Origin of the sequence: Bradyrhizobium sp., from assembly GCF_035309285.1 — a bacterium.
Lineage (GTDB): Bacteria > Pseudomonadota > Alphaproteobacteria > Rhizobiales > Xanthobacteraceae > Bradyrhizobium.
The window spans coordinates 1-55,887 of sequence record NZ_DATGFH010000177.1 but is presented as its reverse complement, the minus strand read 5'-3'; the positions used below and the strand labels follow the sequence as shown (position 1 = coordinate 55,887).

At 63.0% G+C, this 55,887-nt stretch carries 54 protein-coding genes and 1 pseudogene (1 of these 55 only partly in view); 28 read left to right on the top strand and 27 right to left on the bottom strand.

Features of this window, described 5'->3' with window-relative positions; all coding sequences use genetic code 11:
* The 3 genes from VKR55_RS32395 to VKR55_RS32385 all read right to left on the bottom strand — a co-directional run.
* Window positions 1–1,262, bottom strand: partial view of an HAD hydrolase family protein gene (locus VKR55_RS32395; protein WP_324409477.1) — the 5' portion only. 481 nt of this gene lie to the left of the window's left edge; the window shows 1,262 of its 1,743 coding nt (coding positions 1–1,262); the start codon lies at window positions 1,260–1,262; its stop codon lies off the left edge, out of view.
* 1,117 nt (window positions 1,263–2,379) lie between these two features.
* Entirely contained in the window at window positions 2,380–3,054 is a 675-nt protein-coding gene (locus tag VKR55_RS32390) for a response regulator transcription factor (RefSeq protein WP_324409476.1), read from the bottom strand.
* Window positions 3,051–4,517 (bottom strand): sensor histidine kinase, encoded by a 1,467-nt coding sequence (locus VKR55_RS32385; protein WP_324409475.1) that lies wholly within the window; start codon window positions 4,515–4,517, stop codon window positions 3,051–3,053. Before VKR55_RS32385 ends, VKR55_RS32390 begins: the two co-directional genes overlap by 4 nt.
* 215 nt (window positions 4,518–4,732) lie before the next feature.
* On the opposite strand from VKR55_RS32385, the gene VKR55_RS32380 reads away from it, so the two are divergent.
* Entirely contained in the window at window positions 4,733–5,710 is a 978-nt protein-coding gene (locus VKR55_RS32380) for a DUF2380 domain-containing protein (protein ID WP_324409474.1), read from the top strand.
* A 48-nt stretch (window positions 5,711–5,758) separates the two neighbouring features.
* On the opposite strand, the gene VKR55_RS32375 is transcribed toward VKR55_RS32380, so the two are convergent.
* From VKR55_RS32375 to VKR55_RS32360, 4 genes are all read right to left on the bottom strand, one after another.
* Window positions 5,759–6,172, bottom strand: coding sequence for a YybH family protein (locus VKR55_RS32375; RefSeq protein WP_324409473.1), 414 nt, complete (start codon window positions 6,170–6,172; stop codon window positions 5,759–5,761).
* Window positions 6,173–6,341: 169 nt separating this feature from the next.
* Window positions 6,342–7,280 (bottom strand): GNAT family N-acetyltransferase, encoded by a 939-nt coding sequence (locus tag VKR55_RS32370; protein ID WP_324409472.1) that lies wholly within the window; start codon window positions 7,278–7,280, stop codon window positions 6,342–6,344.
* A gap of 113 nt (window positions 7,281–7,393) precedes the next feature.
* Window positions 7,394–7,654 (bottom strand): hypothetical protein, encoded by a 261-nt coding sequence (locus VKR55_RS32365; RefSeq protein ID WP_324409471.1) that lies wholly within the window; start codon window positions 7,652–7,654, stop codon window positions 7,394–7,396.
* A 66-nt stretch (window positions 7,655–7,720) separates the two neighbouring features.
* On the bottom strand, window positions 7,721–8,047 hold the full coding sequence (locus tag VKR55_RS32360; protein WP_324409470.1) for a hypothetical protein: 327 nt from the start codon (window positions 8,045–8,047) through the stop codon (window positions 7,721–7,723).
* Between the two features lie 297 nt (window positions 8,048–8,344).
* Between VKR55_RS32360 and VKR55_RS32355 the strand changes: the two genes are divergently transcribed.
* On the top strand, window positions 8,345–8,719 hold the full coding sequence (locus VKR55_RS32355) for a hypothetical protein (RefSeq protein ID WP_324409469.1): 375 nt from the start codon (window positions 8,345–8,347) through the stop codon (window positions 8,717–8,719).
* A gap of 106 nt (window positions 8,720–8,825) precedes the next feature.
* Here the strand turns inward: VKR55_RS32355 and VKR55_RS32350 are convergent, their stop codons facing one another.
* The 4 genes from VKR55_RS32350 to VKR55_RS32335 form a co-directional block, all read right to left on the bottom strand.
* Window positions 8,826–9,950, bottom strand: a complete 1,125-nt coding sequence (locus tag VKR55_RS32350) for a D-alanine--D-alanine ligase family protein (protein WP_324409468.1) — start codon at window positions 9,948–9,950, stop codon at window positions 8,826–8,828.
* A 303-nt stretch (window positions 9,951–10,253) separates the two neighbouring features.
* Entirely contained in the window at window positions 10,254–10,538 is a 285-nt protein-coding gene (locus VKR55_RS32345; RefSeq protein ID WP_324409467.1) for a GYD domain-containing protein, read from the bottom strand.
* 211 nt (window positions 10,539–10,749) lie between these two features.
* A complete protein-coding gene (locus VKR55_RS32340; RefSeq protein ID WP_324409466.1) occupies window positions 10,750–12,087 on the bottom strand; it encodes a polysaccharide deacetylase family protein in 1,338 nt (445 codons plus the stop codon).
* Between the two features lie 152 nt (window positions 12,088–12,239).
* A complete protein-coding gene (locus VKR55_RS32335; RefSeq protein WP_414642518.1) occupies window positions 12,240–13,055 on the bottom strand; it encodes a polysaccharide deacetylase family protein in 816 nt (271 codons plus the stop codon).
* 83 nt (window positions 13,056–13,138) lie between these two features.
* Between VKR55_RS32335 and mgtE the strand changes: the two genes are divergently transcribed.
* From mgtE to VKR55_RS32290, 9 genes are all read left to right on the top strand, one after another.
* Window positions 13,139–14,554: a magnesium transporter gene (gene mgtE / locus VKR55_RS32330; protein ID WP_324409464.1), complete on the top strand. Its 1,416-nt coding sequence runs from the start codon at window positions 13,139–13,141 to the stop codon at window positions 14,552–14,554.
* 87 nt (window positions 14,555–14,641) lie between these two features.
* Window positions 14,642–14,941, top strand: a complete 300-nt coding sequence (locus VKR55_RS32325; RefSeq protein ID WP_324409463.1) for a helix-turn-helix domain-containing protein — start codon at window positions 14,642–14,644, stop codon at window positions 14,939–14,941.
* A gap of 85 nt (window positions 14,942–15,026) precedes the next feature.
* On the top strand, window positions 15,027–15,845 hold the full coding sequence (locus VKR55_RS32320; protein ID WP_324409462.1) for an aldo/keto reductase: 819 nt from the start codon (window positions 15,027–15,029) through the stop codon (window positions 15,843–15,845).
* A gap of 98 nt (window positions 15,846–15,943) precedes the next feature.
* Window positions 15,944–16,723: a hypothetical protein gene (locus tag VKR55_RS32315; protein ID WP_324409461.1), complete on the top strand. Its 780-nt coding sequence runs from the start codon at window positions 15,944–15,946 to the stop codon at window positions 16,721–16,723.
* Between the two features lie 125 nt (window positions 16,724–16,848).
* Complete coding sequence (locus VKR55_RS32310) at window positions 16,849–17,508, top strand: glutathione S-transferase family protein (protein WP_324409460.1); 660 nt, start codon at window positions 16,849–16,851, stop codon at window positions 17,506–17,508.
* Window positions 17,509–17,620: 112 nt separating this feature from the next.
* A complete protein-coding gene (locus VKR55_RS32305) occupies window positions 17,621–17,977 on the top strand; it encodes a YidB family protein (RefSeq protein WP_324409459.1) in 357 nt (118 codons plus the stop codon).
* A 217-nt stretch (window positions 17,978–18,194) separates the two neighbouring features.
* The gene (locus VKR55_RS32300) at window positions 18,195–18,398 is read left to right on the top strand and encodes a hypothetical protein (RefSeq protein WP_324409458.1); all 204 of its coding nucleotides are present in this window, start codon (window positions 18,195–18,197) and stop codon (window positions 18,396–18,398) included.
* Window positions 18,399–18,557: 159 nt separating this feature from the next.
* On the top strand, window positions 18,558–19,529 hold the full coding sequence (locus VKR55_RS32295) for a hypothetical protein (protein ID WP_324409457.1): 972 nt from the start codon (window positions 18,558–18,560) through the stop codon (window positions 19,527–19,529).
* Window positions 19,530–19,560: 31 nt separating this feature from the next.
* Window positions 19,561–20,001: a DUF1489 family protein gene (locus VKR55_RS32290; protein ID WP_324409456.1), complete on the top strand. Its 441-nt coding sequence runs from the start codon at window positions 19,561–19,563 to the stop codon at window positions 19,999–20,001.
* 117 nt (window positions 20,002–20,118) lie between these two features.
* Here the strand turns inward: VKR55_RS32290 and panC are convergent.
* Window positions 20,119–20,992: pseudogene (panC, locus tag VKR55_RS32285) on the bottom strand (pantoate--beta-alanine ligase).
* Between the two features lie 286 nt (window positions 20,993–21,278).
* On the opposite strand from panC, the gene VKR55_RS32280 reads away from it, so the two are divergent.
* The 4 genes from VKR55_RS32280 to VKR55_RS32265 all read left to right on the top strand — a co-directional run bounded on the left by VKR55_RS32280 (window position 21,279) and on the right by VKR55_RS32265 (window position 25,085).
* Window positions 21,279–22,202: a division plane positioning ATPase MipZ gene (locus VKR55_RS32280; protein ID WP_324409455.1), complete on the top strand. Its 924-nt coding sequence runs from the start codon at window positions 21,279–21,281 to the stop codon at window positions 22,200–22,202.
* Between the two features lie 315 nt (window positions 22,203–22,517).
* Window positions 22,518–23,408 carry an alpha/beta fold hydrolase gene (locus VKR55_RS32275; RefSeq protein ID WP_324409454.1) on the top strand — a complete coding sequence of 297 codons (891 nt, stop codon included), beginning with the start codon at window positions 22,518–22,520 and terminating at the stop codon, window positions 23,406–23,408.
* A gap of 154 nt (window positions 23,409–23,562) precedes the next feature.
* Window positions 23,563–24,315 carry a VWA domain-containing protein gene (locus VKR55_RS32270; protein ID WP_324409453.1) on the top strand — a complete coding sequence of 251 codons (753 nt, stop codon included), beginning with the start codon at window positions 23,563–23,565 and terminating at the stop codon, window positions 24,313–24,315.
* Between the two features lie 38 nt (window positions 24,316–24,353).
* Window positions 24,354–25,085 carry a DnaJ domain-containing protein gene (locus VKR55_RS32265; protein WP_324409452.1) on the top strand — a complete coding sequence of 244 codons (732 nt, stop codon included), beginning with the start codon at window positions 24,354–24,356 and terminating at the stop codon, window positions 25,083–25,085.
* A gap of 247 nt (window positions 25,086–25,332) precedes the next feature.
* Here the strand turns inward: VKR55_RS32265 and VKR55_RS32260 are convergent, their stop codons facing one another.
* Window positions 25,333–27,204, bottom strand: coding sequence for a serine hydrolase (locus tag VKR55_RS32260; RefSeq protein ID WP_324409451.1), 1,872 nt, complete (start codon window positions 27,202–27,204; stop codon window positions 25,333–25,335).
* A 398-nt stretch (window positions 27,205–27,602) separates the two neighbouring features.
* On the opposite strand from VKR55_RS32260, the gene VKR55_RS32255 reads away from it, so the two are divergent.
* The 3 genes from VKR55_RS32255 to clpA all read left to right on the top strand — a co-directional run bounded on the left by VKR55_RS32255 (window position 27,603) and on the right by clpA (window position 31,424).
* Window positions 27,603–27,944, top strand: a complete 342-nt coding sequence (locus VKR55_RS32255) for a phasin family protein (RefSeq protein WP_324409450.1) — start codon at window positions 27,603–27,605, stop codon at window positions 27,942–27,944.
* Window positions 27,945–28,484: 540 nt separating this feature from the next.
* Window positions 28,485–28,817 (top strand): ATP-dependent Clp protease adapter ClpS, encoded by a 333-nt coding sequence (gene clpS / locus VKR55_RS32250; protein WP_324409449.1) that lies wholly within the window; start codon window positions 28,485–28,487, stop codon window positions 28,815–28,817.
* Window positions 28,818–29,015: 198 nt separating this feature from the next.
* On the top strand, window positions 29,016–31,424 hold the full coding sequence (gene clpA, locus VKR55_RS32245) for an ATP-dependent Clp protease ATP-binding subunit ClpA (protein WP_324409448.1): 2,409 nt from the start codon (window positions 29,016–29,018) through the stop codon (window positions 31,422–31,424).
* Window positions 31,425–31,486: 62 nt separating this feature from the next.
* On the opposite strand, the gene VKR55_RS32240 is transcribed toward clpA, so the two are convergent.
* The 3 genes from VKR55_RS32240 to VKR55_RS32230 form a co-directional block, all read right to left on the bottom strand.
* On the bottom strand, window positions 31,487–32,908 hold the full coding sequence (locus VKR55_RS32240) for an MFS transporter (protein WP_324409447.1): 1,422 nt from the start codon (window positions 32,906–32,908) through the stop codon (window positions 31,487–31,489).
* A gap of 204 nt (window positions 32,909–33,112) precedes the next feature.
* On the bottom strand, window positions 33,113–33,466 hold the full coding sequence (locus VKR55_RS32235) for a PilZ domain-containing protein (protein WP_324409446.1): 354 nt from the start codon (window positions 33,464–33,466) through the stop codon (window positions 33,113–33,115).
* A gap of 162 nt (window positions 33,467–33,628) precedes the next feature.
* Complete coding sequence (locus VKR55_RS32230) at window positions 33,629–34,585, bottom strand: AraC-like ligand-binding domain-containing protein (RefSeq protein ID WP_324409445.1); 957 nt, start codon at window positions 34,583–34,585, stop codon at window positions 33,629–33,631.
* A 222-nt stretch (window positions 34,586–34,807) separates the two neighbouring features.
* Here VKR55_RS32230 and VKR55_RS32225 point away from each other — a divergent pair, with 222 nt between their 5' ends.
* From VKR55_RS32225 to tsaA, 5 genes are all read left to right on the top strand, one after another.
* A complete protein-coding gene (locus VKR55_RS32225; protein ID WP_324409444.1) occupies window positions 34,808–35,848 on the top strand; it encodes a carbon-nitrogen hydrolase family protein in 1,041 nt (346 codons plus the stop codon).
* A gap of 12 nt (window positions 35,849–35,860) precedes the next feature.
* A complete protein-coding gene (locus tag VKR55_RS32220; protein ID WP_324409443.1) occupies window positions 35,861–36,901 on the top strand; it encodes a phenylacetaldoxime dehydratase family protein in 1,041 nt (346 codons plus the stop codon).
* Window positions 36,902–37,020: 119 nt separating this feature from the next.
* Complete coding sequence (locus VKR55_RS32215; RefSeq protein ID WP_324409442.1) at window positions 37,021–37,995, top strand: lytic transglycosylase domain-containing protein; 975 nt, start codon at window positions 37,021–37,023, stop codon at window positions 37,993–37,995.
* Between the two features lie 81 nt (window positions 37,996–38,076).
* Complete coding sequence (locus tag VKR55_RS32210) at window positions 38,077–39,054, top strand: Bug family tripartite tricarboxylate transporter substrate binding protein (RefSeq protein ID WP_324409441.1); 978 nt, start codon at window positions 38,077–38,079, stop codon at window positions 39,052–39,054.
* 2 nt (window positions 39,055–39,056) lie between these two features.
* The gene (gene tsaA / locus VKR55_RS32205) at window positions 39,057–39,548 is read left to right on the top strand and encodes a tRNA (N6-threonylcarbamoyladenosine(37)-N6)-methyltransferase TrmO (RefSeq protein ID WP_324409440.1); all 492 of its coding nucleotides are present in this window, start codon (window positions 39,057–39,059) and stop codon (window positions 39,546–39,548) included.
* 112 nt (window positions 39,549–39,660) lie between these two features.
* On the opposite strand, the gene VKR55_RS32200 is transcribed toward tsaA, so the two are convergent.
* From VKR55_RS32200 to VKR55_RS32185, 4 genes are all read right to left on the bottom strand, one after another.
* Complete coding sequence (locus tag VKR55_RS32200; protein WP_324409439.1) at window positions 39,661–40,083, bottom strand: HIT family protein; 423 nt, start codon at window positions 40,081–40,083, stop codon at window positions 39,661–39,663.
* A gap of 51 nt (window positions 40,084–40,134) precedes the next feature.
* Entirely contained in the window at window positions 40,135–41,373 is a 1,239-nt protein-coding gene (locus VKR55_RS32195; protein WP_324409438.1) for a GNAT family N-acetyltransferase, read from the bottom strand.
* A 71-nt stretch (window positions 41,374–41,444) separates the two neighbouring features.
* Window positions 41,445–42,197 (bottom strand): glycerophosphodiester phosphodiesterase family protein, encoded by a 753-nt coding sequence (locus VKR55_RS32190; RefSeq protein WP_324409437.1) that lies wholly within the window; start codon window positions 42,195–42,197, stop codon window positions 41,445–41,447.
* A gap of 11 nt (window positions 42,198–42,208) precedes the next feature.
* On the bottom strand, window positions 42,209–42,676 hold the full coding sequence (locus tag VKR55_RS32185) for a RidA family protein (RefSeq protein WP_324409436.1): 468 nt from the start codon (window positions 42,674–42,676) through the stop codon (window positions 42,209–42,211).
* A 226-nt stretch (window positions 42,677–42,902) separates the two neighbouring features.
* Between VKR55_RS32185 and VKR55_RS32180 the strand changes: the two genes are divergently transcribed.
* Window positions 42,903–43,748 carry a cell envelope integrity EipB family protein gene (locus VKR55_RS32180; protein WP_324409435.1) on the top strand — a complete coding sequence of 282 codons (846 nt, stop codon included), beginning with the start codon at window positions 42,903–42,905 and terminating at the stop codon, window positions 43,746–43,748.
* Window positions 43,749–43,885: 137 nt separating this feature from the next.
* Here VKR55_RS32180 and VKR55_RS32175 read toward each other — a convergent pair whose 3' ends face one another.
* Complete coding sequence (locus VKR55_RS32175) at window positions 43,886–45,184, bottom strand: DNA polymerase IV (protein WP_324409434.1); 1,299 nt, start codon at window positions 45,182–45,184, stop codon at window positions 43,886–43,888.
* Window positions 45,181–45,480, bottom strand: coding sequence for a DUF3572 domain-containing protein (locus VKR55_RS32170; RefSeq protein ID WP_324409433.1), 300 nt, complete (start codon window positions 45,478–45,480; stop codon window positions 45,181–45,183). The genes VKR55_RS32175 and VKR55_RS32170 overlap by 4 nt, the downstream gene beginning before the upstream one ends.
* Before the next feature lie 228 nt (window positions 45,481–45,708).
* Here VKR55_RS32170 and VKR55_RS32165 point away from each other — a divergent pair, with 228 nt between their 5' ends.
* Window positions 45,709–46,074 carry a response regulator gene (locus VKR55_RS32165; RefSeq protein WP_324409432.1) on the top strand — a complete coding sequence of 122 codons (366 nt, stop codon included), beginning with the start codon at window positions 45,709–45,711 and terminating at the stop codon, window positions 46,072–46,074.
* A gap of 10 nt (window positions 46,075–46,084) precedes the next feature.
* Window positions 46,085–47,458: a PleD family two-component system response regulator gene (locus tag VKR55_RS32160; RefSeq protein ID WP_324409431.1), complete on the top strand. Its 1,374-nt coding sequence runs from the start codon at window positions 46,085–46,087 to the stop codon at window positions 47,456–47,458.
* 824 nt (window positions 47,459–48,282) lie between these two features.
* On the opposite strand, the gene VKR55_RS32155 is transcribed toward VKR55_RS32160, so the two are convergent.
* From VKR55_RS32155 to VKR55_RS32135, 5 genes are all read right to left on the bottom strand, one after another.
* Complete coding sequence (locus VKR55_RS32155; protein ID WP_324409430.1) at window positions 48,283–49,095, bottom strand: MBL fold metallo-hydrolase; 813 nt, start codon at window positions 49,093–49,095, stop codon at window positions 48,283–48,285.
* A gap of 204 nt (window positions 49,096–49,299) precedes the next feature.
* On the bottom strand, window positions 49,300–49,500 hold the full coding sequence (locus VKR55_RS32150) for an ABC transporter substrate binding protein (RefSeq protein WP_324409429.1): 201 nt from the start codon (window positions 49,498–49,500) through the stop codon (window positions 49,300–49,302).
* A gap of 83 nt (window positions 49,501–49,583) precedes the next feature.
* Entirely contained in the window at window positions 49,584–50,615 is a 1,032-nt protein-coding gene (locus VKR55_RS32145; protein WP_324409428.1) for a hypothetical protein, read from the bottom strand.
* A gap of 863 nt (window positions 50,616–51,478) precedes the next feature.
* Window positions 51,479–52,651, bottom strand: a complete 1,173-nt coding sequence (locus VKR55_RS32140) for a M14 family metallopeptidase (RefSeq protein WP_324409427.1) — start codon at window positions 52,649–52,651, stop codon at window positions 51,479–51,481.
* Window positions 52,652–52,826: 175 nt separating this feature from the next.
* A complete protein-coding gene (locus VKR55_RS32135; RefSeq protein WP_324409426.1) occupies window positions 52,827–53,369 on the bottom strand; it encodes a TetR/AcrR family transcriptional regulator in 543 nt (180 codons plus the stop codon).
* 168 nt (window positions 53,370–53,537) lie between these two features.
* Here VKR55_RS32135 and VKR55_RS32130 point away from each other — a divergent pair, with 168 nt between their 5' ends.
* Both VKR55_RS32130 and VKR55_RS32125 read left to right on the top strand, forming a co-directional pair.
* A complete protein-coding gene (locus VKR55_RS32130; RefSeq protein ID WP_324409425.1) occupies window positions 53,538–54,773 on the top strand; it encodes an MFS transporter in 1,236 nt (411 codons plus the stop codon).
* A 431-nt stretch (window positions 54,774–55,204) separates the two neighbouring features.
* A partial coding sequence (locus tag VKR55_RS32125; protein ID WP_414642515.1) for an ammonium transporter occupies window positions 55,205–55,887 on the top strand: 683 nt, incomplete at its 3' end.

Genomic DNA, 55,887 nt, shown 5'->3' with positions numbered 1-55,887 from the left:
AGAGCGTCGCACGTTCCCTCTGTGCCGTCAGGCGTGTGATTATCGTCAAGGCCTGCAATCTCTGCACCGTTGTAATATCCGATGAGAATACGTGACCATAGTGGTTGCGGCAGGCACTTTTGCAAATCCCGCCGAACCGACGCTCCACGACCTGTTGCAATCGCTAGTCTCGCGCCGGATTCCGCCAGCCGTATAAGCTCGGCGACGATCTCCTGGTGCGGAGGCTCGAATCGATTGCGGTTGTCGACAACGGTGCCATCGTAATCAAGGATCACGCCCTGAAAGGCCGCTTCTGCCAACCGTCCCTTAAACGCAACGAGCGCCTTCTTCCAGCGATCGAGCTCGCCGCGCGCGAAGAGTCGCTCGAGAGAAATACCAGACTTGCGCGCAATCGCCGTCGCTTGCTGGATCGACGCGTAAGGCATTTTGGATCCGACAATCCTCGGCAGCGGCAAGTTGTAAAGTTTTCGTCCAAATTCAGGTACGCCAGGGCGACCGGGATCGATATTGCGAGCCTGTCCTGCCCATCCCGTGATGCGCAGGGCGCAGATCAGGGAGATGATCGGCAGAGTGGATTCCTGTGCGTCGAACGTCAAAACCGCCCGAGGAATCTCCGGCGGAATCTGCGCGAGCGTCCTCTTGGCGAGATCGGCATCTTCCGGTCCCACAAACACGAGCATCCCTGTCGCGTCAGCTCGCTTGGCTAGCCAGTGATGCCGGCCATGAGCGAAATTGCGGAAGTCGGCAACCTGGAGATTTCCAAGCGCAGCCTCGGTGAATTTCGATTCCAGATCGACCGCACCTATTCGGGTCGACGTCCCGTGCAACACGAGCGTGGTGCCTCGCCCCCAGAGTGAAGAGCACTGCAATTCCCAGTCCGCCCAAATCGTATTGTTCTTTAAGAGTCGCTCGATTGCCGCCGCCCCCTCAATCCAACGGTCATTTCCGCCGAATTCGCTCACATAGGCTCTTGTAAGAACTGCAGCGAAAGCGAGGAGCGAGTTGGTTGCCAGGAAGCCATCTTTTCCGGCCGGCGGCTCGTAGAGCAATAAGTCAGCGAATGAATGTTCTCGGGCCGCATCGGCCAAGGCGCTTTGGGACTTACCGCAGAGGACGCCCAACTGACGTGGTTCTCTCGAGGCGAGAACGTTGAAAGCCCGAAGAATATCCACATTTCCGCCACCCGCGCTCAACAGCCACGTTGCGATGCCGGGATCGAGCGGTTCGCTGACCGCTTCCAACGGTGTGGCGACGGCTGCCAAGCGTCCCGTCCATTGCTGATGCAAACCCGCAAGGACGTGGGCACTCGTCAGCGATCCGCCTGACCCAATTGCCCGTAGGCTCGACAGTCCCGCGGTTCTTACGGCGACACGGAGACGTTCAACATCGGTTGTCTCCGCCCAAGCGAAGGTGTCGGCCAACTTTGCCATCTCAGTTGCATACGACTTCGCCATGGACGACCATAACCCTTGAAGTCGAGAAGGCTCGCCGTTCGCATATTGCGTCGCACGCGCCTGAATATCATCAAATTTGGTCGTCCAGCGACTTTGCGAGGACGCCCAGCGCGAGCTCAGATCATAAGACTGTCTGGAGGCTTTTATTCGCCGAATCGCGAGATAGCGAGCACCACGAAACGCCACAACCTCGCCGAGGCAAGTAAGGCCGATTCAAATAGGGATATCCCGCATCACCGGGCCGCGCTGCCTCGAATCGTGCTCTGCAATTAATTAGGAGAGGGTGGCCCCCGCGGGCAGATTCCGAAGGCCGGTTCGCGTGCAGCGTTCTGGGTTATAAGTCTGCTTGGGATCGATGCCGGAATCATGCGCGATTGGCATCTTTGTGTGCCCGACGGGTCGGAATTCTGTGATACAGGCTGCGATACAAAATGTGATACATTTCCTTCCTTGAGGCCGAAAAAGTGTAGTATTTTCAATATCACGGATTATAGTTGTGGGCGCTCCGAGCGCACCATAAGCACGCTTTTTGAATCGGTCGAATCGGACGCGCCGATCGAAGCTCGTGAACTTCGCGAGATAGCGGGCTCCTTCGCCCGGTTTATCAAGGCCGCGCGGTCAAACCGCGGCTGCCTTGCGTCGGCGCATCACTGGCCGCTCTGCCTCTGAAAATACCCGCGAACTCCGTTCCTAACAGGGCCCGACGCTCCCTGGTAGCCCGCTCCTCTCCAGCGCGGGGGCCGACGCAGCTCGCCGCCCGCATTCAGCAGTGCAAAGTGAAGCGTGCCCACCATTCCTGCCGACGCGAAGATGGTAGGCACGGCGCTTTGCGCCTTTGCCCACCCCGCGCTTCCCGCTATGCCGGCAAGTGCGCTACGTGTGGTGATGACCGATGAGCTGGAAGCGATCGATGTCCGCGCCTTCATCACTCCGCGCGCGAGGCCTCACCCACATCGGCTTGCGAGAGAATCCCCTGCCGCAGCGCGAGCCGGACCAGCTCGATGTCGGAGCCGACGCCGAGCTTGTCCTTGATCAGCGAATGCAGGTTGGCGACGGTCCTTGGACTCAAGTGCAGTTCCTCGGCGATGTCCTGCGTCGTCCGTTCGGCGAGCAGCATCCGGAACACCTCGAACTCCCGCGGGGTCAGCACGTCGGCAGCAAGCGTCTCGCCGGCAAGGCGCCCGAGCGCGAGTTGATGATCAATGTCCGGGCTGATCGCCATCCGGCCGGCCAGCACGTCCATCGCGGCACGCACTAGCGTTTCGGGCGGGCTCGTCTTGGTGACGTAGCCCCTGGCGCCGGCGCGGATCGCCTGCAGGGCAAATCCCGCGTTCTGATGCATGGTGAACACCAGCACGCGGGCAGTGCGATCCCATTGCCGGATGCGCCGGATCGCCTCGATGCCGCCGATACCCGGCATCGCCAGATCCATGATGACGAGATCGGGCTTCACCTCCTTGAAGCGCCGGTAGGCTTCAGCGCCGTCGGAAGCTTCGGCGATGACTTTCAGTCCCGGCTGCTTTTGCAGAACCGATCGATAGCCTTCGCGCACGACGGCGTGATCGTCGACCAGCATGATGGTCCCGCCGGCCGCCGTCATGCCGCGTACTCCGCGCCGGCACGATGATCGTCTTCCGTCCGCGCCGGCGATGGCGCCGCGACCGGAATGATCACGCGCAGTGCAGACCCGCCGTGCGCTCCGGCCGTGAAGGTCATTCGACCATCCAATGCCGCGACGCGCTCGCGCATGCCAAGCAGACCCATGCCGGACTTGGCCGCACGGTCGGCCGCACGGCCGTCGTCGTCGACGATGAGCTCGATTTCCCTGGCATGTTCCCTGACATGTTCGCTGGCATGCCCGTGATCAACGCTCCCTTGCGCCGCGCGCATCGAAAGCTGCAGCACGACCCGGGTCGCTTCCGCATGCTTGGCCGCATTGGTCACGGCCTCCTGCGCGACGCGGTAGAGATTGGCGCCAACGGTGGCGGGCAGGCTTTCGAAATCGCCCGACAATCTGAGTTCAAACACGGTTTGACCGCGGCAGCGGCCGTTCCATCCGGCGATCAGGCCCTCGACGCTTGCAACCAGGCCCAGCTCCTCGACATCCGGCGGGCGCAATCTGAACAGCGCGCCGCGCAGTGTCTCCATCATGCCGGTTGCGGTGCGCGCGATGCTGTCGCACTCGGCGAGAAGCGCGGGACTATCCTGTGCGGCACTCGCCCGCGCCGATGCGGCAAGCGCACGGATGGCGGCAAGCGACTGCCCGAATTCGTCATGGAGCTCGCGCGCCAGATGCTGGCGTTCCTCGTCCTGGAGCGCGATCAAGCGGCGGGTCAATTCATTGCGTTCGGAAAGCGCAGTGGCGAGGTTTTCGGCGAGCTGGTTGAATACGTCGCGGATGGCCGAAAGCTCGGCAAGATCGAATGGCGGCAGGCGCGCGGCGAGGTCGTTGGCGGCAATGCGTTCGAGACCCCCGCGGATCAGTTGGGTCGGACGGAGTGCGCGCGCCAGGGCCGCATAGACGAGCGCGCAGAGCAGCGGCAGCGCCAGCGCGAGCGCGGCGATGAGACGGCCCGCCTCGTGCCAGGCGTTCGCAGTGAGCACGGCCGGATCGATCCAGGCGGCGGCTTCGCCGAGTGTGGTGCCGCCAAACACGACGGGGCGGACGGCCTGGCGGCCGGGATCAAACAGGCTCTGATAGAATGCCGCAAAGATGCGCGGCGGATGGCTGGCGCCGGCTTCCGCGCCGCCGCAATACTGCTGAACGACGTCCCCACTGGTTGTGCGATAGGCAATGCACAGGCCGGGCGTCATCAGCGACGTCGCGACGACGCCAAGGTCCGGAAACCAGTCGCGCCGCGGGGTGCTGACCCAGCTTGTTTTGCTTTGCTGCATCTCCAGCGTCTTCGCCGTGATCTCCGCGATCTTGTCGATCCTGGCATGCACGGACCTGTCGGCGTCGACCAGGAAATAGGCGGAGATGGCTGCGAAGCAGACGGCCGAAATGGCGGAGACCCGCAGCGTCAGGCGGTATTTGAGATCACCCTTGGCAAACCTCCACATCTCAAGATGCCTTGCATCGATGAAGCTGCCCGCGGGCAGCAAGCTGCCACCGCTTCATTTAACGACAGAACCGGGATGCGGGAAAGCACCGCATCCTGCCGCAGGGGCCATATCGTGAAATTTTCCCGGCTTCGAGCGGGAAGGCTTCAGCTTCGCGAAGCCGCCGCTAGGCCTATCGTGGGTTCCCTAGGTCTTCGACGGAGGCCGACAGCGCCATGTATCACTCCTGCCTCGCGCGTTCCATCGTTGCAGCCGGTCTCTTCCTCGGTTGCGGCCTTACCACAGCGTGGTCCGGCACACCCGCAGCGCGCACTGTGGCCATCGACGATTTCAGCTATCTCGACACCTCGCACGAGCCGGCCGATCAGACCGCGGCCCATCAAAAGCGCTTGCAGGCCTTCATGGCCGCGCTGAGAGACGATGTAACCGGGGATGCGCGCTTTCATCTTGTTACGTCCAGTTGTGCGCCCAACTGCGCGGCGAACGGATCGCCACCAGCACAACGACTGCGCGCCGCTTCGCAAGACGGTGCGCAGGTCCTGATTGTCGGCGCCGTCCAGAAGACGAGCACGCTGGTGCAATGGGCGCGCGCTGCGGCCGTCGATGTCGCATCCAACCGCGTGGTGTACGAGCGGATCTTCGCGTTCCGCGGTGACAATGACGAGTCATGGCAGCGGGCCGAAGCTTTCATTTCGGAGCAAATCCGCTCGGCACTGGCGGACTCGCCGACACCGGCTGCCGCCGCAGCGCCGATCAAGCTTGCCGTGTTTCCCTTCGGGCTCGAGGACATGAGCGCCGCCGCCGGATCGACTGGCGAGACGGCTTCCGATGCGGGCGAGCTGGACAATACGACCGCGGCGGTCCGCCGGCTTCTGGCACAGTCCGGGCGCTATCAGGTGATCGATGCCGGCGCCGCGGGCGCAGACGCCGTCAAGGCTCGCACTATACGTGACTGCGGCGGCTGCGACGCGCAAATCGCGCTTGCGCTTGACGCCGAGCAATCTCTGGTTGGCGTGATCAGGCGCGTCAGCCGCACCGAATACACGGTCAGATTCCAGATCCATAATATCCGCAACGGCGCTGTCGTCGCCAATGCGGACAGCGGCCTTCGGATGGGCGCGAACTATTCCTGGAGCCGCGGCGCAGCGCGCCTGGTTCGCGATCGGCTGCTGCACGATAGCCCGCCGTACTAGCGGTGCGAATGCGCCGAGACCTTCATGCGCCGAGCACGTCCGAGTGGACTAATCGGTCGCGGGTACGGAGTGATGCTCGTGCGTGATGCGCCAGTCGCCGTCGACCTTGCGCAGCCCCACCGTCAGCCGGAACAGGAAGCCGTCCTTGTCCGCCGGGTTGCTGGATGAGTCGGGACCGCAGCGCATGATCGCAACTGCGAACGCGACGTCCTGGCCCGCGGTCACCGCGAGCTCCTCGATGTCGAAGGCTGCTCCAGGCTTATGATAGCGGAACATCAGGTCCCAGGTGTCTTCGTACGCCTTGATCCCCTTGCATTGCAGGGGCGGTGGCAGATCGAACATGACCATGTCCGACTCGTGATGCGCGAGAATGGCGGGAATGTCGTGCCGGCGGACCGCGTCCGCCCAGGTTTCGAGAAGGAGTTTGATCCGGGTCTCGTCGGTGTCGGCGTATTCAGACATGGCTTCAGGTCCTCCGTGCGCTCAGAGGACGGACCAAGGGGCATGAATCCGACACGGTCACGCGGTCGTGTATGAGAGGGTGGGAGCGAAGAGGGGGGCTGGAATGACCGCTTCTGTCGGCGGGGTCGGCGCGTCGCCCGATCAGATCGCGTCGGGCCGCCAATCCTTCTCAGGCAAAATCGGAGTCGATGAGCTGGAAGCGGTCGAAGCGCACGTCGTGGCCGTCGGTAGAGGTGTCGCGGAGCTGGACCAGAATCGGTCGCCGCAATCGTCCGGGCAGGGGGACGCCCGGCAGTTTCGGCAGCCGGCTGTTGGTGCCGACATAGACGAAGGCCGGCCGCTTCCAGAGCCGGCAGGCGGCGCGAACGAGATCGTCGACCTCGCCATCAGCAAGATCGGTCGAGGGGCGGGCGAAGAAGGCGCAGAGTGCGGTGTAGCTCACGCCTCTCGTCTCCCGCTCCGCGGAGACCAGGAGGAGGTTGTCCGTGGTGTGCACGGCATAGGCGCGCGTCGGATCGTCCAGGCGGTCGAACAGGCTTTCGGCATCCCAGTGCGAGCCGTTCTCGCTCGCAGGGCAATTGAAGCCGGAGAACAGTTCGATGGCCTGATCGCGTGTCATCGCCTTGAGCTGGCCGGAATGGCTGATCTTGCCCGGCGTCGGTTGCCTGAGCGAGACACCGGCGCGAATCTGCAGCCAGAGCAGCGGGCTCAGTTTCAGAAAGCGCGCGTTCAAGAGCACCGACTTGTCGTTCGGCAGCGCCAGGATGTAGCGGATGTTGCGGCTGGCGCAGAATGTCTCGACTTCCTTGTAAAGCTTGCGCACGAGCTGCGCCGAGCGATAGGCCTTGAGGATGAAGAGGTCGATGAGCTGGACGGCGGGGTGGACCTCGCCTGCGACGCAGACGCTCTGGCCGATCAGCGCGATCTGCCCGATCTTGCGCCCGTCGTCGGTCGCGGCGAGCACCGTGGTGCCGCGGCCGAAGCTGCGCTCATACAGCCACTTGATTCGTTCGGCGGAGAAATGGACATCGCCGAGCGCGAAGGCCTCGGTCGCAATCTTCGCGGTCAGCTCGTAGTCAACCGCCGTCTCTTCCGAAACCGTGACCATGGGATCTGCCTTGTCGTTTCCGAGGCGCACAATGTCGCACTCGCCCGGCAAGGCAACGTCAAATTCTATTCAACCTTAATGGAACGCAAGGAGGTTAACGGCTGGCCCAGACCCTAGCCGTACTCGTCGCTGGAGATGCCGTACTCGCGGTAGATCATGGCGCGGTCAAGATCTGGAAACAGCCGGCACTTGGCCTGCGCCAGATGCAGGCTGACAGCGGCGGGATCGCCTGCACTGGCCAGAAGTTTCCGCATATCGTCCATATGGGCCTGCGGCTGGTGCTTTGGCGGGAGTTGCTCCAGCGCAACGAGCGCCGTCGCCAGCGCCTCCGTGACGACCCATCCGTCGTGGCCGGTGACTCCCTTCCTCGGCATCAGCTCACCCCACATCTGTGGCGAGACCCATCCTACCGCGATCCCGGATCGGCCGCCATCAAGCTCTTACTCGATCTTGAAGCCGGCGAATTTCACTACCTTCGCCCACTTCTCGGTTTCCTCCGCAATCAAACTGCCGAATTGGGCAAGTGTTCCCGGACTCGGCTCGCCGCTCATGGCAGCAAAACCCGCCTTCATTGCGGCGTCGGCAAAGGCGGCGTTGACTTCCTTGTTGAACGCTCGATGACGTCGGAAGGCGTCTTTGACCGGCGCCGCGAGGCCATATACCGGCCTGCCTAACCGGGCAGGGCGCTCGCGATGGCCGGGGCGGTTCTTGGTCACGAACGGCTGGCCGAGGCGCTCGTCCAGCCGCTGCCCATCAGGCCGTTTCATGATCGCTGTTCCGGACAACGAAAAGCGATATCGTAGCAGCAGGAGCGGAGGGGAGCGCCTCCGGCCGCGAGGGCAGCTCGGGGGTTGAAACGTGTCTCACCCGCATCTAAACCGGCGCAGTGATTTGCGGGTCCGCGCGCCCTTTCCCGACAGCGCGTTCGTTGCCTTCCTGTTACAACGCTGGCGTACACCCAAGGGCCTGCGGACCAACCTCGGCGCGTCTGGCCCCACTGTCGGAAATTCCAAATGACATGTTCGATCAATCAGGCCTGAGCAGGCACAGACACGGGCACACGCATGAGATTTCTGAGCTTCGCCTACCGCTTCGTCACCAATTTCACATTTCTGGCAACCGTCTATCTCAGCCTGAACTATATCGAGAAATACAATAACCGCGCCATCCTCGCGATCGCGATCCTGGCCTATGCCGGCATGCGCGCGGCGTCGGCGCTGCGTTCGTTCTATTTCTTCCAGCGCATCGAGCGCCTGGAGATCGAATCGCGTCGCGTCATCGCTCTCGTCACCCAGGGCGGTGCGACCTCGCCGATCAAGACCAAGACGGTCGCCGACGTTACGCTTCTGCGCCGCGACGGCGAGATCAAGTCCTATATCGACCTGTTCTTCCTCGCGGCCGTAGTCCTGCTCTGCGTCGCCAAGATCGTCAGCGACTAATTCGGTTCGAATCCAGCCCTGACGATGGCGCCCCGCGCGAGCACTTCGGACGTTAGTTCGCGGCTTTTCCACGGGCTAAAATAAGGAACGCGCGTGGCTTGGCTGCTCAAGCGTTCCGTTCGATCCAATTGTGGGGGCGCCGCGCATGACGAGAGAGCGCGTGAGCGATCAGAATGTCTATCAAGTCAGACTGTAGCAGGCCGGAAGCCTCCCAGAGCTTTGGATACATGCTGATTGAGGTAAAGCCGGGCAGGGTGTTTGCCTCGTTGACGAAAATTGCTTCGCCCCTGAGGAAGAAATCGACCCGGGCCATGCCTTCGCAGCCGAGCACCCGAAATGTCTGAATGGCAAGCTCTTGGATGCGCCCCCTCTGTTCAGGCGAAACATCTGCGGGAATGACGAGTTTCGCTCCGTTCGAGTCGGTATATTTCGCTTCATACGAATAGAACCCATGCCTGTCTGCCGGCACGATTTCGCCAAGTGGCGAGGCGCGAACAGAGCCTTTATCGTCTTCGAGAACGGAGCACTCAATCTCGCGTGCGCGATCGATGCAGCGCTCCACGAGGATCTTTCGGTCATACCGAAAAGCAAGAGCGCAGGACTTCGCGAAGTCCTCCGCAGTTCCCGCGCGAGATATCCCGACAGACGAGCCCAGATTGGCCGGTTTGACGAACAGGTCTGTGCTGCCGACCGCGCGTACGGCAGTCGCATAATCAACAGGCGCATGAGCCGACGACGTAACGAACGGCACAATCGGAAGTCCGGCATCTCGCGCCAGCCGCTTTGCGACATCCTTGTCCATGGCAGCCGCCGAACCCATGACCGACGATCCGACATAGGGAACGTCGGCGAGCTCAAGCGCGCCCTGGACCGTTCCGTCTTCACCATGAGGCCCGTGCAGCACCGGGAACATGACATCAATGCGAGGAGCGGCGCGCGCATTTTGCTGCCCGGCAACGAATTGCAAGACTTGCCCTTTCCCGCCGGGTAGCAGCGCAAGCGGCGTGCCGTCCTCTGGAATGGTAAGTGCCGCCGCACCCGTCTTCCATCCATTGCCGGCATCACACATCAGCCAGCGACCGTCCTTGGCCAAAGCAATCAGAACGACGTCGTATTTGTTCGGATCGAGAGCTCGCAGCACGTTCGCCGCGGATGCCCTTGAGACCTCGTGTTCCGCCGATCGGCCTCCGAACAACAGCCCCACGGTGATCTTCGAAGGCGCAGTCGACATTATCATTCCATCCTTCAGCGGCCGATTTGCTTTGGCGCAGCCTATCAAGGGTGGGCGGCGATTCAAAATGCAACCAGATTGACACGTTCGTCCGGCGATATCCGATGGACCGCCGGCGTCGTACCGTTGACGGAGCCTGCGCGATTTTCGCAGACCTAAAAGCGGAGAGACGATGTTGGCTTCAGCCGGCCGCGTTCAGCCGAGCGAGCAATAATAATTGCTTCGGCTGCAACCCCACGGGCTGGGCGACCTATCGGCAATGCGCGACGTCAGGGATCGCTCGCAGCTCTCATCGACGCCGGCTTAGCCCGCTGCGCCCTTGATCGCGGCTTCGAAGCTCTTTGCGTCGAAGGCCGGCATGCTTTGAATCCGCCCCAGACCCTGGGTCGAGTACCAGACGGAGAACGCCAGCATCGCTTCCGGATTTGGGGCATCGATGATGTCGACGAAATCGTAGTAGCCCTGCGTGTAGTGGATCGACTCGATCTTGATGCCCAGCTTGTCGAGCTTTGCCTTGGCCTTGCCGATCCGGTCCGATTGCTTGTTCGCCCACTCTGGGCTCAGATTGCCAAGCAGCACATATTTCATGGCCACCTCCACGTCATATTGATCGTTGATCGTCGTGCGCGAAGGACCGAAGCGTTATACGCCTTCCTGCGACCGGCGTACATGCCGTTCCGTAGGGGAGCCGGCGTGGGGCAGTATCCGCGCTCAAGCAGGATTGCAGTTCCGCTTTGAACTGGATTAGGACCTGAACGCACTGATTGCGAGGAGTGCGAACCGGCGAGAGCGAAGTGCGCTAGATCTTGCGTTTCTTCAGGCTTGCGACGTGCACCGTGCGCTTGGGACCCGCGCGGGCCGGACGCGTCGCCGCTGCCTGATGCTTAGCGGCAGCCAGTTTTGTGGCAGCAGGTTTTGCCGCGGCTGGCTTTGTAGCGGCTGGTTCAGCGTGAGCCAAACGCCGAACCTGGCGGCGGCCGCGTGCATGGCGCGCGTGCTGCGCGGCCCTTGCGACGACGACGCGAGGCGGAATCTCGCCGTCCGCGTAGTGATGCATGTGCAGCGGAAACGGCTGGACCCAGTCGCGCGCCGTTTCGGGGATGTCGAACACGCTTTCCGCTGGTACCGGCAACGATCCCGCGGTCGCCACGACCTGCGGCGCTTCCTCCACTGGCGGCCAAGACGTCTCCTTCTGCAACGGCACGCCGCGCCGTCCCGCGCCAGGGTCCAGTGCCAGCGAAATGTCGCTTTCCGCCAGGTCGAAATTGGTCGCGTCCGGCGCCGGCAGTATGTCGGTGTCGGCGTAGATGAAGTTGGGCAGCTTCGGCCAGCGCGCAATCGCCTTGTCCTCCGACGGCGGATGCAATTGCCATTGCTCCGGCTCGGTCGGCGTCGCGGGCTGGTCCGGCGTCGCAGCCACGACATGGACGATGCGATAACCCTGCGCCTTCATGTCCTGCAGGATTTTCGGCAGCGCGGCGACGGTGCGTGCCTGGATGTCGTGCAGGAGCAGGATGCCCTTGCCCATCTCGTGCAGCCGCTTCATCGCGAGATCGTGGACCTTCGCCGGCGAGATACGATGCCAATCGTCGGCAAGGACATCGGTGCTCCAGATCTGGATGCCCTGCGTCTCGAGATAGGCCTCGACCGGCGGCGCGCGCAACAGTCCCGGGATCCGGAAGAATGGGCCCAGCGCGTTCGGATCGACCATCGCGGCCTTGACTGATTCGATTCCCTCGTCGATCTCCTGCCTGGCCTGCTCCTCCGTCATCTTCTCGAAGTTGAGCGGGTGGCGCTGGCTGTGAGTGCCGACGGTGTGGCCGGCGGCGACAAGCTTGCGGATGCCCTCCGGATATGCTCTGGCCTGTTCACCGATCTCGAAGAAGGTCGCCTTGACGCAATTGTCGGCGAGGATCTGCAGCACCTGGTTGCTGTTCCTGGGCAGCGGCCCGTCATCGAAGCTCAGCACGACCTCATGGTCTTGCAGCGGCAGCGTCTCCGGATATTGCATCGAGCCGATCCGAGGATGCGCGCGAGGATCGACGACCAGCGTGCGCGAGGTGCCGATCGCATCGGGATGGCCGGGGCAATTATTCGCAGATGCCGCTGGTTCGGCCCGCGCCGTGGAACAGACCATGGCGAGGCATAACGCCGTCCAACACACGATCCGGACATCAGCCAAACGATTACCGACCATGACGCACCGTCTGCATTCCAACAACACACCGGACGATGCGGACCGCTTTCTGAACGTGGCCTTAACCCGCCCGGGTTCCCCCTTGTTTCTGATCAGGGTACCCCGTCAAAGTCAACGGCCGGACCCGTCGGCACCAAGTGAACCACATGATAATGATGGTCACGCAAGTATCGCAAAAATGCCGGCAGGATGACCGCGGTCCTGTGCTCGGCGTCGTGCAGCAGGATGATCCCCTTCCGCGCGACCCTGAGGCGCCAGATCAGGAGCCGCAGTTCCGCCTTTGGCGTCAACGGGTCCCAGTCATTGGCCCAGAGATCGGCCCCAAACACGACAATTCCGCGCGATCGCAACAGTTCGAGCGTCGCCGGCGTAGTCAGAAAGCCCGGAAAACGGAAGAAGGGCGTGCTTGGGGTGGTGGTCGCAGTTCCGTGCAGCGCCCATTCGACCGCCGCGATGCCATCGTCGATTTCCTTGAAAGCGTTGCTCTGTGGCATGTGGCTCAGGTCGAAATGCGTCCAGGTGTGATCGCCGATGCTGTGGCCCTCGGCGGCAATCCGCCGCACCAATGTGGGGTGCTCGGATGCCGGCTTGCCGATCAGGAAGAACGTCGCAAGCACGCATTGTTTCGCCAGCGTCTTTAGCACCTTTGGCGTAGTCGGCGGCCAGGGGCCGTCGTCGAAGGTCAGCACGACCTCGTGATCCCTGAGCGGCAGCGTATGCCGAAATTCCTTCAAGCCCACCCGCGGAAAGGAGACGGCATCGACCTCCATCACGCGCGAGGTGCCGAGCGTTCCCTTGCGCGGACAAGCGGCGCGCGCCGCAGGCCCGCAAGCGAGCGCGACCACGAACGCGATGCCGAACCCGTTGAGCAATCGGGGGATCGTTTCAAGCCGGCACGTGTTTGGCATTGCGCTTGATGCTGCCGATTGGGTATGGCCTCGACCATAGCTCAGACAAGTTGCGCCCTTCTGTCAAACCCGGCGAGGTGACCATGGCCGACCCTCTGGACCTTGCCCCTTCCATCGATGCCCGCGTGCAGCCTCCGATGCGCAACGAAGATGGCGAAATTCGCGCCGAATTCGTTGCCGAGATCACGCGCTGCATTAAATCCGCCGAAGCCGCTTTCCTGCGCGAAATCGTGGCCGAGCTGCACGAGGCCGATCTCGGCGATCTCATTGCCGCACTGGAGGCGGAGGACCGCGTCAGGCTCGTGGAACTGACCGGCGCCGATTTCGACTTCTCCGCATTGAACGAAGTCGACGACGCCGTCCGCGAAGAGATCCTCGAGGAGCTCGAACCCGAAACCGTCGCGGAAGGCGTCCGCGAGCTCGAATCCGACGATGCCGTCGAACTGCTGGAGGCGCTCGACGAGGAAGACCAGGAGGAGATCCTCGAAAAGCTGCCGCCGGCCGAACGCGAGGAGATCGAGCGCGGCCTCGAATATCCGGACGGTTCTGCCGGGCGGCGCATGCAGACCGAATTCATCACCGTGCCGCCGAATTGGTCCGTAGGCCAGGCCATCGACTACATGCGCGAGACGCCCGATCTGCCCGAGCGCTTCTACGAGATCTATGTGGTCGATCCCAACAAGCGCTGGCGCGGGGCGATTCCCCTTGACCTGTTGTTGCGTTCGCGCAGGCCGGTGCCGCTCACGGATTTGATCGAAGAGGACCGCCGCCGCGTCTCGGTCGAGGACGATCAGGAGGAGGTGGCGCGGATGTTCGGCAAGTACAATCTGGTCGCAGCGCCCGTGGTCGATGCCCAGGACCGCCTGGTCGGGGTCATCACCATCGACGACGTGGTCGACGTCATCGAGGAGGAGGCGGACGAGGAGATCAAGGCGCTCGGCGGCGTCACCAGCGATGAAGAACTGTCCGACAATGTCTTGACCATCGCCCGGGGCCGCTTCAACTGGCTGTTGGTCAATCTCGCAACTGCCTTTCTCGCGTCCTCCGTGCTTGGCTTGTTCGAGGGGCAGTTGGAGAAGATGGTGGCGCTGGCGGTGCTGGCGCCGATCGTCGCAAGCCAGGGCGGCAATGCCGCGACTCAAACCATGACAGTGGCAGTCCGGGCGCTCGCCACGCGTGAGCTCGGCCCCAGCAACGCGCTGCGCGTCATCGTCCGCGAAACTCTGGTCGGCTTCGTCAACGGCGTCGGCTTTGCCGTCATCACCGGCATTGCCGCGGTGGTCTGGTTCAAGATTCCCGGACTCGGCGTCGTGATCGGACTCGCCATCATCTGCAACCTTGTCGCCGGTGCGCTCGGCGGCATCCTGATCCCGATGGTGCTGGAGAAGATGCGGGCGGACCCGGCGGTCGCCTCCGGAACCTTCGTCACGACCGTGACCGATGTGGTCGGCTTCTTCTCGTTCCTCGGCATCGCCACGCTGTGGTTCGGGTTGAAATAGGTGCGCGCCTTCGAGGGTCTTTATCGTTAATCGGACCTTAACGCGCTTGGCCCATCATGCCGTCTCGCGGGGTTAGGGGTAGCCACGATGCAGCGCTTGCGGCTGAAAGCGGACGGACGAATCGTCGAATTGCGGGACGGGCAGGAGTTCCCGCTGGCGCCTGATGCTTTAACGGCGCAGATCGACGGCGCCACCCCTGCGGTGCGTGACCTGCGCCGCCGCGCGCGCCTGACACAGCAGGAATTCGCGGCACGTCTGGGCGTGCCGGTCGAAACCATCCGGAACTGGGAGCAGGGCAAGCGCGCCCCGCGGGGGCCAGCGCGGGCCTTGCTCGCCGTGATCGCGCACGCGCCCGACACGGTTTTCGCGGCGCTCGCCAAATCCTGAAAGCGACGATCAGGCCTGACCTGATCGACATTGGCAGCGCGTCGCCGCCGCGACATAATGCGCGCGATCGGTCAGAGATGCGCGCATGCAACTCGTAGAGGCAAACGGCGCCAAAATCCCCTCGATCGGGCTCGGCACCTGGGAATTGCGCGGCCGCGCCTGCGCGCGGGTCGTGGAGCAGGCGCTAAGGCTCGGCTATCGCCATATCGACACCGCGCAAGCCTATGACAACGAGCGCGAGGTTGGCGAAGGGCTGCGCGCCTCTGGTATCAGGCGGGATGAGGTGTTCGTCACCACCAAGATCTGGACCAACCATTTCGCGCCCCATGATCTTGAGCGCTCGGTCAAGGAGAGCCTGGTCAGGCTGCGCATGCCGGCAGTCGACCTGTTGCTATTGCACTGGCCCAACCCGCAAGTGCCGCTCGCCGAGACGCTCGGCGCGCTGGCCCACGCCAAGACAATGGGGCTGGCGCGGCACATCGGGGTATCGAACTTCACGGTCGCGCTGATCGAGGAGGCGGTGAAAGCCTGTCCGGAGCCATTGGTCTGCGACCAGGTCGAGTACCATCCCTATCTCGACCAGGCAAAGGTGAGACAAGCGTGCGTGCAGAACGGCATGGCACTGGTCGCCTATAGTCCCATCGCCAAGGGCAAGATCAAGAACGACCCGATCCTGGTGCGGATCGGCCGCGACCGCCACAAGACGCCGGCACAGATCTGCCTGCGCTGGCTGGTGCAGCAGAACGTGTCGGCCATCCCGCGCACCTCGCGGATCGAACGGCTCTCGGAAAACATCGACATCTTCGATTTTGAGCTTTCGGACGATGAGATGGACCAGATTTTCCGTCTGGCCCATCCGAAGGGCCGGCTGACCGATTTCGGTTTTGCACCGAAATGGGATTGAGGCCGCGGTTGCAGCCGGTATGCTAGCGGGCGGGGACGGCTTTCGGCCATCAGTCGGCTGCGATGGAAATTCGACAATATATACGACCGGACATCACGGTGTCGGCGATCGCGCATCTGTCACTGGTGGCGTTCATCCTCATCTACACCGAAGTGCATCCCTTCCGCACGCCGCGGGAAACGGTCGTGCCCGTCGACGTGATCGTCGCCGACGACAACAAGCCCGATCCACGGCCGACCCCGACTCCATCGCCAAAGCCGTCACCTGATTTTTCGCCACCTTCGTCTGCGGCCGCGCCACAGGCTGCGAGCTCGCCTCCGCCACCACCGGAAGCGCGCGCCGGCCAACAACAGGCGGCATCGGCCCAGCCGCAGCCGCAAACCTCGGCGACGCCAGCTCAACAACCGGCCGCACCGGCCTACGCGCCGCCGGAACCCGATCTGACGATCAAATATCACGTGATGCTCGGCCTGCCGGAGGACATGCCGGCGGCCGACGTCTCGGCCGGCGACAAGCAGGGCGAGAACGGCGACAAGCAGGGCGAGGGCGGCGATAACAGCCTCGCCACCAACAATCTTGCGTCGAGCCTGGTCGACGCGCTGCGGAGCCACTTGAGGACCTGCTCGAAATTGCCCGCGGGGCTTTCGCCCTCGGACAATGTGGCGGTCAAGCTCAGGGTGCAGTTGACGACGGCCGGCCGGCTTGTCACCGAACCCGCGCTGATCGAGGGCACGGCCTCGACCAAGGGTGTGGCGCTGATGCGGGCTGCCGTCGCGGCCCTTTCGGCGTGCCAGCCCTATGCGATGTTGCCGGCGGATCGTTATGGCGAATGGAAGGTGCTCGATCTTTCCTTCACGCCGCGCGATTTCAATTCATGATCTCGGGGCGCCGGAATATCAATCTCTTCGCCTATGCTGCCTTTCCGGGGCAAGCGTGCTAGAGCGCGCGTCCAACACGGCCGCATGATCGCAGAAACCTAGAGAATGATGGACAGGATTGTTCGATGACCCTGAAGCTCGTAATTGGCAACAAGAACTATTCGTCATGGTCGATGCGGCCCTGGCTCGCCATGCGCGCGAGCGGCATCGCCTTCGAGGAGGTCTTCATTCCTCTTTACACAGACAACAAGGCCGACAAGGACCGCATCCTGAGCTTTTCGCGCTCGGGCAAAGTGCCGACGCTGGTCGACGGCGATGTCACGGTGTGGGATTCGCTTGCGATCATCGAATACCTGGCCGAGCGCTTTCCAGAAGCCCGGCTCTGGCCGGAGAGCCCTGCGGCGCGGGCGCATGCGCGCGCGATCTCGGCCGAGATGCATTCCGGATTTCTGCCGCTGCGCAACGAGTGCGGCATGAACCTGCATCGGCCGGTGCGCGCGGTTGCGCTCTCGGCGGACGCGGAGGCAAATGTTGCGCGCGTGCAGGAAATCTGGACCGATTGCCGTGAGCGCCATGGCAAGCTCGGGCCCTATCTGTTCGGCGCGTTCACGGCGGCGGATGCGATGTACGCGCCGGTCGTGCATCGCTTCCGGACCTATGCGATCAAGGCTTCACCGCAGGTGCAGGCCTATATGGACACCATGATGGCGCTGCCGGCCTTTGCGGAATGGACCAAAGCGGGCCTCGCCGAAACACTCGTCATCGAGAAGTTCGAGACAGTTTGAAGTAAGACGCGATTATGACTGTGATCGCAGCTTGACGGGCGCGCACGAAAGCGGTCTGAATCGCATCTAACTTTACTTTCACATCGCGAAGCACAGCAGCGGAGGGACGGCCATGGGCATTCTCGATTCATTGGAAAATTCGGGCATCCTCGGTCAGCTCGGTGCGGCCGTGCTTCCCGCCGTTCTCGGCGAGGTGATGGGCACCGGCAATCAGGGTGGACTCAACGCCATCGTCGCCAAGCTCGAGCAGGCAGGCTTGGGTCCTCAGGTGAAATCCTGGATCGGAAACGGCCAGAACCTGCCGATCACGGCGGATCAGCTCAAGCAGGTCCTCGGCAGTGATGTGGTCCGCCAACTCGCTGCCAAGTACAACATTCCGATTGACCAGGTCGCCGAGGTGCTTGCGAACCAGCTTCCGCTCGCGGTCGACAAAGCCAGCCCGGACGGCAAGCTGCCGCATACGGCCTGAACCCCGGGCCCGCGGTCATAAAAAAAACAAGGTTCCGGAGCCTGCCGAAGCAGTGCGATCTCCTGAAATCACCCTAGCAAATTGAAAAACCAGCGAAATTTGCGCATTTGCCATGCCCTGATGTGACTGGCCAATGTGCAAGGCCGCGTGCTATAGACGCCACCGGTTTCCAGCCGGCAGCGCAGCGGGACTGACAGCGTAGCCGGGTCTCTGTGTGATGGAGAGGGCGTTGAAGCACAAATTTCCTGTTGGATCGACCGTCTACTTTACCGCGAGCAACGTCTCGCGTCCGGCCGCGAGCGGCACCTATGAGATAATCCGCCAACTGCCCTCCGAGGGCGATGATTGCCAGTACCGGATCAAGAGCTCGACGGAAGCGTTCGAGCGGGTTGCAAAGGAAAGCCAGCTCGCCATCTCCTGACCCGGCGGGACCGCAAGGCCCCTTAGGACAAGCGGACGCCTGGGTGAAGTGGAACTTTGCTCGCCGTCAAAAGGCCCCGTTCGCGGCAACAGTCTACGCAAGTAGAATGCCGGCATTCGCCTTCGTCGAACGCGTTTCAGGTTGCGCAAGGGGATTCGGATGAATTGGGCCGGGGCGGCATCGTTCGATCACATCTTCCGCTCGCCATCGTTTCCGATGTGGCTGACGCTGGTCGTTGCCGGCTTCTTCGCGCTCATCGTGCTGGTCACAATCCTGCGCGCCGAGCGATCGGTTGCGAACGGTGCGCTGGCGGTGATCACGCTGCTGGCGATCGGGATCGCGGCGGTGTCTATGCTGCGGAGACATGAGCCGGCCGCTCGCAGCGCGTCGGCTGAAACCAGGTCTTCGCCCGCAGCGATGTATGTTCTGCCCGCCATGGCCTGCATCGAGGATATCGCTGGCGATGCGGTGGGGCAGGCATGCGAGAAGGTCCTGTTCAGCTCGGCAGAGTCGACCGCTGCCGCCGTCAGCTACGCTTCGTCGATGGTCAGCCGCCTGACTTCGCTGGGCGATGCCGCCGCGGCGCAAAAGACCATGGGGCCCGAGTTGCAGGCGATGCGCCGGGCGATCGAGCGCGACCGTTACGGCCTGGTGGCGCAGGTGCTCATGGCAAGGGATCGCTGCACGCCGACGCAATGTCCGGCCTATCGCTCGTTGACCGACAACCACCAGATCATCACCAATATGGACGAGCACACCTTCGACACCCTGGTGGCGCGCTATGCACCGTCCTGGAACGCGCTGCCCGGGACCGTTGCATCAGGCCCGATGGCCATGCTGCCGGCATCGGTGCCGACGGGCCGGCCCACCAATGCAGAGTTTCCGAGCGCTGCCAACACGCCACCCGTCAGTATTATGTCGCCCGAGCCGGGAACCGGCGCGAAAGCGCCTCCGGCCGCGTCGCAAGCGCCAGCACACTCGGCTCAGGCCGCGGCGTCGCAAGCGCCAACACGGCCGGCTCAGGCCGCGGCGTCGGCTGCAGCCGCAAAGAAGGGAACGAAACGTGCGCCGATCGGGGGGCCGACCCTGCTTTCCCCAGGCCCGCAAGCACCCGCGGCGTCCAACGATTGATCGGCGCCAAGGTCGTCGCTAGTTTGCGGTCATGCCCCTACACATCGTCAAGCTTGCCGTCGGCTGCGATTCCATCAAAGAACTCAAGGAATGGGTCGCCGAGCGGATGAAGACCGCCAAGAAGAAGGGTCTTCCCCAGCGCCACGTCCACGTCACCCGGATGACGCCGAAGCGGACCGAGGAAATCCTCTCCGGTGGCTCGCTCTACTGGGTCATCCGCGGCGAAATCGCTGCGCGCGAAAAAATCATCGGCATCGAGCCGTTCCGCGACAAGGACGGCATCGGACGTTGCCGGATCGTGATGCAGCCCAAGGTGATCGCGGTCTCGCCGCGGCCGATGCGCCCATTCCAGGGCTGGCGATATTTCACTGACGACGCGGTGCCGGCCGATCTCGGCAAGGCCACGGCCGGCACCATTGCGGCGATGCCGGAGCCGATGCGCCGCGAGCTGCGTGATCTCGGGCTGCTGTGAGGGCAAAAAGCTTCATTGCTGGCGCATGATCCCTCGGTTCAAGCGCGAGGGCATGCTTTTCGGACAGCCGCGGCACACCCCGCATCAAGTGCGGGGCAGGCTTTTCCGGATCATGCGCTAAACCGCCATATTGTCGATCAGCCGGGTCGTGCCGAGCTTGGCGGCAACCAGGAGGCGCAGTGGTGCGTCGTCGCGGGAGGTGACCGGCCTTAGCGTTTCGGCATGGCGCAGTTCAAAATAGTCCAGCGCAAAGCCTGCTTGCCGGACCATCTCGGCGCCGCCCTCAACTGCGGCTGAGAGGTCGTCGCCGGCGCGCAGCCGCGCCGCCGTTTCCTTCATGGCGCGGAACAGTATCGGCGCCACGCGCCGTTCTTCCTCCGCCAGATAGACGTTGCGGGAGGACATCGCGAGCCCGTCGCGCTCGCGCACGGTCTTCGAGCCGATCACGCGGACGCCGAGGTCGAGGTCGCGCGCCATCTGCGTCACCACGCGAAGCTGCTGAAAGTCCTTCTCGCCGAAGATCGCCATGTCGGCGCGGACTTGCGTGAACAATTTGCCGACGACGGTGGCGACGCCGCCGAAGAAATGCGGGCGGAAGCGGTCTTCGAGGCCGACCACGGCCGGCCCTTCCGGCACGATCCGCGTGGCAAAGCCGCCCGGATACATCGTCTTGACGTCCGGCTGCCAGATCACGTCGACATTCTCGGCAGCGAGCCTGGCGACGTCCGCCTTCCAGGTTCGCGGATAGGAGGCGAAATCTTCCGTCGGCGCGAACTGCGTCGGGTTGACGAAGATCGAGACGATCACACGCGTTGCGCGGCGCTTGGCGAGCCGAACCAGCGATACATGCCCGTCATGGAGTGCACCCATGGTCGTCATGGAGTGCACTCATGATCGGCACGAGCGCAACAGTGGCTTTTCTTTTGTGAAAGTCGTCGATGGCGCGACGCAATACCGGAACAGTACGGGCTATCATGGGTTGTCGTGCCATCGTGATTCGATCGTATCAGAAGGGCGCGCCGCGACAGCGGCCTTGGGAAGGAAGGTGGGTTACGATACCAAGCTGGCCATCAGCGCGCCAAGCATGGCACCCCGTCAGGTAGCGCCGGTCTCGCGCAAACGGCGCGGCCGTCAATGTGGAATCGATCACAGACCATGGCGGGCTTCATCGCGTATTCATGATTAAAACCAGTCGATCAGCATTTTGAGTTTGTCTGCGCGCATTTCGCTTGACCGCGGGCGCGCGTAATTTGAAGATATCTACCAGGGGTCGACAAATGCTGGTGCAGGCGAGTCAGGGCCAATCCGGCTCAGCGCACGTTGTTGTGCTGGGCAATGAGAAGGGGGGATCCGGTAAATCCACCACCGCCTTGCATATTGCCGTCGCCCTGATGAAGGCCGGCCAGCGCGTTGCCACCATCGATCTTGACTGCCGGCAGCAAAGCTTCACCCGCTACATCACCAACCGGACCGCCTGGGCGCGCCGCACGGGTCTCGATCTCGAGATTCCCGTGCATTGCTGCATCAAGCTCGGCCAGACCATGCAGATCGCCGACAACGAGAACACCGAGCTGCAGCAGTTCATGGATGCCGTAAGCGCGGTGGAGCGGACCTTCGATTTCATCGTGATCGATACGCCAGGCACTGACAGCTATTTGATGCGCCTTGCGCATTCCATGGCCGACACGCTGGTGACCCCAATCAACGACAGCTTCCTGGATTTCGATGTGCTGGGCACGGTCGATCCGCAGACCTACGCCGTTACCGGCGAAAGCCACTATGCCGAGATGGTGCGCGACACCCGCCGCAAGCGGCGCCAGCTCGATGGCGCCACCACCGACTGGATCGTGGTGCGCAACCGCCTGTCGATGATCGGCTCCCGCAACAAGCAGCTCGTCGCTGACGGGCTCAAGGAACTCTCGTTCCGGCTTGGTTTCCGCTCGATCGACGGGTTTGCCGAGCGGGTGGTTTACCGCGAGTTTTTTCCGCGCGGGCTCACTGCGCTCGACGACATCGATGAAGCGACCCTCGGCACCCGGCCCAACCTCGGCCATGTCACGGCGCGGGAAGAGGTGACAAGCCTGTTGCGCCAGCTCAAGCTGCCGCTCGACGAACGCGGCCGCCGGCGGGCCGCGAGCCGGGCCGAATGGTTCAGCCAGGTTGACAAGCCGCTGGAAGTCCATGACATCCTGGGCGCGTAAGCGCCACAAGCCGCACCTTCTGGCTGATCGGTATCGGGTCGCCGCGTCCAAGCGGCCGATGGAGCTTGTCGACCATGCCGGCTGGACGTCTTTACCCCGATTTTGCTGAACATTTGAACCTGGTCTTGGTTCGCTGCGGCTCAGGGTAGCGGCATACGGCCATTGCCGGCCTTTTTCCGCGACTGTGCAAGCAATGCGTGCGGCGCACAACGAACAGGCGGTCAATACACAACTTTTGGTCTTCCTGTCACGTGGGCGTGACGTATATTAGGGAATACGGGACCAGCGACTGCAAACGGCTTTGCGAGGGTCAAGATGAAGCGTGGAATTGCGATTCTGCTTTCGGTCGGCGCGCTTGTTACGCTCGCTTACGTCACGGCGAGCAAATGGGCGATCCGCCACGAGATGATCACGTTCTACGACGCGGATCGTAACAACCGCCCGGTGGCCGTGTACATTGCCGTTCGCCGCGACAAGGAGATGCAGGCCAATGCGGGCATGCTGACGCTGCCGGTCGCCGTTCTCAGCCACGGCAATACCGTCAAGAACACCGAATATTCCTTCCTGGCAAACGTCTTTGCCGCGCGCGGTTATCTGGTGATGAGCATCCAGCACGACCTGCCGACCGATGCGCCGATGGTGACCAAGGTCGGCCAGCTCTATGTCGGACGTCTGACGCAGATCGAGCGCGGCGTTGCGAATATCAAGTTCGCGGTGGCGCAGATGCAGAAGGTGCAGCCCAACGCCGACTACGACCATCTCACGCTAGTCGGGCACTCCATGGGCGGCGACATCACGATGTATTTCGCCAAGCAATATCCGGATCGCATCCGCACCGTCGTGACCCTCGACAATTTGCGCGTGCCGTTTGTCACGTCGGGCAAGTTCAAGATCCTTTCCTTCCGTTCGCATGACCCGGTGTTCAAGACTGATCCCGGCGTTGTTCCAAGTTCCGCGGAGTGTGCGAAGGACGGCATCACCGTCGTGCGCACCAACTTCCAGCACAATGACATGCGCGACACCGGATCGGAGGTGGCCAAGGCCTCGATCGAGGGCATGCTGGACAAGTTCCTCGCCGAGACGGACGACTCGAGCGACATTAAGCCGGTCGAAACCCGCGCGCAGATCCAACTGGACCCGGGACCGGTCCCACCCTATGTACCGACTGGCAAGGAAACCAAGCCGCCGAAGGCGGTGACGCAATAGCGCCACCGGTCCGGCATTGGAAGGCTTGCACTGAAGCGCGACGATGATCATCGCGCTTTGGTTTTTGTTCGCACATGATCCCGCGGGTCAAGCCCCCCGTCATCCAAGTGCGGGGAGGCTCTTTCCGGTCATGCGTTAGCCAGGCGAGCTTGGGATGTCGGGTGAACCTACCAAATCAGGCCATAGCGACGCTGCCTCGGCGAAGGGCGCCGGCAAGTCGCTGCCGGACACAAAGACCTCAACTTCGGACGATATCGCCGCCTTCGTTGCCAAGGCACGGACGATATCGCCCCATGCGGCAGGGGCGCGGGGCAGGTTGGTGTTTGCACTCGACGCCACCATGAGCCGGCAGCCGACCTGGGACATGGCCTGCGCGCTGCAGGCCGACATGTTTCGCGAGGCTGCATCGCTCGGCAGCCTCGATATTCGTCTCGTCTACTACCGCGGCCTTAACGAATGCCGCGCCTCAGGCTGGATCTCCGACAGCGACCGTCTTGCCAAGCTGATGGCCAAGATCGACTGCCGCGGCGGCAACACCCAGATCGGCAGGGTTCTCTCGGAAGCGCGGCGCGAGGCAGTGGCCTCCGGCGTGCGAGCCGTCGTGTTTGTCGGCGACGCGATGGAGGAGAATGTCGATGCGCTCTGCGCCAAAGCCGGCGAGCTCGGTCTCCTGAAAGTGCCGGTCTTCATGTTCCAGGAAGGTCACGACCAGGCTGCCGAGCAGGCGTTCCGCGAGATCGCGCGCCTGACCGGCGGGGCGTGGTGCAAATTCGATCCGGGCGCGGCCGCGCAGCTTCGCGAGCTGTTGCGGGCGGCGGCTGCCTATGCTGCCGGCGGGCGCGAGGCGCTGAAGCGGCTGTCGGCAGCCGAGAGCGGGGCCGCCAAATTGCTCAGCCAGATGAAGTGATGCCTGCTTTTTGAGAGAAGCCGGCCTATATTGCCGATATGCCGACCCTGATCGCGGGCGCCGTCGCCGTCTTTATTCTGTATCTGCTGCTGCAGATGTTTCGCGCTGCCAATCCGGTCGTGCTGGCGCGGGCATTGAAGGTCGTCGGCGGCGTGGTGGCGCTCGCCACCGCCGCCTTTGTGGGCCTGAGGGGCGAACTGGCGGTTGCCATCCCGCTCGGGATTTTCGGCGCCGGACTGCTTGGCTGGGCGCCGGCCGGCTCAATCGCGTTCGGTAATTTCGGCGGGCTTTTTTCCGGCCTGAACACGCAGCGCTCGGCCGGACAGACCTCGCAGGTCCGTTCACAATACCTGGAGATGATACTCGATCACGACAGCGGCGCGCTGAGGGGTCGCATTGTGGCCGGACCGCATGCCGGGCATTCGCTCGATGAGTTCGATCTGCCGCAGCTTGCGGCGATGATCCAGAACTTCGACGCCGAGAGCGTCGCCTTACTTGAAGGCTATCTGGACCGCCGGTTTCCCGCCTGGCGTGAGAACGCGCAACGAAATACGGCAGGGGGGCAGCGCCGCGCGGCGCCGAGCGGCAAAATGACGGACGAGGAGGCCTATCAGATCCTTGGCTTGCAGCCGGGGGCGAGCCGCGACGACATCGGGCGAGCGCACCGAACTCTCATGAAGAAATTGCATCCCGACCAGGGGGGGACGACGTACCTCGCTGCCCGAGTAAACGAGGCCAAGGATACTTTGCTTCGCACGCATAAGGACTGACTCCGGCAACGCCGACGAACGCCACTGACCGAAAGCCGCTTCCGCTTCCATCTCCGCAAAACGCCCGCCGTCGTCGCCCGCCGTTAGCCGGCGTGGTCGATCCTTCGCTTATGAAAAGCTTTAACCGTAAATTCTTGACGAGAGGTTTGCGCCATTGAGGCGGCAACGGCGGCCGCCGGCCGGCAAAGCAAAAAGCCCGCGCCTTGGAGGCGCGGGCTCTCGGCTTTTCTCTATGAGTTCAGTTAGTCTAGTTGCGAATCGTGATGCAGGAGATGTCAGAGCGGCGTAGCGTCCGGCAGACCGCTTCGGCCTGGCCGCGCTCGAGGCCGGCGAAACGGGCACGGTAGAACTTGCGATTATCCTTGGCGATCACCGGCTCGGTGAACGGATCGGCCTTGGTGAGCAGACCGTGGGCGCTTGAGCGGGCGGCTTCAATCCGCTTCTGGGCTTCGTCTTCGCTCTCCAGCGCGCCGACCTGGACGATCCAGCCGGTGTGAACCGCAGCGGGCTTGATCGGGCTCGCCTGCTGCGTGGCGGGCGTGATGGCCGCCACCTGTTGCGGCGCCGGGGCGGCGTTGGTCACGACCTGCGGAGCGGGAGCGGCAGGCAGACTCGACGCCGGCAGCACGCCGAGCACGCCATTGCCGGTACCATAGCCGGACGGCTGCGGCGGCAGTGCGGTTCGCATCGCAGGCGGCGCATAGTCGGTCCTGGCCGGTTCGACCTTGGCTTCGGCCGCCCTCGCGACGATCGCATTCGAGGTTTCAGGCACGCCCGGAGCCGCTTGGGGGATGGCGTTGGTCACGGAGGGCACAGGCACAGGTTGCACGGGGCTTGTCGAAGCAAGCTTCATGGTGCCGGCCTTGACCTGCACCGTCTTCACGCGCACCGGCTTCATCGGCTCGGATGAGCCGGGGACCAGGGCAAGCGGCTGGGTCTGGATCACGCCGGAGGTCATCGGCGCTGGCTCGATGTGAGCAGTGCGGGCGGGCGGAACGGCCGCGGTCGCCTGCGCCATCGCTGCCGTTAGCTTCGCGACCGGCGTGCGCATGGCCGGCGGCGCCATCGGGTCCTGGACCTGAGCCCGCGGAGCCGCAAGTGCGGGTTGTGGTGCGACCTGCGCCTGGATCAACCGCGGTGGGGTCGCATTGGGATCGGCATCGGCGACCTCCACCGAACTGTTCGAACCGTTGTGCTCGGTGATAGCGGCAACCGTGCGCGTGGTAGCGCCCCTGGGAAGGTCTTCGGCGAGCAGGTTGCGCATGATGGCGTCGCGCGAACCGCTGCTGCGGCCGCCCATGACGACGCCGACCAGGAAGCGGTTGCCGCGGTGGATCGAGGTGATGAGATTGAAGCCGGAGGCGCGGATGTAGCCGGTCTTGATGCCGTCCACGCCCTCGACGCTGCCGAGCAGGTGATTATGCCCGGTAATCGTGTGGCCGCGGAAGTTGAAGGCCGTCGTCGAGAAATAGTGATAGTACTGCGGGAAGCGGTCCTGGATGGCGCGGCCAAGCGTCGACTGATCGCGAGCGGTGGTGACCTGCTCGTCGTTGGGCAAGCCCGACGCGTTACGATAGATCGTGCGGCTCATGCCGAGCGCATGCGCCTTGCGCGTCATCATCTTGGCGAATTCGTCCTCGCTGCCGCCGATGTATTCACCGATCACCACCGCGGCGTCGTTGGCAGACCGTGTGACGATTCCCTTGATTGCATCTTCGACCCGCAGCGTTTGACCGGGGCGCAGGCCGAGCTTGGTCGGATCCTGATCGGAGGCGTGTTCCGATACCGGCATCTCGGTATCGAGCTTGATCTTGCCGGACTCCAGCCGCTCGAACAGCAGATAGAGTGTCATAACCTTGGTGAGCGAAGCCGGATGACGAAGCCCGTCGGGGCTGTTGGCGGTCAGGACCGCGCCGGAATTGCCGTCGACGATGATGGAGGAGAACTTCGGGCTGTAGCTATCGTCATCGTCGCTGGAGTGATGGGAGTAGTGCCGATGGCGGTAGTAGCGATGAGCGTCGGCGCTGTTGGTGGTCGCGATGGCCGCCGTGGCTAATGTGACCAGCCCAAAAACGCCAGCTCGCACCAGGCGCGAGGAAGCCGATTTGTTGGAGAGCATGAAATCCCCGTCCCAGTTTCTGACTTGATCACTGGCTCGTGAGGCAAAATTGTGCCCTTAAGCCCCATGATCTTTCCCTGCTTGAGCCCCAAGGGGCTCCCGGCGCTTTGCCTGGGTCCCATCGGGTTCACGCTGCCGTTCTAGCTAAGGTGTTGTTCGCAAACCGTTTTTGACTGTCTGCGGGAAGCTGAACACGTCCGGGAATCAGGTTAGGTGGCGAGAGTTGCCAAAGCATTAATGAACCGTTGCGTAAATCCTCGGGATTACGGGGATTTCTTTGCGGGCTTTGTGCGACGCACAAGATTCTTGACTTTTATTGTGCGATGCACTATGGGAAGCTTCCAGCCAGGGAGACCGGTCCTCCCGGCTGCACGACAGTCTGGGAAGGGATTCCATTGATGTTCAAGCTCGAAGACATTCAGAACTACGGCAAAGAACAGTACGAAGCGGCGATCGCGCATACGACTTCGCTGCAGAACGGCCTCTCGGCGATCGTCAACGCCTATGGTGACTACGCCAAGAAGTCCTACGAGGATACCAAGTTGCTTGCGGAGAAGCTCTCCGGCGTGAAGTCGCTCGACAAGGTGCTCGAGGCTCAGGGCGAATATGCCAAGACCGCGTATGAAACCTTCGTTGCCGACTCACAGAAGATCGCTGGCCTCTACGGCAATCTCGCCAAGCAGGCGTTCAAGCCGCTGGAAGGTGTCGCGGCGAAGTTCGCGCCGGCGACGACCCACTAAGCGCCAACGCAATCTTCAATGCAAAAGCCCGGTTGTTTCAACCGGGCTTTTTTTGCGCGTGTGCGGGGCTCGCGCAATGCGCAGGCTTCGCACGGCGAAGCCGCAGTGGTCGCGGTGATGTCGGCGCGGCGTCAACATTCGCGCTTCGCCACGAGAGTTGCCTCAGAAAAGTCGCCAAACGGACCGACGCATTCTCTTTTGTCAAATGGTCCGGAATTCGTTAATCTGAAGGGATCGCAGGTCGGGAATCGAGCCTGCCTCGCGCGCGTGGCTTTGGCGGCCGTGCGCTTGCGAAAGGCAGTTGACTGACCCATATTTTCTACGCCATCGACCCGCATGGGTCGGGCAGGCTGGGAATGCGCGACCTGGAATGAAGAATGGGAAGCTGCGGGTAGCTCCAGCGGAAATGGATCCGCTGGCCGCCGTTCGGGTTTTCCCATGGGATATCGAACGTCTGTGCCAATTGCCCGTGCCATGTCGCAAATGACTTCCAGCTCTGATCTGCATGTCGCTTCCGCGACACTTCTGTCGCGCCCCCGAATGGGGAATGATGAAAACCGCTCCACCGGTCCCGGCGCACCGAGCACCTCGGTCATCACCAGGGTCAAGCCCAAGACCAAGCGGCCGAACCTCTACCGCGTGCTGATTCTTAACGACGACTACACGCCGATGGAATTCGTCGTCCACGTGCTCGAGAAGTTCTTTCAGAAGGACGTGGAGGCGGCGACCAAGATCATGCTGCACGTGCATCATCACGGCATCGGGGAGTGCGGCGTGTTCACCTACGAGATCGCCGAAACCAAGGTGACGCAGGTGATGGATTTCGCGCGCAAGCATCAGCACCCCTTGCAGTGCGTGATGGAAAAGAAATAACAGCGCGCCGGGAAAATACGGGCTTGTGCCAACTCCCGCCCGAATGGGAACGGGTTTTGCATCGAAAATGCGGTCCATGCGTTTATCCAGGAGTCGAGGAACCTGTTGCCGTGCCTGGGCATAACTATATGTGACAAAGGTTGTTGTTGCCTGTGACGGCAACGGCGATCATGATGGCAGGGGGCCAAGAGGACACGAATGCCGACTTTTTCCCAGAGTCTTGAACAATCCCTACATCGTGCGCTGGCGATTGCAAACGAACGTCATCACCAATATGCGACGCTCGAACATCTGTTGCTGTCGCTGATCGACGACTCCGATGCAGCGGCGGTGATGCGGGCCTGCAGCGTCGACCTCGACAAGCTGCGCACGAGTCTGGTCAACTATCTCGAGACCGAATTTGAGAATCTTGTCACGGACGGGGCGGACGACGCCAAGCCGACCGCAGGCTTCCAGCGCGTGATCCAGCGCGCGGTGATCCACGTGCAATCGTCCGGTCGCGAGGAAGTGACCGGCGCCAACGTCCTGATCGCGATCTTTGCCGAACGCGAGAGTCACGCCGCCTATTTCCTGCAGGAGCAGGACATGACGCGGTACGACGCGGTCAATTACATCAGCCACGGCATCGCCAAACGTCCCGGCGTCTCCGAGGCGCGTCCGGTCCGCGGCGTCGACGAGGAAACCGAGACCAAGGGCAACGAGGACTCGAAGAAGAAGGGCGAGGCGCTCGAGACCTATTGCGTCAACCTCAACAAGAAGGCGCGCGACGGCAAGATCGATCCCGTCATCGGCCGTAATTCCGAGATCAACCGCGCGATCCAGGTGCTGTGTCGCCGGCAAAAGAACAATCCGCTGTTCGTCGGCGACGCCGGCGTCGGCAAGACCGCGATCGCCGAAGGCCTCGCCAAGCGCATCGTCGACAGCGAGGTGCCGGAAGTGCTCGCAGCCGCCACCGTGTTCTCGCTCGACATGGGCACGCTGCTCGCGGGCACGCGCTATCGCGGCGATTTCGAGGAGCGGTTGAAGCAGGTCCTCAAAGAGCTGGAGGCGCATCCGAGCGCCATCCTGTTCATCGACGAGATCCACACCGTCATCGGCGCGGGCGCCACTTCCGGCGGAGCGATGGACGCCTCCAACCTGCTCAAGCCAGCGCTCGCCGCAGGCAACATCCGCTGCATGGGCTCGACCACCTACAAGGAATACCGCCAGCATTTCGAGAAGGACCGCGCGCTGGTGCGCAGGTTCCAGAAGATCGACATCAACGAGCCCACGGTCGAGGACGCGATCGCGATCCTCAAGGGACTCAAGCCGTATTTCGAGGACTATCACCGCCTGAAATACACCAATGAGGCGATCGAGGCGGCGGTGCAGCTCTCCTCGCGCTACATCCATGACCGCAAGCTGCCGGACAAGGCGATCGACGTGATCGACGAATCCGGCGCGGCGCAGATGCTGGTCTCCGAGAACAAGCGCAAGAAGACCATCGGTATCAAGGAGATCGAAACCACGATCGCTACCATGGCGCGGATTCCGCCCAAGAGCGTGTCGAAGGACGACGCCGAGGTTCTGAAGCATCTTGAGCAGACGTTGAAGCGCGTGGTGTTCGGCCAGGACAAGGCGATCGAGTCGCTGTCGGCTTCGATCAAGCTGGCGCGGGCGGGCCTGCGCGAGCCGGAGAAGCCGATCGGCTGCTACCTGTTCTCGGGGCCCACGGGCGTCGGCAAGACCGAAGTCGCAAAACAGCTCGCGGCGTCCCTGGGCGTCGAGCTGCTCCGCTTCGACATGTCCGAATATATGGAGCGGCACACGGTGTCCCGCCTGATCGGCGCGCCTCCCGGCTATGTCGGCTTCGACCAGGGCGGGCTCCTCACCGACGGCGTCGACCAGCATCCGCATTGCGTCGTGCTGCTGGACGAAATCGAGAAGGCGCACCCCGATCTCTACAACGTGCTGTTGCAGATCATGGATCATGGCCGGCTCACCGACCACAACGGCAAGCAGGTCAACTTCCGCAATGTCATCCTGATCATGACGACGAACGCGGGCGCCGCCGATCTCGCGCGCCAGGCGTTTGGCTTCACCCGCAGCAAGCGGGAAGGCGACGACCACGAGGCGATCAACCGGCAGTTCGCACCGGAGTTCCGCAACCGCCTCGACGCCATCATCTCGTTCGCGCATCTCAATGCCGACGTCATCGGCATGGTGGTCGAGAAGTTCGTGCTGCAGCTCGAGGCCCAACTCGCCGACCGCGACGTCACGATCGAGCTGTCGGAGCCGGCGAAGGCCTGGCTGATCCAGCACGGCTATGACGAGCAGATGGGCGCACGTCCGATGGCGCGCGTGATCCAGGAGCACATCAAGAAGCCGCTCGCCGATGAGGTGCTGTTCGGCAAGCTCAAGGGCGGCGGCCATGTCCGCGTCGTGCTGGTCAAGGACGAGGCGACGGCGCAAGACAAGATCGGCTTCGAGTTCGTCGAAGGGCCGGTCACGCCGAAGCCGGAGAAGCTGCCGGTGGCCCGCAAGCGCAAGCCGCCGAAGCCGGGCGGCCCCAACGGGGGCGGCGGCTCCAAGGGCCCGGCCTCGAAGGGACCGCTGGTCAAGGTCTGATCGGCAGAATCGAAAAGAAAAAAAAGGCCGGCGGGTTCGCCGGCCTTTTTCCTTGTGTGCCTTCACTCGCCTTTGAGGCGCTGCCCCTCCTGCACCTGGACGCGCTCGGCGCCGCGGCGGCCGGTCTCCGACAAGCGGAGCATGCTGAGGACGGCGCCGGTCAGGGCGAAGCCGACGCCGGTCAGGAGCGAGAGCTGCGTGCCATCGGTGGGAAAGCGCGCGAGCAGCAGGGCCACCAGTGCCGCGCCCGTGGTCTGGCCCAAGAGCCGCGCCGTTCCCAGCATGCCGCTGGCGCCGCCGGAGCGCTCGCGCGGGGCGGCGGCAATCATGGTGCGGTTGTTCGGTGTCTGGAACAGGCCGAAGCCCAGCCCCGTCAGCGCCATGCGCCATGCCACGTCGAAATGCGTCGGGTTTGCAGGCAGCATCGCGAGGCTTCCGAGGCCGGCAGCGAACAGCAGCAATCCGATGCCGCCAAGAAGGCCCGCGGGATAGCGCTCGACCAGGCGTCCGGCGACTGGGGCAGCGAACGCGACCGTGATCGGCCAGGGCGTGATCAGGAGGCCCATCTCGACCGCCGAATAGCCGAAGCGGCTTTGCAGGTAGAAGGGGATCGAGACCGAGGCCAGCATCTGCGCGCAGAAGGAGGCGATCGAGGTTGCGATCGACAGCGCGAAGATCGGAATGCGCAGGAGATCGACGGGCAGCAGCGGCGAGGCCATGTGGGTCTGCCGGTAGACCAGCAGCACACCCGCGGCGATCGAGACGGCGAACTCCGCCACGCTCGCCACCAGCGCCTCGCCATGGCCGAAACTGTCGATCGCAGCGATGCCAAATCCGAACGCGATCGCGCTCAAGGCTCCGCTCTGCCAGTCGAACGGATGGCTCGCGCGCCTCGCATAAGGCAGCGTGCGCAAACCAAGCGTCAGCGCGGCGATCCCGATCGGCAGGTTGACGGCGAACAGATAGGGCCAGCTCGCCACCGCCAGGATGCCGGCGGCGACCGTCGGCCCCACGGCCGCGGAAACCGCCACCACCATCGCGTTATATCCGATGCCACGGCCAAGCTGTGCGCGTGGATAGATGAAGCGCACCAGCGCGGAGTTGACGCTCATGATTCCGGCCGCGCCAAACCCTTGCACGATGCGCGCGACCGTTAGCGTGAGCAGGGAGTGCGACAGCGTGCAGAACAGCGAGGCGAGGGTGAAGAGCGCCAGGCCCGAGAGATAGACGCGGCGATAGCCGATGATCTCGCCGAGTGAAGCGAGCGGCAACAGCGAGATGGTGATCGCGAGCTGATAGCCGTTGACGATCCAGATCGAGAAGGCGGGGCTCGCCTTCAGCTCGCGGGCAATCGTCGGCAGCGCGATATTGGCGATGGCGCCGTCCATGACGGCGAGCACCAGGCCGAGCGCGATCGTGAGGATCGCCCAATAGCGCTGCGGCACCGGCAGGCCGTCGGCGGGTTCGGCTGGTAGGGAAGACATGAGTACGCGCGTCCTGAAGCACCGGCTGCTGGAAGATTAGCCGGTCTTGCGCCAACTTGGCAGCGCGTCAGGCGTTCCGTCAAACAGGGTCGTGGCTAACGCATGATCCGGAAAAGTGTGAAGCGGTTTTTCCTCGCGACAACCGCAAAGCGTTTGCGCGGAGATCATGCGCAAACAAGGAGCTAAAGCGCGATGATTCGCGCTTCAGCCGTCGCCGAGCAGCTCGTTGATGCGGCGTTGAAGCTGGCGCTTTTTTTTCTCGCTGCGGCGTAGCCGCGCGTCGAGATCATTGTCCGGCGCATCAGTGACCATGGCGCGGAAGGCGAGCCCGACGCGATTGGCTTGCCGCCAGATCATTTGCGCGAGGAAAGAACGTCCCTTGCGGGGGATGGTGAGCTGCATCTTCTCAGGGATCCGGGCGGGAGCGGCGAGCTCGATGCACGCGCCGGTCTCGCTGAAATTGCGCACCACGCAATCCATGGTCGAGCCGTGCTCGTTGAATTCGGCAACCCCGCCGAAAAGCACCTTTTCCCGCACGCGCTCGCGCCGATCCTGCATCTCTTCCTCCGCCAAATCACAGCGGACTCTACGCGGACTGGCGGGGATGAGAAGGGCGCCGGCAGGCCGACATCGCGTTAACGTAAATTAATCAGTATGTGCATTGGGCAAAAGGCGGGCCCATTTTGCCCGGCTCCGGCCGGCCTTCGCGTTTCGCCCGACTTAGTGGGAGAGCTTGCTGTGCCGCCAATCCCGCGGCGATTGGCCGTACTGCTCGCGAAACACGCGTCCGAAATGCGACAGATCGTTAAAACCCCACGCGAATGCGATCTCGCTGACATGGCGGTGCGCCAGCATCGGCGAGGACAGATCGCGTTGGCAGTGACCCAAGCGCTCGCTCAGCACGTAGCGCTGGAACGAGGTCTTCTCATCCGAGAGCAGGTCGTTGACGTAGCGCGCCGAGATGCCGAGCGCGGTCGCTGTGGCGGCGAGCGACAGCTCGGGATCGGCGAGATGGGCGCGAATATGCGCTTTCAGCCGATAGAGCATGGCCGAGCGATGGGTGGAGGAGGGCAGCGGCTGGCCGTCCAGGCGTTCGCTCAAGGCCATCGCGACGAGGTCGACGGCCTGCTCCGACAGGCGGACGGCGTGTTCGCCCTCAATCTGCTCGGCGCTCTGGCAAAGCTGGTAGACGAAATCATGTGCAATCTTTTGCAACGGCCGGTCGGAGCCGAAGGCGATTGCGGTCAGGGGCTCCGTTCCTGCGAGCCGGCGCAGCAGCATGTCGCGCGGCACCTGCAGGATCGTCTGCGCAAAGGCGTCGTGGAAATGCAATTCATAGGGGCGCGTGGTGTCGTAAATCGCGAACTCGCCCGGATGGATCAGCGTCTCGCGGCCATCCTGCACGACGGCGCCGACGCCATGCTTGCCGAGCGCGATCAGGACGAATTCCTCATGCGCGCGGGCGATCCGCGACGGCGTGCGGAAGACGTGCTGGCGCTGTGAAGAGACTTCCGAGCAAGTCGTCCGGCCAAGCCCGGCGCGCGTCACCGATCCCCTGAAGGCGCTGCCGAGATCCGACTTGCAGTCGAGCTGCACGTAGACGTCGCAGACGATGTCCTGCCAAAGCGTCAGCCGCCGGCTTCCCGGCACGCCGTCTGTCGTGAACTGGATCGGCATGTGTCCGCTCCTCACAGCGATACCGCAGGCCATCGAACCGAGATGACGGGAAGCAACACCTGTATCGCGCCGCTGTGGGCCGTCTCCGCGGCAGTCGAATTTTTGTTCCTTGGCAGTCGAGCGCGGGCGTTCGTATCCCGGCAAAACAGACTGCAACGGACACCGGCGCCAATCAACAGGAAACGTCCTGCCAGGTGCCGGGTCGGAGCAATGGAGGCTGCCATGGGACTGGAACATCCGAAATATCGTGTTGCCGTGGTGCAGGCCGCGCCGGCCTGGCTTGATCTCGACGCCTCGATCAAGAAGACGATTGCCTTGATCGAGGAGGCCGCCGCCAAGGGCGCCAAGCTGATTGCATTCCCGGAGGCGTTCATCCCCGGCTATCCCTGGTACATCTGGCTCGATTCGCCGGCATGGGCGATCGGCCGCGGCTTTGTGCAGCGCTATTTCGACAATTCGCTCGCCTATGACAGCCCGCAGGCGGAAAGGCTGCGCGATGCGGTGCGGAAGGCGAAGCTCACGGCGGTCATCGGCCTGTCCGAGCGCGACGGTGGAAGCCTCTACCTTGCACAATGGCTGATCGGTCCGGACGGCGAGACTATCGCCAGGCGCCGCAAGCTGCGGCCGACCCATGCGGAACGCACCGTCTATGGCGAGGGCGACGGCAGCGACCTTGCGGTGCATGACCGGCCGGACATCGGCCGGCTCGGCGCGCTCTGCTGCTGGGAGCATCTGCAGCCGCTGTCCAAATATGCCATGTATGCCCAGAACGAGCAGGTCCATGTCGCCGCATGGCCGAGCTTCTCGCTCTATGACCCGTTTGCGCCCGCGCTTGGCGCGGAAGTGAACAACGCCGCCTCCCGTGTCTATGCGGTGGAAGGCTCCTGCTTCGTGTTGGCGCCGTGCGCGACCGTCTCGCAGGCCATGATCGATGAGCTCTGCGATCGTCCCGACAAGCATGCGCTGCTGCATGCCGGCGGCGGGCACGCCGCCATCTATGGACCGGACGGCAGCGCAATTGCCGAGAAGCTGCCGCAGGACGCGGAAGGCCTGCTGATCGCGGAGATCGACCTCGGTGCGATCGGCATTGCCAAGAACGCGGCCGATCCGGCCGGGCACTACTCACGGCCGGATGTGACGCGGCTGCTTCTCAACAAGAAGCCGATGAGGCGGGTCGAACCGCTTGCGCTCCCCGTCGACAGCGTCGGCCCTGCCGAGGAGGAGCTGGAAGTCGTGGCCTTGAGGCCGGGCCAGGCTGCGTGAGGGAGGGGCGCCATGGAATCCGCTATTCCTTCGCATCTGACAACCGCGCGCTCCCGCCACCGGCGGGTCGGCGACGACTATCACCCGCCGTACCCCTCCTTCGTGGCCCGCCATAAGCCAGCAGTCACCAACGTCGTGATGGCCTATTTCGGCGTGCAATATCGCGGCGATGCGCCTCCACCCGCGGCGCGCGCGCTCGCTGAGATCGCCGCGCGCTTTGGTGGGCCTGACGGTCCCTCGCATTGGGATCGCGCCCACTATATCGATCAGGCCGGCTTCTCCAATGTCGTGTCGGTCGCCTATTGGGACGATGTCGCGCGTTTCGATAAATGGTTTGCGCCGGCGCGCGAAGCCTGGACGGGCGGAGGCGGCGACGGTATCGGCCGCTTCATCGAAGTGCTGAGACCAAGCGTCTCCCGTTATGAAACGCTGTTCTCCTCGCTCGGCCGTCCCGAAGGCGTTGCGGTTATCGCCGAGGGCATGAGCGGCGAGGTGCAGGAGCACGCCTATTGGGGCGGCATGCGCGATCGGATTCCGCTGTCACAGACCAGCGAGATGGCGCCCCGCGGAAAACCCTCGCTGGTCCGCGACGGCGCGCGCCTTCGTGTGATCGCAAACGACAATCTCTGCCTGATCCGCTCCGGCCAGGATTGGAGCGACACCGAGGCGTCCGAGCGCAAGATGTATCTTGAGGACGTCGAGCCGGTGCTGAGAGAGGGCATGGATTTCCTGCGCGACGAGGGTGCGGCAATCGGCTGCTACGCCAACCGCTATATGCGCGTGCTCGGCGCGGACGGCGTGCCCACCGAGAAATCCTACGGGCAGAGCTGGTGGCGCAGCCTCTCTGCGCTCGAGCGCTGGGCGGAGTCGCATCCCACCCATGTCAGGATTTTCGGTGCGGCGATGAAATATCTGTCGACGCTCGGTCCCTCGGCGAAGCTTCGGCTCTACCACGAAGTGACGGTTGCGGCGGCGGATGAGCAGTTCTTCGAGTACCAGAGTTGTCATCCCCGCACGGGAATGCTCGCCGCCATCGAAACCGTGACCGCCTAGCGGAGGAACGAACCGAACGCGCCTTGGTTTTGTAGTTCCGGTGCTCCCTATGCCTGCCATCATCTTTGACCAGGCAGGATGGTAAATAGGAGGCATGGATCAGCGAGCATCGAGGCGCGATGCGGCTAGCGTGTAACCTCTTCAGGATCTTTGGCATCGTCGCGGTGCTATCGTTACCGACGCCTTCGACCGCCGAGGATGCTGCGCCGGCCGCGCCGCGCTATGTCATCCCGAGCGTCGAAGAGCTCGCGATCCCGCCGCCGGCGATGCAAAGCCCCGCCGACAGCAGCACGGGGCAGGCGATCTGCCTGATGATCGAATCGGCGGCACGGGCCAATGGTCTGCCGCTGGAGTTTTTCGCCCGCGTGATCTGGCAGGAGAGCCGCTTCCAGTCAGATGCCGTCGGGCCGATGACGCGTTATGGCAGCCGCGCGCAAGGGATTGCGCAATTCATGCCGGGGACCGCGATGGAGCGCGGGCTGCTCGATCCGTTCAACCCGGTGCAGGCACTGCCGAAGTCGGCTGAATTTCTCGCCCAGCTCCGCGATCAGTTCGGCAACCTCGGACTTGCGGCCGCGGCCTATAATGCCGGGCCGCACCGGGTGCAGGATTGGCTCGCGGGCAGCGGCGGCATGCCGGCGGAAACCCGCAACTATGTCTTTGTCATCACCGGCTCGCCGATCGAGGACTGGGCCAAGGCCGGCAAGGGCGGCAAGATGCCGGAGAGCGCGCCGCCCACCACCTGTCATGATCTGATGGCGCTGTTGAAGCGTGCGCCCAATCCGTTCGTGACCGAGCTTGAAGAGCACGTGAAGCTCGCCGCCGCCAGGACCTGGGGCGTGCAGCTTGCCGCGGGCTTCGACCGCAACAGGGCGCTCGCGATGTATGCGCGCGCGATCAAGAATTTGAGCGCGGTGATCGGCGATCGCGATCCAAGCATCTTAAGCTCGGTCCAGCGCAGCCGTGGCGCACACGTGTTCTATCAGGTGCGGATCGGGGCCGACACGCGTCCTGAAGCGGACGAGCTCTGCAACCGTATCCGAAAAGCCGGCGGGGCGTGCTTCGTGCTGCGGAATATGTTTGTGCGGGGGTAGATGAGCGCCGGACGCAGTCGCCCGTTTCTGCGGTTTGCGCTAGGCTGAGCCCAACAAAAACCTGCCCTGGGGGGAAGCGTCATGCGGAAGAATTGGGCTCTGATCTGGCTTGCACTTGCGGCGATCCTGGCGGCTGCGCCTGCAGCGCGCGCGGCCGACTATCCGAGCCGGCCGATCCGGCTCATCGTGCCCTATGTCGCGGGCGGGCCGACCGACGTACTCGGCCGCTACTTCGCCGATTATCTGTCGCGCGACTTGAAGCAGACCGTGGTCGTCGAGAACAAGGCCGGGGCGCAGGGGGCGATCGGTGCCGAGGCCGTGGCCCACGCCGAGCCTGACGGTTACACCCTGCTTTTCACGGCGTCGTCGGTCATCGAACTCAATCCGATGCTGTACAAGAAGCTTGCCTACGATCCCGACCGCGAGCTTCGAGTGCTTGCGGTCGTCACCAATCTACCATCGATCATGGTCGTACATCCTACGGTTCCCGCGAAGACGGTGGCGGAATTCGTCGCCTATGCGAAGCAGAATCCCGGCAAGCTCAATTTCGGCTCAGCCGGCACCGGCGGTGTCGGGCATCTTTCGGGCGAGATGTTCAAGCAGATGGCCGGCATCGAGATGACCCACGTGCCCTACAAGGGCGCGGGCCCGGCGCTAGCCGATCTCATCGCCGGTCACATCCAGGTGACCTTCGAAACGCTCGGCACCGCACTGCCGCCGATCAAGGCAGGCCTGGTGAGGCCGCTCGGGGTCACCTCGGCGGAACGCGTTCCCGATCTGCCTGATCTGCCGACGATTGCCGAAAGCGGTTATCCCGACTATCGCGCTACGGTATGGTATGGGGCCGTGGCGCCTGCCGGAGTGCCGGCACAGGTTGTGCAAAGGATCCGCGCCAGCATCGACCGTGCGCTCGGCGACGAGGCGTTTCGCGAAAAGCTGACCAAGGTCGGTTTCCCGCCGCTGAAGCCGCTGAGCGAGGATGAGACCAAAGCATTCGTCGATGCCGATCGGGCGCGCTGGTCGGGTATCGTCAAGACGCTGAACATATCGTTGGACTGAAGATGGTACGAGAGAATGAAATCCGCGAAGGCGAGCTTGCCGTCGACGCGCCGCCGCCGAACGACGCAGGCCTCGTCTTCATCGGCCGCATCCGCACGCCCTGGACGTCGCGGCTTGAAACCCCGCGGCAGGGGCGTCATGACGGCCCGATCTGCCGGCTGGAAATCTTCGAGCCGTGGGTGCCCGCGATCAAGGGCGTCGATTTCTACTCGAATCTCGAGGTGATCTACTGGCTGCACCAGTCGCGCCGCGACCTCGTGCTGCAGAGCCCGAAGAACAACAGGAACACCCGCGGCACTTTCTCGCTGCGCTCGCCGGTGCGGCCGAACCCGATTGCGACCTCGATCGTGAAATTCGTCGGGATCGAAGGCAACACGGTACTGGTGCGCGGTCTCGACTGCCTCGACGGGACGCCGCTCCTCGATCTCAAGCCCGACCGCTGCGAGTTCACGCCGCTCGCCCCACCGCAGGCGGGCGATTTCGAGACCGAATAGCTTCTATCCGTCGTCATTGCGAGGAGCGAAGCGACGAAGCAATCCAGTTTGGACCCGTGGAAAGATGTGGATTGCTTCGCTTCGCTCGCAATGACGAAGTCCGAATTCGCGCCTACTTCAGCGCCGCCGCGAGCTTGGTCGCGTGGTCTTCCAGCACCTTGACGTCTTCCTTACGGCTCGCGGGCGGCAGGAGCGCCACGCCGTTATGGCGCGGCATGACGTGGACATGCAGGTGAAACACCACCTGACCGCCCGCGGTCTCGTTGAATTGCTGGATGGTCATGCCATCGGCGTTGAACACTTTCTTGGCCACGGCCGCGATCTTGTGGGTGGCGCGCGAGACATGCAGATAGTCTTCGACCTTGACGTCGAGGATGTTGCGGGCACGGGCTTTCGGGATCACGAGCGTATGGCCGGGCGAGCGCGGCATGATGTCGAGGAAGGCCAGCACATGCTCGTCCTCATAGACCTTGTGGCAGGAAAATTCGCCGCGCAGGATCTTTGCGAAGACGTTATTGGGATCGTAGGCGGTCATGGCAGGGGGCTCCCGGACTTTTCTCCACCTCACACGGCGCCCGCGCAGAGGTCAAGGCGCCTCGTCGGCGACTTTCCGGAACGGGCCGAGCTCGCTGAGCTCGCGGCCGGCTTCGGCGACATAGGCGCGCTCGCGCTTGAGATAATCGGCGATCGCGCGGCGCAGGCCGGGATCGGCGATATAATGCGCGGAGTAGGTGGTGTGCGGCAGATATCCGCGCGCGAGCTTGTGCTCGCCCTGCGCGCCGGCCTCGACGACTTGCAGCTTGTGCTGGATCGCGAAGTCGATGGCCTGGTAGTAGCAGACCTCGAAATGCAGGAACGGATGATGCTCGATCGCGCCCCAGTTGCGGCCGAACAGCGTATCTGAGCCGATGAAGTTGATCGCGCCCGCGATCCAGCGGCCGTTGCGCTTGGCCATCACCAGCAGCACGTCGCGGCTCATGTTCTCGCCGATCAGCGAGAAGAATTTTCGTGTGAGGTAAGGCCGACCCCATTTGCGCGAGCCGGTCTCCATGTAGAAGGCGAAGAACGCGTCCCAGGCATCTTCCGTGATGTCCTTGCCGGTCAGCCAGTGAATGGAGATGCCGGAGGCGACGGCCTCGCGGCGCTCGCGCTTGATCCCTTTGCGGTGGCGCGAATTGAGGGTGCCAAGGAAATCATCGAAGGTTGCAAAATCCTGGTTGTGCCAGTGAAACTGCTGGTCGGTCCGCTGCAGGAAGCCATGCTCTGCAAGCAACTTGTATTCGGCCTCGCGGGCGAATGTCACGTGCACGGATGAGGTCTTGCTGACGCCGCACAACGCCACGAGGCCGCTCGCAAGCGCCGAGCCGATCTGCTCGCGATCGGCGTCGCCGCGGATCAACAGGCGAGGGCCGGTTGCCGGCGTGAAGGGAACCGAGCATTGCAGCTTCGGATAATAGCGCCCGCCCGCCCGCTCATAGGCGTCGGCCCAGCCGCGGTCGAACACGTATTCGCCTTGCGAATGCGATTTCAGGTAACAGGGCACGATGCCCACGATCCTGTCGTCGATTTTCGCGATCAGGTGCCGCGCTCCCCAGCCCGTGCGCGCGATGGCGGAGCCCGATTGCTCGGCGGCGGAGAAAAATGCATGCGAAATAAAGGGATTGTAGTAAGCCTTTGAAGGCGCGCAGGAACTTGCCGCCGCCAGCGTGTCGAGGGCGCTAAGGCTGTTCGGATCGGGCACCGGATTGGCGCAGGCATCCCAATCCTCAACCGGAACGTCGCCGGCGGAGGGCACCGCTTCGAGGGTGATTTCGGCAGAATCCATCAAGGCTCTTTGCTGGTCCGCCCCAAACATCGTGCATTGCACACAGGACTTCAAGGGCCCGCGCATGCGCATCAGCGTCCCGGCACAAAGCCCTCAAAGATCATCTGATCCGCGTGGCGCGTGGCGCGGGCGCGCTGTTCCGGCGTGCGAACGGTCCAGCCGAGCAACGAGCAGCGGAACAGGTTGCGCGCCAGCCATGGCGCCAGCGATGGCAGCTCATTGACCCAGTAAGCCACGAAATCCGGCTGCGTCCGGAAGAAGTGGCGGAGATGCGTCATCCCGTGCCGCTGGGCGGGCGAGGCGTCCGGCCAGTCTTCCGCCGTGTAATCATGCTCGGCGACGATGCCGCGCGGCCGCGAGGGGATCAGCTCGCGCAATGCGATCACCTGGTCGGGATCGAAGGACATTCCGACCGCGTAGCCTTTGTAGGCTGACAACACCTCGGCCATCCGCTTCACGAGCTTGCGATCGCCGTCAAAATGGCTCTTCACCTCGATCACCAGCGGCACTCGGCCGGCGACGAGATTGCAGAGATCGGTCAGCGTCATCATCGGTTCGGTGGTATCCTTGAAGCGCACCGCTTTCAGCTCCGCAGCGGTCTTCGTGAGCAACGCGCCGCTGCCTTCGGTGAGGCGGCCGAGCTCGTCGTCATGATGCACCATCGCCTCGCCATCGGCGGTGAGCTGGATGTCGCATTCGATGGCGAAATTGCCTGCAATCGCGGCTTGCGCCGCTGCCGGCATGTTCTCCACGATCCCGCGCGAAATATCGTGCAGGCCGCGATGGGCGACCGGCCGCGCCGTCAGCCATTCTGGAGCGCGCATCAGCATTGCCTTTAGGCGACTTCGAACGTGCCTTCGACCTCAACGGATGCATCGGCCGGGAGCGAAGCAACGCCGACGGTGGTGCGGGCGTGGCGGCCCTTATCGCCGAATACTTCCACCATCAAATCGGATGCGCCGTTCAGGACCTTCGGCCCGTCGAGGAAATCGGGCGCCGAATTGATGAAGCCGCCGAGCCGCACCACGCGGACGACCTTGTCGAGATCGCCGAGCGCGGCCTTGACCTGCGCGAGCAGATTGATGCCGCAGCCGCGTGCGGCCAACTGGCCCTGTTCGATGCTGACGCCAGCACCGAGCTTGCCCTTGGCGATCAGCTTGCCCAGCGGGTCGAAGCAGACCTGGCCGGACACGAACAGCAGATTTCCGGTCCGGACAAAGCCGACATAATTGGCGACAGGAGCGGGGGCTGCATGCAGCCTGATGCCCAATGATGCCAGCTTCTGTTCGATCGCGCCTGCCATGTTCGGCCCCCGGTTCTGCTTGTCGGATTCTGACGAAAATTTAATGAGGTCGTCTGTTTCGCGCATAGCGGCGGGACATGCAAGCAAAGCTGCGCGAAATCCGGGCGTTCGATGAATGGAACGTTCATCTGCCGCAAATTAGCACTTCTCTGTGAAGCGGCCCCAGTTGCGACGCAATGGGACGGTCATTAATCTGCGCAATCTTCCCCATCCCAGAAGGTAGCTCATGGATCGCGCGCTCCGGATTTCGATTGCGTCGCTGGCTTTTGTTGCTGTCGTGTGCGGGCCGGCGAAGGCCGCCGCTGCCGTGCCGTTCCTGCCGCATCAGGCGCTCTATGACCTCAGTCTCGTGAAGTCGCGGGGCTCGAATGCAGTCAATAGCGCGCGCGGCCGCATCCTCTACAATTTCTCCGGCAATGTCTGTGAAGGCTACACCAGCGAATTCCGCCAGGTTTCCGAGCTCGAGGTCGGCGAAGGCAAGATCATGCTGAGCGATCTGCAATCGAGCTCGTGGGAAGATGGCCAGGGCAAGAGCTACCGCTTCAAGGTCGATGCGCGCACCAACAATGGCGACCCGACTTCGGTCGACGGCATGGCCGAGCGCAACGGCGACCATATCACCGTCAAGCTGAAGCAGCCGGAAACCAAGACGTTCACGCTCGACGGCTCGACCGTGTTCCCGACCGAGCAGATCCAGCGCATCATCGCCGCCGCCAAGGAAGGCAAGTCGCTGCTGGAGCTGACCGTCTATGACGGCTCGGACAACGGCGAGAAGGTCTACAACACGCTGACCGTGATCGGCCAGCCGATCCCGGGCACGAAGGAGGTCAACTCCCCTGATCCTTCCACCACCAACGAGCAGATGAAGTCGCTGACGCGCTGGCCGGTGACGGTCAGCTACTACGATCGTGACGCCAAGGCGAAGGAGGGCGAGCAGACCCCGGTCTATGCGATGTCGTTCGAGCTCTACGAGAACGGCGTGTCGCGCAAGCTCGTGCTGGACTATAACGACTTCGTCATTGCCGGCGCGCTCGGCAAATTCGACGTCAAGGACATGAAGTCCTGCAAGTGACGACTTTTTCGTCATTGCGAGGAGCCAACGGGTCCGCGCGAAGCGCGGCCCGATGACAGGCTCCGCGACGAAGCAATCCAGTCTGCGTCCGAGGCCGAGTTCTCTGGATTGCTTTGCTTCGCTCGCAATGACGGTGTTCACGCTTCCTCCGCCTTCTCCGGACCATCATACGCAATCCCGCGGATCACGACGCCCTGTCCGAACTTCTTCCGCAGGTCGTCCATGGCGCGCTCGGCATGCGCCGCGCGGCGGTCGAGCATGTCGGTGTCGTCGGCGTGTGAGCCCGGCCGGAGCGCGCTGACGCCGGTGCCCATCAGGCGGAAGGCGGTACCGTCGATTTCCTTCGCCAGCATGTCGCGCGACACCGCAAAGATCTTGGCAGCGAGTTGCGTTGGGGCAGCAATCGATTGCGAGCGGGTGCGCTGGCGGAAATCGGCGGTCTTCAGCTTCAGCGTGATGGTGCAACCCGCGAGCTCGGCATTCTTCAGCCGCGCAGACACCTTCTCCGACAGTCGCCACAATAATCTCTCCAGCGTTGCAAAATCGCGGATGTCGTTCTCGAACGTCGTTTCGCTCGAGATCGTCTTTGCGCCGCGGTCCGCGACCACCTGCCGGTCGTCGACGCCGCGCGCGAGCCGCCAGAGCCTGCGCCCCTCGGTCGGAAACTGCCTCATCAGCTCGATTTCGTCGGCGCGCTGCAGATCGGCGATGATGCGAAAGCCGCGCGCCGCAAGCCTTTCCTGCGTCGCCGGCCCGACGCCGAAGATGAAGCCGACCGGCTTGTCGGCGAGCATCACGCGCGCTTCGTCCTGATCAAGAACGGCAAAGCCGCGGGGTTTGTCGAGGTCCGAGGCGATCTTGGCCAAAAACTTGTTCACGGAAAGCCCGACAGAGACCGTGATGCCGATCCCGGCCTCGACCTCGCGCGCGAATTTCGCGAGCACCTTGGCCGCCATCATGCCGTGCACACGCTCGGTGCCCTTGAGGTCGAGGAAGGCCTCGTCGATCGAGAGCGGCTCGACCAGCGGCGTCAGCGCCAGCATCGCCTGGCGCACCTCGCGGCCGACGCGGACATATTTCGCCATGTCGGGTCCGATCACGACAGCCTGCGGGCACAGCGCGAGCGCCTTGAACATCGGCATCGCCGAGCGCACGCCATAGGTGCGGGCGATGTAACAGGCGGCGGACACCACGCCGCGCTTGCCGCCGCCGATGATCACGGGCTTGTCGGCGATATCAGGGTTGTCGCGCTTCTCGACGGTAGCGTAGAACGCGTCGCAGTCGATATGCGCGAGCGACAGCGCGGGCAAGGCGTGATGCCGCACCAGCCGCGGCGAGCCGCAATGGCTGCAACGGCGCGCCTTGAAATCGAGATCGGCCAGACAGTCCCGGCAAAAGCAGGTCGCCTTGCCTTGCGCTGGCGCAGATGCGCTCACGGCACGTCGCGCTCCCAATGCGGATCGCCGAGGACCTGGCGCGCCGCTGCGATATTGGTCGGATGCAGCTCGGAGGCCTTCGCGAACGCCTTCACGGTGGCATCATCGCGCAGTACAAAATCGAGCACGCTGGCGAGAAAGCGCGGCTCGGCCGCTGACGTCCGCAAGGTGTCCGGCCCGATTCCGGTTTCGGCCAGGAACAGGCCCAGCCGCTCGGGATCGGCCGCGATGAAGTTCAGGGCCTGAATCGCAACGATTTCAGCGACTTCCCGGGGGTTTTGAACAGGCTTTTTCAAGCGTCCATTTGCCTTTCCGTTAACTTATGGTCTCTAATTTGAAAACCATCATGCCCGAGTCTTTGAAATGGGTTCAAGCAAGCGGAAACCACTTGGTGGAAGTTAAAAGGCGCGCTTAACGGGTTAGAGCGAATCTGGCGCTAGTTTGAATTTACCTGTCGGCGCAAATGCTTGGCGCTTAAAAGCACTTTTAATCCGGCCTGTAGCACAAGGGATGGGAGGGACGGGATGGCAAAAACCGTCCTGATCGTCGAGGACAACGAACTGAACATGAAGCTGTTTCGCGACCTGTTGGAAGCGCACGGCTATCAAACCTCGGGCACCTCCAACGGCCACGAGGCGCTCAACCTCGTCCGCAAGATGCGTCCCGATCTCGTGCTGATGGACATCCAGTTGCCGCAGGTGTCCGGCCTCGAAGTGACGCGCTGGATCAAGGACGATCCTGAGCTGCGCGCCATTCCGGTGGTTGCGGTCACGGCCTTCGCCATGAAGGGCGACGAAGAGCGCATCCGCGAGGGCGGCTGCGAGGCGTATCTGTCCAAACCGATTTCCGTCGGCAAATTCATCGAGACCGTTCGTCGATTTATTGGGTAGGAGTTTTGTTGTGTCCGCGCGTATCCTGGTTGTCGACGACGTCCCCGCCAACGTAAAGCTTCTGGAAGCCCGCCTGTCGGCCGAATATTTCGACGTGCTGACCGCCTCCAACGGCGTGGAGGCGCTGCAGATCTGCCGGCGCGCGGAATGCGACATCATCCTGCTCGACGTCATGATGCCGGACATGGACGGCTTCGAGGTCTGCCGCCGCCTGAAGTCCGATCCGGCGACGCATTTCATTCCGGTCGTGATGGTGACCGCGCTCGACAGCCCCGCCGACCGCGTCCGGGGACTTGAGGCCGGCGCCGACGATTTCCTCACCAAGCCGGTCTCCGACCTCGTCCTGATCGCCCGCGTGCGCTCCCTGACGCGGCTGAAGATGATGACCGACGAGCTGCGCATGCGCGCGATCACCTCGCTTGAGATCGGCGTGCAGGCGCCCGAGCGCAGCGCGGTCAACGATACCGGCAAGGGCGGACGCATCCTCCTGGTCGACGACCGGCCCTCGTCCCATGAGCGGCTGGCGCCGATGCTCGCCGCCGAGCACACCGTCGACGTCGAGCCCAATCCGGCCGAAGCCTTGTTTCACGCCGCCGAGGGCAATTATGATTTGCTGATCGTCTCGCTCGATCTCGACAATTTCGACGGACTTCGGCTGTGCAGCCAGGCGCGCTCGCTGGAGCGCACCCGCCACGTGCCGATTCTTGCGATCGCGGAGGCCGACAACAATGCGCGTCTCCTCCGCGGACTCGAGATCGGCGTCAACGACTACCTGCTGCGCCCGCTCGACAAGAACGAGCTCCTGGCCCGCGCTCGCACCCAGATCAAGAAGCGCCGCTATGCCGACGACCTGCGCGACAACGTGCAGAACTCGATCGAGATGGCGATCACGGACGCGCTGACCGGGCTGCACAACCGCCGCTACATGGAGAGCCATCTCGCGACCCTGGCCGAGCAGGCCTCGCACCGCGGCAAGCCACTCGCACTGATGATGCTCGACATCGACTATTTCAAGTCGATCAACGACAATTACGGCCACGACGCCGGCGACGATGTCTTGCGCGAATTCGCGGTCCGCATCCGCAAATCGATCCGCGGCATCGATCTCGCCTGCCGCTATGGCGGCGAGGAGTTCGTGATCGTGATGCCGGAGACCGATCTGCATGTCGCGGGCATGATCGCCGAGCGCTTGCGCCGTGGCATAGCGGGCGAGCCATTTGCGATCCACAAGGGGACGAAGCGCATCGAGGTCACGATCTCGATCGGCATCTCCGTGCTCGAGCGCAAAGGCGAGGCCGTCAGCGATGTGCTCAAGCGCGCCGACACCGCCCTCTACCGCGCCAAGCACGACGGCCGCAACCGCGTGGTCGCGCAGGCCGCGTGATGATTGCGTAGGGTGGGCAAAGGCGCGCCAGCGCCGTGCCCACCATCCTTCGATACAATCGCTGTGAAATGGTGGGCACGCTTCGCTTTGCCCACCCTACGGTTCCGGTTCAAATTTTAAACTTCCGCTTCTGCGTCATTGCGAGGAGCGAAGCGACGAAGCAATCCAGACTGCATCCGCGGAAATAGTCTGGATTGCTTCGCTTCGCTCGCAATGACGAGCAACTGCGTTCCCGCGGCGTGAAATGCCCGAGTGATGCATCGTTCGTGTCCCTCGAAAATCACGAGGGCGCGGGGAATGCCGGGTGCCGTTGCACCCGTCGCCTCGTGTGCAGCAAATGCGCAAAAAAAACGCACACGAGCAGTCACAGGTACAACCGAACACACTCCGGCATTCCCCGCGCGATGTTTTCCGACTTATTCCGCGCTCTCCTCGGCGTACCGGGCTTTTCTAGTCACCGTCCCCCCGGGATCATACCCAAGGGTTGACACCAGCATCGGGGTGTCGGGACCACGCGGCTTTGTCGAACGCATCCTGCACGCTTCGTCCTTGCGCACCATCCGCGTCCATCGCAACCCGCCTCACGTTCGTGACGATTGGCCGTAACGTCCCTCGTGGCGAGGTGGGCTGGCGCGGAATGTATTTCTGATTTGCCGATTTACGCAATACAGGAATGGTGCGACAAAGTAACACGACGGGCAATTTGCGCATGACGGATATGTGAGAATTGCCCGTCGAGCAGGATGCGATGCGAGGTCCGCAGGATGTCGAACCACGCGGAGCAGAAACGTACGGCGGCGATCGCACGTCGCTTCGAAATGCAGCTACGCCTCGCTGATCCGCGCGACGTAGCGTGCGACCGAGGCCGCGACCACCTCTTTGCCATTCGTGTCGATCTGCCCGCGGCCCGAGAATGCGCCGTAGACCGCATCGAATGCGAAGGGCTCGAGGCGCTCGGCGATGCGCAACACCTTGGCGGCGGAGAGCGGGATCAGGTTCGGGTATGACCACATGAAGCTGACATGCCCGCTGGGGACCACCTGCAGGACGTCGCCCGAGAGCACGACGCCGCGGCCATCGTCCCAGTCCGCCCAGTGCAGCACGGTGCCGCCGGCAAAATGCCCGCCGAGCCGCACGAGTGTGAGGCCGGGTGCGATCGGCCTGGTGTCGCTATCCCAGAACTGCACGGACGAGTCCGCGCGCATCACCCATTCGCGATCGGCCGCGTGCAGATAGATCGGTACGCCGCCAAACGCGCGGCTCCATTCAACCATCGTGGTGTAGTAGTGCGGGTGGGAGATCGCGATGGCGGTGATGCCGCCCATGCCTTTCACGAGATCGATGGTCGCCTCATCGATCAACGCGATGCAGTCCCAGAGCACGTTGCCGGCGCCCGTCTGCACCAGCATCGCGCGCTCGCCGATGCCGAACGCGGGCGTGGTCTCGATGGTGGTGAGCCCCGGAGCGAGGCGGCGGAACTTGTTGCTGTGCGTGGTCTTGAGCCGCTCCAGCGTGGTCCAGGATTGGCCTGAAGCCGGCACGTACTGCCGTTCGTCGGTGCAGATCGGGCAGCTCGCCGGCGGCGCGTCGGAGGGCGGATATTGCGTCCCGCAAGTCGAGCAGATGAACAAAGGCATGATCTTCCCGTTTGGTCGCTGACAGCCGGTCGCATGTTAGACGAATCCGCGGATCATGAACCAGACCGAGTGCTCATAAATCGGTGTGCTTAGGTCTGGCACGCCTGATGTCTGCTTGCCCCCCAATAGCGACGTCACCAGCGGACGTGTCCGGAGGTCGCAGAAGGGCCATTTCCAAACTCATGCATCGCATCAGAGCAAACCCTATTCGATCACTTCGTCCGCGCGGATGAGCACCGATGCCGGCGGATCGAGGCCGAGCGCCTTGGCGGTTTTCAGATTGACCACCAGCTCGTACTTGGTCGGCGTCTGCACCGGCAGATCAGCCGGTTTCGCTCCGGCCCTTATCAGCGCAATCATGGGCCATGCAGGAGCGGCCCCAACGTCAGCGTCCTCTTCGTCCAAAGCTCGGACGAAGTTGCCGGGCGGTCCTCGCCGGGTTCTCGGCCTCAGTCAAATCGGACGCCAAATGCCCGCGCTGCTTAGCTTTACATTTCTGGATCTGAAATGCGGGTCAGCATCTTCACGTGCGGTCCCGCCCGTTTGAAGATCGGCTCCCAAAAGGCATAGGCCTTCTCGGCGAAACTCGCGCTTATGCTGAACTTCGTGAGCGCCCCCCGATATGCGGCCTGTCGCCGGCAGCCCTGCCCCTCGACAAGGTGCCAGATGAATTGAGCGACCTGGCGCGCGTACGTGCTCGGACGACCTCGGTGGTTAGGTACGATCTCAAGCCGCATGGTCCCGGTGTCGCTCGTCTCCGGTTCGGTGATATTGGCAAGCCAGATGAAGATTGATGGATCAATGCTCGCGGCATAGCCGTCGCGCTTGAGCTGCTGATTGATCATAGAGAACGCGCTGGCGGCTTCTCTGAAGCATTCGCTCAGGATGAAGTTCGCCTGATTCTCCAGCTTGCCGCTCCGAAGATCGTCCAGCAATCTGACCGCCTCGTCAGTGAGCCGCCGCATGTATCGCGGTTGCGGCTGCCCTGTGCTGTCGGCTGGTTCCTTCTGCACAATCAATTCGGCCGCATCCGCTCGGAACTCCGTTGCGGCTTCTTTGAGAACGGTCAAAAAATTGCTTTCAAGACTGAAACCGCCGATGTCTTTCGCCGACGCTTCGCCTCCCACCCGTGTCTCTAGGAGGTCCTTTGCATGGTCCAACGCAGCATCCAGGTTGGCTTTGATGTTTTCAAAAGCTCTGTTTTGATAGTGCTTGGCAATCTTCACCGTCATCTCGGTGGTAGTGTCGGAATCCAGGAGTTCGTCCTTGCGCGGCGCCGCCGCATTCCGAGATTCAAGCACCGCAACGGGACTCTGAGCCGTCGCTTGCCTTGCAAGGATTGTTTGATCAGGCGTCTTCTCGCCTGTGTGCTCCAATCGCGGATTGGAAGCAGCAATCCCGCTGGATAACACAAACAGGCGATCGTCAACGGCTCGGCTTGCTGCCGCGGTAAGCTCCACCAGCGAGCGTCGCGCACAGCGCGTATGGCTGGCACGCCGCCTTTTTTGCGTGTGGCTCATGATCTAACGACCCCTCGACAAGCTTTTTCAAGACCCAGCGCCACAGCTCAGGAACTTCCTCCGAGGCTCTTCCCTCTTGTGCAAACTCGGTCACGCCCAATCCTGCCCAAGCGCGTCCTGGGGGTCACTGCGCTGTCCAACATAGGGAAGCGCAAGCACCCCGAGCGAATTGAGCGACGTTGCAGCTTCGGTGGCGTCTGATTGAGGACGAAAGCAAATCGACGGTTGAGCCCAGCTCCCCGTTCCCCATCGCTGCGACTGCAATTCCGACCGCCAGCGTGCTCTTGCCGCTTCCGTCTTTTTGGGTGACCACAGCAAGGACATACATCTCCTGCGCGTCCAGGATGACAACGCCATGACACGCACGAGTCGTCGAAAAGATTGGGCCTACCAATCGGTGACCTACCACTCCCCATCGCGAATCGCATCAAGAGCGAGCGTGGAACTCACAACCAAATCAAGGCCCAGGAACTAAGGATACACCGCGCTATACGTCGCCCAATCCCGGCCGGTCCATACATTTGGACCACTCGCGGACATCCCACGGCCAAGCCCGAGCGCTTAATGATGGCGCAAGGTCCGCGCGAGGTTGAGGACCACCGGATGGAGGTCGGAGAACTCTTCCGCGGAAAAGGGCGAGCCTCCTCGATAAAATCGATCGGCGTCGGATAACAAGGGATCGCGGATCTCCCCGCGGCTTTGGTCCGTTCGCTGGATGTGTGCTTGTCGCCCGACGGCGGCGGAACGGCAGACACCTCCGGAGGTCGCGGAAGGGCCAGTGGGAGACATTGACCAAGGACGAGTGAGCCTCGTGAACGGACACCAGTGAAAATCGCGTCACCGGCCTTGAGGTCAATGCGGCACTACTCGGGATAGACCTGAACGTCCTCCGGCCCTGGCTTGTTGAAAAGGATGAATACCAAGGGATTGCCCGGCTCGGACATTGCATCGCTGCGCTGGCCCGTTACCTCTCCGGTCACGTCGCTTATATATTCCGCAACCACCTCACCGAAGCTATCGCGCTGGATGGCAACCTTCTGTCCGGTTGTGACCTTGTCGTTGAGTTTGACCAGATGCTCAACGAGACCGCCCGCGGTGGCCAGGATCGGGTGCGCGCTGTTGCCGACAAAGACACTCACGTCCTTGCCTGTACGTCCCATTGGCCCGGCAACGATGCCGTGATGCTTGAGGACGTTCATTGTGCCTTCCACGAAGAGCGGGATCATCTCGGGGTCCAGGACGCGCGCAGCGCCGATTTCCGGCGTGAAGGACGGGATGCCCACGTCCATAAACGCGTTGTGCAGGACACCGGGATATACATGATTGTCGAAGATCTGGCCGACGGGATAGAGCTCCACCATCGCCTTGACCTCGGGCACATCCATGCCGCCAATATTGAACGCGGTGACTTCGAATCCGGTTGTCCCTGTGTGGAAATCGATCGCGAAGTCGGCGTTTGGCCGCAGCAGCCGATTGAACAGAAGCCCAGCGTGTCGGCTGGGTGCGGTGGCGCCGTTCTCGTTCCCGGGCCACTCCCGATTCATATCAATCAGATCGATGCCTCTGCCCTGGTTGGGCCATCTGCGCTGCATGCTTTCCAGGGCCGGGCGGGACACGTCCGTGACCGCCATCACCGTGCCCGACATCTGCGCCGGGTCGAGTTGGCTCATCACGGTCTGGACCGTATGCACAGAACTCACCTCGTCGCCATGCACGCCACTGGTCAGGACGCCGCGCTTGCCCGGTTTTGCTCCTTTGGCGACCATCACAGACACATACCAGTGCTGTCCGGTTGGCATCTCAACGCCCTGAAAATACAAAAGGTGCTTCTTGCCGGGCTCTAGATCGTTGATGTCGAGCGCGCTGACGATCTTCTTTCCGTCTATCGTGTCTCCGGTAAAAGCGGTTCCTCGTGATGAAGTTGCTGCCCGCGTACTCGGCGGGGCAGCGCTGGCCGCAAGCGCAGCTGAGGCACCGATTGCGGTGACCATGAAGTGGCGGCGATTAAGGCTGTCCGGTCCCTGATCGTTAGACATCGCGGAGACCTTTCTCGTTAGGTGTCCTTACCCCGAGCCGGACAAAGGCTATCACAAATTCAACCAGGAAGTCGGCTCCGGGTCATGAACAACCAAACTCAAAGTGAGCACAGTAAGTCTGCTTTCGGGATGGCTGCGCGCTAAAGAGGCCACGCCCTAGCCATTGGCGTGTGCGTCAGCCGGCGCCGACCTTGACCCCGGCATTCTCCAGAAGTGCCCGCGCGGCATCCTTTGCGGCGCGCGCCATCGCGGGGTCGTCGCGCACGAGGTCGAGCGCGATCGAGCCGTCCACCAGAAGCTGAAGTTGCGTGGCGAGCGCATCCGCCTCCTTGACGCCGAGCTCGACCAGCAGCGCGCGGAACCACTGGCGGCGGGCTTCCTTGAAGGCGATCGCGATCTTCTTCACCGCGCGGTCCTTCGCACCCATCTCGGCAACCGCGTTGACGAACGGGCAGCCGCGGAAATCCTTCCCCGAAAAGCGCCGCTCCAGCGCATCGAAATAGCTCATGATCTGGTCGGCGGGCGCTTTCTCCGACGGCCGCGCCACCACGAAGCGGCGCTGCAGATAGGCGTTGATCAGGCTCTCCTTTGACGGGAAGTGGTTATAGAGCGTGCGCTTACTGATGCCGATCTCGGCCGCGATGGTGTCGACGCCGATGGCACGGATGCCCTCGAGATAGAACAGCCGGTCCGCGGTCTGCAGAATCCGCTCCTTCATGTCGATCTTTTCGACAGATTTTCCGGCTGACGGCATTACACAGACCTGTTTACTTCAGGCTTGACTATCGGGATCGCCTCCATTCTAATTACACAGACCTGTGTAATCAAGGCGCCAGGCTGGTCGCGGGCCGAAGAAAAGCGACCGGAACAAGGAAGACCAACAACCATGCCGCTCCTCAAGACCCTTCGCCCCGGCCTGCCGATCCTGATCGGCGCCTCGCTGATGCTGACGTTGAGCATGGGCTTGCGGCAATCGCTCGGCATCTTCATGCAGCCCCTGACGCGCGATGTCGGCATCTCCGTTTCCGAATTCACGCTCGCGATTGCCGTGCAGAACCTCGCCTGGGGATTCTTGCAGCCGCTCGCCGGCGCCTGGACGGTCCGCTATGGCTTTCGGGTGGTAATGATCGCAGGCAGCATCCTCTACATCGCCGGCCTGATCCTGATGGCCGATGCGCACGGCTTCCTCTCCGTCATGATCGGCGGAGGTGTTCTGATCGGCACCTCGCTCGCCTGCACCGCGGCGGCGATTGCCATGTCGGTTGCCACACGCGCGGTGCCGGAGACGGTGCGCTCCACCGTGCTCGGCATCGTCTCCGGGGCGGGCTCGCTCGGCGCGCTGCTGTCGGCGCCGATCGGGCAGGTGCTTGCGGAAGATCTCGGCTGGCGGGCAGGGCTGATTGGCTTCGTTGTGCTGGCGCTCGCGATGCTGCCGGCGGCGTGGTTTGCCGGCCGGGTCGACGCCATCTCGCTGCCGAAGCCGTCGACCGACCAGCTCGGCAACAATTCGGCTGCGGCTGCCGTATCGAAGGCGTTCGGCAATGCCTCCTTCGTGGTGATGACCTGCGCCTACTTCGTCTGCGGCATGCAGCTCGTCTTCATCACCACGCATCTGCCGTCCTATCTTCAGATCTGCGGCATGGACCCGATGCTGAGCGCGCAGACGCTCGGCGTGATCGGCGGCTTCAACGTGCTCGGCAGCCTGTTCTTCGGCTGGGCCGGCGGCCGCTGGAACAAGCTCGCGCTGCTTGGCGGCATCTACATCACGCGTTCGCTGGTGCTCGCGGCCTATTTCATGATGCCGCCAACGCCGGCGAGCACGTTGGTGTTCGGCGCCTTCATGGGCTTCCTCTGGCTCGGCGTGGGCCCGCTCGTCGCCGGCGCGGTCGCTGAACTGTTCGGCCTGCAATGGCAGGCGATGATCCAGGGACTAGCTTTCATGAGCCATCAGGTCGGCAGCTTCGTCGGCGCCTTCGGCGGCGGGCTGATCTACGATAGGCTCGGCTCCTACGATCTGGCCTGGCGCATCGGCGTCGCCGTCGGCCTTTCGGCCGGCGTCACCCAGGTCGCTTTCGCGCTAATCCGTCCCACCGCAGCACCCCCAGTGCTTCGCACGGCGTAATCTCTCACCGAGAGGCCTGCCCATTTTTTGATCGTACCTTGCTACGTTAGGTAGCAATAGTCAGCATTGCTGTCGTGTCGGGTAAGCCAAATTGACGCCGATTCAGCGGCTTGGCGACGTTTCATCCATGGCACGAATCTTGAACACCTTCTAATCACGAAATGGAAGGCGTCGCCGACGTTTTCCAACCTTGGGAAGCGGGGAGACCAGGGAAAGGCCGATGGCCATGAGGCTGATCGTCGCCACGCCTGTCCAGCCGACACCACTCGACGGCTTCACTGCCGCGCCGAGCCTCCGAAAATTTGTCTCGTGTCAACCGTTGCACACCCGTGCGCCGCGCTTCGTTTTCCGTTCAGCCACAGCAAGTTCAACGCTTCACTTGAGGGGTCACTAGAAGTCACTGCAAAAAACAGGGGAATTGGAGGTCGACAATGCAGATGAGTCCGTTCGCGCGCCGAAGGCTCGTGACATGCCTGTTTGTTCTATTGGGAATTGCGCTCGTCTGGTTCGCGCTGGGCGGCACCGCGTTCGCCGAGGATGCAGCCCCGCCCGCCTGCGGCGGCAAGATCCTCGAGAAGTGCACGCCCAATTCCGGCGACACCGCGTGGATGCTCACATCAGTCGCGCTGGTCTTGATGATGACCGTACCGGGTCTCGGGCTGTTCTACGGCGGCATGGTGCGCAAGAAGAACGTCGGCGACACCGTGATGACGAGCTTCGCCGTCACCTGCCTCGTCACCATCCTGTTCGCGGCCTTGACCTATAGCCTCGCGTTCCGCGCCGGCACGCCGTTCATCGGCGGCCTCGATCGCATGTTCCTCAAGGATATCCTGAGCGACATCGGCAAGGGCGGCATCGGCAATCCCAATCCGCTCGCGGCGACCATTCCGGAAGCGGTCTATATCTGCTTCCAGATGACGTTCGCCATCATCACACCGGCGCTGATCGCGGGCGCGTTCGCCGAGCGCATGAAATTCTCGGCGATGATGTGGTTCATGGGCCTGTGGTCGCTGATCGTCTACGCGCCGATTGCCCACTGGGTGTGGGGCGGCGGCTTCCTCGGCGACTGGGGCGTGCTCGATTTCGCCGGCGGCACCGTGGTGCACATCAATGC

What these genes read in the sequence shown, in the direction of transcription:
- VKR55_RS32230 (WP_324409445.1), bottom strand. Translation starts at nt 34,585, where the DNA reads ATGCCGATCCAGTTCACGACAGACGGCGTGCCGGGAAGCCGGCGGCTG.
- VKR55_RS32320 (WP_324409462.1), top strand. Translation starts at nt 15,027, where the DNA reads ATGCAACTCGTAGAGGCAAACGGCGCCAAAATCCCCTCGATCGGGCTC.
- VKR55_RS32260 (WP_324409451.1), bottom strand. Translation starts at nt 27,204, where the DNA reads ATGCTCTCCAACAAATCGGCTTCCTCGCGCCTGGTGCGAGCTGGCGTT.
- VKR55_RS32305 (WP_324409459.1), top strand. Translation starts at nt 17,621, where the DNA reads ATGGGCATTCTCGATTCATTGGAAAATTCGGGCATCCTCGGTCAGCTC.
- VKR55_RS32265 (WP_324409452.1), top strand. Translation starts at nt 24,354, where the DNA reads ATGCCGACCCTGATCGCGGGCGCCGTCGCCGTCTTTATTCTGTATCTG.
- VKR55_RS32280 (WP_324409455.1), top strand. Translation starts at nt 21,279, where the DNA reads ATGCTGGTGCAGGCGAGTCAGGGCCAATCCGGCTCAGCGCACGTTGTT.
- VKR55_RS32380 (WP_324409474.1), top strand. Translation starts at nt 4,733, where the DNA reads ATGTATCACTCCTGCCTCGCGCGTTCCATCGTTGCAGCCGGTCTCTTC.
- VKR55_RS32140 (WP_324409427.1), bottom strand. Translation starts at nt 52,651, where the DNA reads ATGTCTAACGATCAGGGACCGGACAGCCTTAATCGCCGCCACTTCATG.
- VKR55_RS32300 (WP_324409458.1), top strand. Translation starts at nt 18,195, where the DNA reads ATGGAGAGGGCGTTGAAGCACAAATTTCCTGTTGGATCGACCGTCTAC.
- clpS (WP_324409449.1), top strand. Translation starts at nt 28,485, where the DNA reads ATGGGGAATGATGAAAACCGCTCCACCGGTCCCGGCGCACCGAGCACC.
- VKR55_RS32225 (WP_324409444.1), top strand. Translation starts at nt 34,808, where the DNA reads ATGGGACTGGAACATCCGAAATATCGTGTTGCCGTGGTGCAGGCCGCG.
- VKR55_RS32200 (WP_324409439.1), bottom strand. Translation starts at nt 40,083, where the DNA reads ATGACCGCCTACGATCCCAATAACGTCTTCGCAAAGATCCTGCGCGGC.
- VKR55_RS32270 (WP_324409453.1), top strand. Translation starts at nt 23,563, where the DNA reads ATGTCGGGTGAACCTACCAAATCAGGCCATAGCGACGCTGCCTCGGCG.
- VKR55_RS32340 (WP_324409466.1), bottom strand. Translation starts at nt 12,087, where the DNA reads ATGGTCTGTTCCACGGCGCGGGCCGAACCAGCGGCATCTGCGAATAAT.
- VKR55_RS32385 (WP_324409475.1), bottom strand. Translation starts at nt 4,517, where the DNA reads ATGTGGAGGTTTGCCAAGGGTGATCTCAAATACCGCCTGACGCTGCGG.
- VKR55_RS32220 (WP_324409443.1), top strand. Translation starts at nt 35,861, where the DNA reads ATGGAATCCGCTATTCCTTCGCATCTGACAACCGCGCGCTCCCGCCAC.
- VKR55_RS32350 (WP_324409468.1), bottom strand. Translation starts at nt 9,950, where the DNA reads ATGTCGACTGCGCCTTCGAAGATCACCGTGGGGCTGTTGTTCGGAGGC.
- VKR55_RS32335 (WP_414642518.1), bottom strand. Translation starts at nt 13,055, where the DNA reads ATGCCAAACACGTGCCGGCTTGAAACGATCCCCCGATTGCTCAACGGG.
- VKR55_RS32190 (WP_324409437.1), bottom strand. Translation starts at nt 42,197, where the DNA reads ATGCGCGCTCCAGAATGGCTGACGGCGCGGCCGGTCGCCCATCGCGGC.
- VKR55_RS32180 (WP_324409435.1), top strand. Translation starts at nt 42,903, where the DNA reads ATGGATCGCGCGCTCCGGATTTCGATTGCGTCGCTGGCTTTTGTTGCT.
- VKR55_RS32345 (WP_324409467.1), bottom strand. Translation starts at nt 10,538, where the DNA reads ATGAAATATGTGCTGCTTGGCAATCTGAGCCCAGAGTGGGCGAACAAG.
- VKR55_RS32240 (WP_324409447.1), bottom strand. Translation starts at nt 32,908, where the DNA reads ATGTCTTCCCTACCAGCCGAACCCGCCGACGGCCTGCCGGTGCCGCAG.
- VKR55_RS32390 (WP_324409476.1), bottom strand. Translation starts at nt 3,054, where the DNA reads ATGACGGCGGCCGGCGGGACCATCATGCTGGTCGACGATCACGCCGTC.
- VKR55_RS32210 (WP_324409441.1), top strand. Translation starts at nt 38,077, where the DNA reads ATGCGGAAGAATTGGGCTCTGATCTGGCTTGCACTTGCGGCGATCCTG.
- VKR55_RS32135 (WP_324409426.1), bottom strand. Translation starts at nt 53,369, where the DNA reads ATGAAGGAGCGGATTCTGCAGACCGCGGACCGGCTGTTCTATCTCGAG.
- VKR55_RS32145 (WP_324409428.1), bottom strand. Translation starts at nt 50,615, where the DNA reads ATGAGCCACACGCAAAAAAGGCGGCGTGCCAGCCATACGCGCTGTGCG.
- VKR55_RS32185 (WP_324409436.1), bottom strand. Translation starts at nt 42,676, where the DNA reads ATGGCAGGCGCGATCGAACAGAAGCTGGCATCATTGGGCATCAGGCTG.
- VKR55_RS32215 (WP_324409442.1), top strand. Translation starts at nt 37,021, where the DNA reads ATGCGGCTAGCGTGTAACCTCTTCAGGATCTTTGGCATCGTCGCGGTG.
- VKR55_RS32375 (WP_324409473.1), bottom strand. Translation starts at nt 6,172, where the DNA reads ATGTCTGAATACGCCGACACCGACGAGACCCGGATCAAACTCCTTCTC.
- VKR55_RS32360 (WP_324409470.1), bottom strand. Translation starts at nt 8,047, where the DNA reads ATGAAACGGCCTGATGGGCAGCGGCTGGACGAGCGCCTCGGCCAGCCG.
- VKR55_RS32290 (WP_324409456.1), top strand. Translation starts at nt 19,561, where the DNA reads ATGCCCCTACACATCGTCAAGCTTGCCGTCGGCTGCGATTCCATCAAA.
- VKR55_RS32275 (WP_324409454.1), top strand. Translation starts at nt 22,518, where the DNA reads ATGAAGCGTGGAATTGCGATTCTGCTTTCGGTCGGCGCGCTTGTTACG.
- VKR55_RS32155 (WP_324409430.1), bottom strand. Translation starts at nt 49,095, where the DNA reads ATGCCTTTGTTCATCTGCTCGACTTGCGGGACGCAATATCCGCCCTCC.
- VKR55_RS32130 (WP_324409425.1), top strand. Translation starts at nt 53,538, where the DNA reads ATGCCGCTCCTCAAGACCCTTCGCCCCGGCCTGCCGATCCTGATCGGC.
- VKR55_RS32255 (WP_324409450.1), top strand. Translation starts at nt 27,603, where the DNA reads ATGTTCAAGCTCGAAGACATTCAGAACTACGGCAAAGAACAGTACGAA.
- VKR55_RS32295 (WP_324409457.1), top strand. Translation starts at nt 18,558, where the DNA reads ATGAATTGGGCCGGGGCGGCATCGTTCGATCACATCTTCCGCTCGCCA.
- mgtE (WP_324409464.1), top strand. Translation starts at nt 13,139, where the DNA reads ATGGCCGACCCTCTGGACCTTGCCCCTTCCATCGATGCCCGCGTGCAG.
- VKR55_RS32370 (WP_324409472.1), bottom strand. Translation starts at nt 7,280, where the DNA reads ATGGTCACGGTTTCGGAAGAGACGGCGGTTGACTACGAGCTGACCGCG.
- VKR55_RS32235 (WP_324409446.1), bottom strand. Translation starts at nt 33,466, where the DNA reads ATGCAGGATCGGCGCGAGCGCGTGCGGGAAAAGGTGCTTTTCGGCGGG.
- VKR55_RS32325 (WP_324409463.1), top strand. Translation starts at nt 14,642, where the DNA reads ATGCAGCGCTTGCGGCTGAAAGCGGACGGACGAATCGTCGAATTGCGG.
- tsaA (WP_324409440.1), top strand. Translation starts at nt 39,057, where the DNA reads ATGGTACGAGAGAATGAAATCCGCGAAGGCGAGCTTGCCGTCGACGCG.
- VKR55_RS32195 (WP_324409438.1), bottom strand. Translation starts at nt 41,373, where the DNA reads ATGGATTCTGCCGAAATCACCCTCGAAGCGGTGCCCTCCGCCGGCGAC.
- VKR55_RS32165 (WP_324409432.1), top strand. Translation starts at nt 45,709, where the DNA reads ATGGCAAAAACCGTCCTGATCGTCGAGGACAACGAACTGAACATGAAG.
- VKR55_RS32365 (WP_324409471.1), bottom strand. Translation starts at nt 7,654, where the DNA reads ATGCCGAGGAAGGGAGTCACCGGCCACGACGGATGGGTCGTCACGGAG.
- clpA (WP_324409448.1), top strand. Translation starts at nt 29,016, where the DNA reads ATGCCGACTTTTTCCCAGAGTCTTGAACAATCCCTACATCGTGCGCTG.
- VKR55_RS32355 (WP_324409469.1), top strand. Translation starts at nt 8,345, where the DNA reads ATGAGATTTCTGAGCTTCGCCTACCGCTTCGTCACCAATTTCACATTT.
- VKR55_RS32310 (WP_324409460.1), top strand. Translation starts at nt 16,849, where the DNA reads ATGACCCTGAAGCTCGTAATTGGCAACAAGAACTATTCGTCATGGTCG.